Raw genomic sequence first — 56436 nt, forward strand, 5'->3', positions numbered from 1 at the left:
ATACATTATCTTTTGGAGGCCGGGTGGAAGGCCGACGCGGCGATTCAGGGGCTGGGCCGTACCAATCGCACCAATCAGGCGCAGCCGCCGCTGTTCCGGCCGATCGCCACCAACGTGAAGGCGGAAAAGCGCTTCCTCTCGACCATCGCGCGGCGCCTCGACACGCTCGGGGCCATCACCAAGGGGCAGCGCCAGACCGGCGGGCAGGGCCTGTTCCGCCCCGAGGACAACCTCGAGAGTCACTATGCGCGCGACGCCTTGCGTCAGCTCTATCTCCTTCTGGTCATGGGCAAGGTCGAAAGCTGCTCGCTTCAGACCTTTGAGGATGCCACGGGACTGAAGCTGACCGACGCGAACGGCATCAAGGACGAACTCCCGCCGATCACGACGTTCCTCAACCGTCTGCTGGCGCTGACCATCGACCTGCAAAACATCCTGTTCGTCGCCTTCGAGCAGTTGCTGACCGCACGGGTCGAGGGCGCGATCGCGTCCGGCACCTATGATGTTGGCCTGGAGACGCTGACGGCCGAGAGCTTCACCGTCACGGATCGGCAGACCATCTATACGCATCCCAACACCGCGGCCGAAACGCGATTGCTGACGATCACGCAACGCCAGCGCAACCGGCCGGTTACGCTCGACGAGGCGTTGGAGCATCTCTCCGATCCGCGCGCCTTGCTGCTGGTCAACACGCAATCCGGCCGCGCCGCCGTGCAGGCGCCGGCGCGCAGCGTCATGCTCGATGACGGCCAGGTCGAACGTCGCGTGCGCCTGATCCGGCCCATGGAGCACCCGGTCATCGCGCTTGCGACCATGCCACAGACCCATTGGCGTGAGGCGGATCGTGAGAGCTTCGCGCGCGTCTGGTCGGCCGAACTGGCCGACGTGCCGGCGTTCACCGACAGCGAGATTCACATTGTCGCCGGTCTCCTGCTGCCGATCTGGAAGCGGCTGCCGAATGAATCGACACGCGTCTATCGGCTCCAGACCGATGATGGAGAACGCATCATCGGCCGCAAGGTGTCACCGGCCTGGGTTGCCAGTGCGACCGCGATCGGCGCCTCGACGCTGACGCCCGATGCAGCGCATTCGGCTCTGCTCGACGGCAAGACCATCCTCGATCTCGCTGAAGGCCTTCAGCTTCGCCGTGTCCGCGTCATGGGCGCGAACCGCATCGAACTGACCGGGTTCGCCGGTGCCATGCGCGAGCGGCTCACGGCCTACGGCCTGTTCCACGAGATCATCTCGTGGAAGCTGCGCATGTTCGTGCCGACCGATGCCGCCGGTGTGGATGTCCTGCGCAAAGTGCTCGACCGATATCCGGTTGCGCGCGTTGCCGAGCGCGTGGCCTGATCATGCCGGGACATGCGGCCGAACTGGCACGCCGTCTCGCGCGCGAGGCCGAGGCGGTGTGCCGGCACTATCTCTCCAGTGGTCGCCGCGAAGGCCGCTACTGGATGGTCGGCGACGTCAACAACACGCCCGGGCGCTCGATGTTCGTGCGCCTCAGCGGCCCTGAATCCGGCAAGGGCGCTGCCGGCAAGTGGACCGACGCCGCGACCGGCGAGCATGGCGACCTGCTCGATATCATCGGCGCGACTTGCGCGCTCGACGACTTCCGCGACATCGAGACGGAAGCAAGGCGCTTCCTGAGCTTTCCGCGACCGCAACATGAACTCGCGTTGAAGCGGCGTCTGACACCAGCTCCGGTCGGATCGCCGGAATCCGCCCGGCGCCTGTTTGCCATGTCGCACCCGATTCCGCGCACACTCGTGGAAACGTACTTGCGCAATCGTGGCATCACGGCTTTGCCCGAAACCGGAAATCTCCGTTTCCACCCACGCTGCTATTATCGTCCCGATCGCGACATGCCGACCGAGACCTGGCCGGCGATGATCGCCGCCGTTACCGATCTCGACGGCCGTATCACCGGCGCGCACCGGACCTGGCTCGATCCGAACGGCTTCGACCCCACCACGCTCGGCAAGGCGCCGATCGACTCGCCGCGGCGCGCGATGGGCCATCTGCTCGGCAACGCGGTGCGCTTCGGTGTGGTGCGCGACGTTGCGGCCGCGGGCGAAGGCATCGAAACCATGCTGTCGCTTCGCTGCGTCCTGCCCGACATGCCGATGATGGCCGGGCTCTCGGCCGCTCATCTCGCCGCCATTGTATTTCCGGCGACGCTGCGCCGGCTCTATATCGTGCGCGACAACGATCCGGCAGGCGACGGCGCGATGGCCATTCTCTTCGACCGTGCCCACGCGGCACGAATCGACGCGGTGGTCTTGTCGCCCCACGGTGACGACTTCAACGCCGATCTGCGCCGCTTCGGCACCGATGCGCTACGGATGGCCGTGCGGGTTCAACTCGTGCCGGAGGACGTCGCACGCTTCATGCGTCTGTGAGATGTGGCCGGAACGGGTGACCGGCGCGTTGCCGCTGTGTCGGTGTGTGAAGGCGCTTCCGTCGGAGAGGGCCGGGCCACGGCCTTCTTGCGAGGGCGACCGTGCGGCAAGCGGCCCGGGCCGGCAATGGCTGCGGCCGGCTATTTTCCGCCGGCGCTACGCGCCTTTGCATCGCGAAGCAAAATAGCCGTCCTCCGCCATCCTCCGCTTCGCTCCGGCCGCTGCGCCTCGCGCTGCGGTGCAGGTCCGGTCCGCCCGCCGCCCTGTGTCGCCATGAAGGCCGCGATGGGCGCGGCCGATCCGACAGAAGGAAGCACCTCATGACGACCGACTATGACGACACCGGCTACGAGTCGCACGCCGCATCCGCCACCGACACCATCCTCACCGAACTGCAACTGCATGGCTATCGCCCCTTCCAGGACGAGCCCGATCCCAGACCGCTCCCCGAAGCGCGTAATGTCGCCGGTGCCGTCGCCGACATCTTCGATGCGCTCGTGGCAACCCTGACCGACACTCGCCTCGAACCGGACCTCGAAGACTTTCTGTGGTCGACCGTCAACCTCTTCCATCGCGCCAATGGCCGGATCGAGCGCCAGCTCGACGACAACGAGCAGGCGCAGCGGCGCTGCCAGCGTGAACAGGACGGCTCCGAGATCCGCTCCGTCGAACTGGAGCGCCTCACGGCCGAGGGCATGACGCTGGTCGAACGGCGCAACGTGATGGAGTTCTTCCGCGATCAGGCCGCGGAGCACTTCGCGCGCCACACCGGATCGCATTGGCATCCGCGCAACGGATCGATGGTCAACCATCGCACCTTGACCGCGGCGATGATCGATAGCCGCGACTTCATCGCAGCCAAGCGCCGGGCCGAAACCGAAGTGATGCTACCGGCCGGTCCGAAGATCGCCTTCACGGGCGGGCTCGACTTCAACGATCACCGCCTGATCTGGGATCGTCTCGATCAGGTCCGCGCCAAGCACCCCGACATGGTGCTGCTGCACGGCGGATCGCCGAAGGGCGCCGAACGCATCGCCGCCCGCTGGGCAGATCACCGCAAGGTGCCGCAGATCGCATTCAAGCCCGACTGGACGAAGCACGCCAAGGCTGCGCCGTTCAAGCGCAACGACGCGATGCTCGAAGCGTTGCCGATCGGCGTCCTGGTCGCACCGGGCTCGGGCATCCAGGAAAACCTAGCCGACAAGGCGCGCCGGTTCGGCATTCCGGTCTGGAAACTCGGAAAGAGCGGCGCGTGAGCGCCGCCGCTTCAATCGCAGGGACTCTCGCGCTCGCGAAACGCATGTCGCGACGAAACATGGCGATGGAGCCGATCCATTGCTGTCGTTTCGCGCGAATTCTGCTATTCTGCCGACCGCGCCGTGGAGGTGGTGGAAGGCGCAACCCATGTCATTGTTGTCACGGGAGGATCCACCATGCTCGCACTCGGCATCGTCCTCAACATCATCGGCCTCGGCTTCTTCTGCTGGGTGCTGTTCACGCTCGCGATCTACGCGCTGCCGTTCTTCGTCGGCATGACGGCTGGCCCTTACGCACACGGCGTAGGCGCAGGCCCGTTTGGCGCAATCGTTCTTGGCCTAGTCGCGGCTGCCTTCACACTTGTCATCGGCCAGACGATCTTTTCGATCGTCCGCACGCCCTTTCTGCGGATCGCGGTCGCACTGATGTTCGCGGTGCCGGCTGCGCTTGCCGGCTATTATGCAACGTTTGGGCTCTCCGGCCTCACCATGACGTCCGATCTCTGGCGGCAAGTCTTCGCCGTAATCGGCGCGATCGTGATCGGCGTGACGGCCTGGACGCGGCTTGCGGCATCTCCCCCAGACGGCTCCAGCGGGCATGGAAGACCGGCACTGTCGTAGTCCGGCGACGCCGCTACCTGATGAGTCGAGTGCTGCGCCGTGTCGCTCAGTGAGGGTACTGATCGGAGCAAAGCCGAAGCAGGGTGCTTTCAGGCCTGACGTGACAGTGAGTGTGCGGCCGGCGGATCGCTTGTCGCCGCGGCGCGCCGGGCTCCGGCGGACTGATGTTGCGATGGCCGGGCGTTCTTTGCCGCCGCGTGTCTTGGGGAATGCGAGACGTCGCCTGCAGCAGGGCAGAGCGATTTCAGCATCGGCGCGCGCGTGGTCTCGTGGTGGTGACGTTCGCTGGCTTCTCCTTGCACTATTCCTGTTTCGAGCAGCGCGTCCATTCGGGTCTCTACGATGGCCAGACCTGGCCGGACAACGGCTGCGCCTCGCTCGACTAGCCGCAATGCCGGCATTCAACTTTCTTCCCCTGGGCTTCGCCCATTCCTCGCGAGACAAGAAAGTTGCCTGCCTGGCATCCTCCGCTGCGCTTCGGTCCTTTCGGATGCGGCGTCGATCGTCTCCGGCCTGTCGGTCGCCATCGAGACCGCGATGGTCGCGGCTCGGCAACAGAAAGCAAGGAGAACTATCATGGCGAACATCGGCACCTTCACCAAGACCGAGCAGGGCTTCGTCGGCGAAATCGTCACGCTCAGCTTCCAGGCAAAGAACGTCCGCATGGTCCCGGAGAGCAACGGCACCAACGAGAACGCCCCGAGCCACCGCGTCTATGTCGGCCGCGCCGAGATCGGCGCCGCCTGGGCCAAGCGGTCCACCGAGGGCCGCAACTACCTGTCGGTCAAGCTCGACGACCCGAGCTTCAACGCGCCGATCTACGCGAACCTCTTCGACGACGAAGACGGCGAGAGCTACACGCTCATCTGGTCGCGCGGCCGCAAGGCCAACGCCGACTGAGCCAGCCTTCCGACACCCCGCCCGGACCGCCGGGCGGGGTTCTGGCATGGCGTCGCGACGCCTCGCTCAGGCCGCCGGGCCCCGACATCGGCCCGGGGGGTGGGCGTCGACGCTCAACCAGACGCTCGGATTCCACGTGCATTAAACTCGCCAGCCCGACGAATCCCTAGTATACTGGGTGGCAGTATATTAGTGATCCGGCGACGTCTCCCGCATGCGATTGCGCGAGACCGTGGCCAGAAATTTGCGCCGGCTGCGGCAGGCTAAAGGTCTGTCGCAGGAGGAGCTTGCCGATCGTGCAGACATCAATCGCAACTATGTCGGAATGCTCGAACGCGAACAGCATGCGGCAACGATCGACATGCTGGAAAAACTCGCCGACGTCCTTGAAACGGATCCCGTGGAGTTCTTCCGGCGCGGAGCGTGAGGTCGGGTGCGACCCAGGTCCGCATTATAAAATACGCGGTCTGCTGGGCGAGCATGGCTCGATATCATTCGGCGATAGCGTAATGCCGCCTACGTGATGCCAGCGCGAAATCAATTCCGGTTGGCTAATTTCTGGTAAATAAGGATGAGCGCACGAGTAAACCTGTGACCATTACCCCCTTCGAAGACTGTCCTCCGCAGCTTGATCGCGTCAGTTCCTATGACGAGAAACATCTGGCGAGCTACATCCGGCTGCTGGATGCCGAGGCCGAAGGCGCGGATTGGCGCGAGGCCGTCTCGATCATTTTCGGCCTCGATCCCAACAAGCATCCGGAGCGCGCCAAGCTCGTGCACGATAGTCATCTCGCACGCGCACACTGGATGAGAGATAAAGGCTATCGGAATCTCCTCGAACCGCGCATGCAATAGCCCTCGCGTGCAGCGCACGCCGAGGTCAAACCCGACGCTATCGCGTCATTCAATCTTAATATCTAGCTGACGTTGCAATCCTCTCAATACTCAACGATTGCGATCCGTACCAAGGATCAGTCGATGGGAGGGTAGTAATCATGCCACCTGCGTCCGACTGGCGATCTGCGAGCACCGCCGAAAAACTCATGAGCCTCGATCGCCCGCAATTCGCCGCCGAGTTCCTCCGCCGCAATCACGACTACAGCGAAGATTACCGCGTCACACAGGATCAGATCGCGTCAGGCGTCGTCGAGCATGCCGCCGGAATGGACAGGCTCGCACGACGTTGGGGTTTGAGTTTTCGCGCATGCCCCGGACATCGCTGCCTGGAACTCGCCTTCCATATGGCGACCAGAACGTTCGCCATCCGCTGTTATTATTGCTCCCGCGCCTGAGACCTTCATCGCGGCGCGAACCATCCGTCTCGAAGATCTCTCGCCGATCCTGGCGAGCGTGACGACCGGCGATGGCCGTCATCTTCTCCTCGCTGACGCCGACGGCTATCATCAGGTCTGGTTCGTCGGCGGTCATCATGCGCGCGGCAGCAGTTTCATCATCCCCCGCGATGACGACCGCGCCGCGCGCATGCATGCCATTCAGCGTTTCGAGCGACGCCTGGCCGGCGAGCGGTCCGGTCCCCTGATGCGCAGCTTGCAGCTCTCGGTGCATCAGCGCAGCAGGTTCACGCTCCAACTCCGCGCGCTCGATGGTGTTCGGGATGGCGCGTCGCGTCGTGAGATCGCAGCGGTCCTTCTCGATCCGCAAGCGCGCGATATCCCCGCCATCGAATGGACTAACGCAGCACTGCGCAAGCGCATCAACCGCATCATCGCGCGCGCCACGCTTATGACAAACGGCGGCTATCTCGCGCTACTGCGCGGCGACGCCAAACGTGCGAGGCGCTTCCGCCGGCGCTAGCCGCGACCGCCCCGCCGAGCTCTCGGGCGCCAAACGAAGGGGACACTTCAGGAGGCCTCCTGGGGCGGGTCTCCCCCACGACGCCGATCTTCCGTCACGCTTGCCTCCGATCCGTTGCCTTGTCCGGCAGCGGCCGCCAATGACCCGGAGGCTCATCTTGGACACTTCTCCTCCTCGCGTTACGCCCCGTTTCTTGCGCACGCACGATGCCGCGGCGTTTCTCGGTCTCTCCGGACGCACGCTTGAGAAACATCGTTGCACCGGCACAGGCCCGATCTTCCGAAAGCTTGGCGGCCGCGTCGTCTACGCCATCGATGACCTCGAGACCTGGGCCGCCGAGCGCGCCCGCAACTCCACGTCCGATCCCGGCCCGCAGCCGTCCTCTCGCTCGGCGCGAGCCACGCCGTCGCGTAGCAGCTGACGGGTGTTCGCATGCGACGTTCCATCGACGACGATCATCAACTCGAACTCTTTCGCGCCAGGCCCGGCGATATGCCGCCGCGCGACGCGCAAGACCTCATGTCATGGCCGTTCTTCTCACTCGCCAAGACGCCGCGCGTCCGGCCCATCGACTTCCACATGGGGGACGTCACGATTGTCGTCGAAGCGACGCACGAACACGGCATGGCGACAATCTGGGACGCCGACGTGCTGATCTGGGCCGCGTCCCAAATCGTCGATGCGCGCGACCGCGGATTGCGCACATCACGGCTGATGGCTGCGACGCCATATGAGATTCTGAGCTTCATCGGACGCGGCGACTCCGCACAGAACTACGAGCGGCTCAAGGCCGGCCTCGATCGTCTGCAGTCGACAACCGTCGCCACCTCGATCCGTCAACCGACAGAACGCCGGCGGCATCGTTTTAGCTGGATCAACGAATGGAAGGAGCGTGCCGACAGCGCCGGCCGGCCGCGCGGCATCGAACTGATCCTGCCGGACTGGTTCTACGCCGGCGTCATGATGGAGGCGCTCGTCCTCACCATCGACCGCGAATATTTTGCACTCACCGGCGGACTTGAGCGCTGGCTGTACCGTCTTGTGCGCAAGCATGGCGGACGCCAGCGTCATGGCTGGATCTTCGACTTCCGGCACCTTCATCTAAAGTCCGGCAGCCTCTCGCCTTACAAGCGCTTCGCATTCGAGCTGCGCGACATCGTGCGCCGCCAGCCGCTGCCCGGCTACCAACTCGCCTGCATCGCCGGCGCCGAAAACGCGCCGTGCCTGAGCTTCCAGCCCGTCACCAATCCATTTCCGTCCGCACCACGCCTGCGCACGCCGCGGCCGCAACACGATGGGGATAAGCTGTGAAAAGAACCGTCCTATCAGGAACCCGAACACCCGTCCTATCGGGAACCGCAAACCCGTCCTATCAGGAACCCAAATCGTGCTTAACCCGCGAAGCACGCTTGCGAAATCACCCGCCTAACTTCTCTAACAGAGAATCCTTCGGATTCTTGCTAACGGCGGGCATCCGTTGCGGATTGCTAGGTGCAGCCACTCGCAACGACGTTGCCTCGCTGAGCAATGCAGAGTTCGCGGTGACGCCATGACCCGGCGACCGCGCAAAACCAAACTCAAGTTCTGGCCAGTCGACGTCAAGCGCCGGACCAAACGACGAAAGCCTCCGCGCCAGGCTCGGCGCAAGCGCAATGCCTTCTCGGCAAGACTGACCATCGACATCACGCCTGACCTGCGCGCCCGCATCAAGATCACGGCATTCGAGCGCGGCGTCACCGTCGCCTACATGCTGCGTCTCCTCCTGCTGAAGACCTTTCCTCGCGCCAGGGGAGGCCGGCGATGAAGGGCGTCACGATCACGGATGTCTCGCGCGCGCATGACACAGACGGCAGTCTCACCTTGGTCGAGTTGACCTGGCTTAAACAGCGCATTGAGAACCGCGTCCGCTTCGGGCATCCGGCAGGACAGCAGATCCTGGACCGCCATCGCCGCGTCCTCAGTTTCACTGCTGGAAGCATCTTCTGCTTCGTGCGGTGGGCAGCCAACGATTACGGCACCATCCTCTCGCGTGCCGACATTGTGCGCGCGATCGCTCCCGGCGCGCGTTACCAGACATTGCCGTTTGTGCGCCCCGGCGGCGACATCCTCCTGCGCATGGACGGTTGGCCCAAGGTCGAGCGTGTGCTGCATGCCGTTGACGCCGTCGAGGCGCTCGGCATCGATCCGGCCGATGTTGCGCCGGACTACTGGCAGCACGTCCACAACCGACTGTCCGTCAACGAGACGCCGCGCAATTACACGCGCACACGTCATCAAGCCTGGCTCAAACGGCGCGAGGTCGGCTCATGACCCGCATCGCCACGCTGCTCGCAACAGCGCTGTCTACGGTCACGGTCGGCGCGTCGGCATTCGTCGATCCGCCGATAGACCTGATCTGGAACGCCAGCGCCAGCGCGCCGATCGGCCTCTACACCGTGCAGCCGGCCGACGATCTCGACGTCACCGATCTTGTTGCGGTGGCGGCGCCGCCACTCATCGCCGAGTTCATGGCCGATCGCGGTTATCTGCCGATGGGTGTGCCCATGATGAAGCGCGTCCTGGCGCTTCCAGGCCAGACTGTCTGCCGCCACGGCCTCGACATCGTCGCCTATGGCTCGACCATCGGCCACGCCCGCGAACGCGATAATGCCGGCCGCAAGATGCCGGTCTGGCAAGGCTGCCGCCGCATCGGCGATGACGAACTGTTTCTCATGAACTTCGATGTCCCGGACAGCGTGGACGGCCGCTACTTCGGTCCGTTCCCGCGCGGTTCGGTCATCGGCCGCGTACTGCCCGTCTGGACCGACGAGGCCGGTGACGGCCGTTTCCAATGGCGCGCCGCCAGACGTTGACGCCGTGCCGAAAGACTCAACCTCACCAACAGAAGGGACCATGACATGGCGCAAATCGGCAACTTCATCCGCACCCGAAACGGCTTCTCCGGACGTCTGCGCACGCTCTCGCTAGACATCGAACTGACCATCGTGCCGGCCGATCATTCAGACACCGAGAACGCCCCGAATTACCGCATTCACGCCGGCGACGAGGAGGGACCCGAAGTCGGCGCGGGCTGGACGCGCACCGGCGAGAAGGCCGGTGAGTACGTCGCCGTGCAGATCGACGATCCTGGTTTCCCGCAGCCGGTTCGCGCCAACCTGTTCCAGTCCGGCAGCGATCGCTCCGCCTTCCATCTGCTCTGGACGCGTCCGAGCAAACGCGAGACGCGGAGCTGATCCGTGTCGCCGATGCGTGACCGGGATGTCGGACATCCGCGCACCACGCGTGAAACTGCCGTCATTCCTCTGTTCGCGAAAAGCGCGACTCATTCCTCCGTCCCGCTCAAGGCTCACGCGGCCGTCGCGCACAGCGGCGGTCAAGGGCGGCCGCAGGCCGGCGCTCGCGCCTTGCCCTTGACGGCCGCGAGCACGCTGGCATCGGCCGGTTGCTTAGCGGGCGGAGGAGCTTTGTTCATGGAGCATACGTTATGGACCTTCTTACGCTCGTGACCGCGTGCGCGCTCACTGTCGATCCGAAGTTAATGCATGCGCTGGTCTGGCACCATTCGGGCGGCGAGCCCTGGGCGATCTCAATGCCGGGCGAGGCAAACCCGCGTGTGTATCGAAACATGCGTGACGCGATCCGTGAAACGCGGGAATTGTCTGTCGACAGTATCGTGCGCGTCGGTCTCGCCGGCGTGTCCGTATCTCCATCGCGAGTCTCCGCGTCGGTCCTTTTGCCGTGCCGCAACGTCGCGATGGCGGCATCCCAACTCACCAAGCTCGCCACTCGTTGCAAAGCTCATCCGCGCTTCAAGACCGATCCGAATCTCTGCGCCGTTGCAGCCTATCGTGGCTCGTGGGATCGGCCGGACGTCAAGTTCGCGACCGACGTCGCGGCGACGGCGGCGAAGGGCGATGCACCGAACTTCGACATGCCGCGCGGCACGAGCACTGAGATCTTCGATACGGCTGATGACGCGCCGTCCGACACCGGGACGCCCATCGTCGACATCACGACGACATTCGCCGACCAGGCGCGTAGCTGGTCGAGCGCACTCTTCCCGACGAAATCCAAGCCTCCGACGGAGGGATCGGAGCACATCCCAACGGCGGCGCCATCGGCACCTGAACCGCCATCGTCCGGTTCATCTGCCACGTCTCCATTCAAGAGCAATCCGCAAGATCGCGACTTGTTCGTGCGTCGCATCGGGACCGGGCGTCCATGATGAAGCGTATCGCAGGCCATCGTCAGACAGCGAAGACCGGCGCACGAATGTGTGTAAGCGGGGAGGAGAGCGGCAACACGACCGTTGGAGGGCAAGATAAAAGGCCGCGAGGTGCGGCCCGGTTGGGGGACGGTCGGGGCATTGTTTCTGCACACGTTTCACCCCGCACACTGCGACGTGCGCGAGCATGGCGCGACATCGCGCACGCGAAGATTCCGCAATCTCTTCAACGTATATCGCACATCGCGGAGCATTCGCGATGAGCAACGAGGATGACTTCCGCATCCGCCCCGGCAAAATCCGCTCGCGTCCGAACATGCAAGCCAAGCCTTTCATCGCCCAGGCGCTCGCTGCCGCCGAACGTGCCGGGGGCCATGTTACCAGGTCGAGACGGATCACCGCGCCGCGACGTTCCCGCTTCGGCCGTGGCCGCGCCGCCAGCGTGCGGGCGAACCGACTGGTGACGTCCCGTTCGCGCCTTGCCACGGTTAAGACCCGCATCGTCCGCAACACCCGCCCCCGCGCGACGCTTCGGGCACATCTCAATTACCTGCGCCGCGAGGGCGTGACGCGAGACGGCGAGCGGGCACGTATGTTCGGTGCTGAGACCGACGACGCCGACATGAAGGCGTTCAGCGAGCGATGCGAAGAAGACCGGCACCACTTCAGAATCATCGTGTCGCCGGAGGACGCGGCGAACATGTCGGACCTGAAAGCGTTCGCGCGCGACCTGATGCGACAGGCGGAGAAGGACCTCGGCACGAAACTCGACTGGGTCGGCGTCGATCACTGGAACACCGACAACCCCCATGTCCACATCATCATCCGTGGCCGCGCCAGCGACGGCAAAGACCTCGTCATTGCGCGGGAATACATCAGCGAGGGAATGCGGGCGAGGGCGCAGGATCTCGTCACGCAGGAACTAGGGCCGCGCTCCGACCTCGACATCCGGCGCAGCCTCGAGAGCCAGGTGGAGTCCGAGCGCTGGACACGGCTCGATCGCCAGCTTGTCCGGGATGCAAACCGGCATGGCATCATCGACGTTGCGCCGATTGCGGGCAAACAACCCGACGAGTACCTCCCGCAGAAGGTCGGCCGTCTGTGCAAACTGGAGTCGCTCGGGCTTGCAAACCAGATTGCACCGGGACAGTGGATGATTGCCGACGAGGCTGAGTCCACCTTGCGCGAACTGGCCGAGCGCGGAGACATCATCAAGCGCATGAACAGGGCGCTCACCGAGCGCGGCCTCGAACGCGGCGCGTCGAGCTATGTGCTGGCTGGCGAGAGCCTCGCCGATCCCATCGTCGGGCGTCTGATTGACCGCGGCCTCGATGACGAGTTGAAGGCCTCTGCCTACGCCGTCGTCGATGGTACCGATGGGCGGACCCATCACATCAAGCTTGCCACCCTCGATGCCACGGGCGATGGCCCGACAGGATCAATCGTCGAACTGCGCCGGTTCGAGGATTCCCACGGCCGCGAGCGCGCTGCCCTTGCGGTGCGGTCCGACCTCGATCTCGATGCGCAGGTGAAGGCGTCAGGCGCGACCTGGATCGATCGGCAGCTCATCGCGCGCGATGCAACACCCCTCGGAAACGGCGGGTTCGGCGCCGAGGTGCGCGCCGCGATGGAAAGCCGGGCCGAGCATCTGATCGAGCAAGGTCTCGCTCGCCGGCAGGGGCAGCAGGTCATCTACAGTCGCAACCTCATCAACACGTTGCGGCAGCGTGAACTCGATTCCATGGGCGAGAAGCTCGCGACTGAGATGGGAATGCCGTTCCGGAAGACGGCGAGTGGTGAGTATGTCGCCGGCCTCTATCGTCAGCGATTGATGCTCGCGTCCGGCCGCTTCGCCATGATCGACGACGGTCTCGGCTTCCAGCTCGTGCCTTGGTCGCCGTCGCTGGAACGCAATCTCGGTAGGCATGTCTCAGGCATCGCCCGCGCCGATGGCGGAATAGACTGGAGTTTCGGGCGACAACGCGGATTGGGACTTTGATCCTGCGGCGGCGCGGTCAGTACGGGCAATCGACGCCTGGCCGCAGGACTCCCTCGACCACGACAAGGCCTTTGCCGACCTCATCGCCTTTCGCCGTCAGGCGGATGACAGACAGCATCTCAACCGTTGAGACCTCGATCAGGCCGGGCCGTTCGAGCATCGCGAGGCATTCTCTGACCTGCGCGCGCGGGCACGCGAGGCCCAGCCGGGTAAAGTAGCAGCCTACGATCTCTTCGTTGCTCGCATAGGACGGCTCACGCCCGAGCATCCGCAGGACGGCAAGCGCGCGATGCTCCGATTTCTGTTGTTCAAGCGGACTGGGACAATTGGCTTCGGGGACGGACATTCGGCTAACTCCACTGTCGGCATCACCGGCGAATCACACCTTCAGTATTTTTTCGCATTCCTACGCCTGTTTGCGATACGGGATTGATCGTTGTTGAAGCCCCTCACGGGCTACGCTTTGTTCGCGGTCGCCGCCGATGGCATCGGACAGGACCATGACCGCGACGAAAATCCTCTGGGGCCAGATCCTCACCGTCTTCTCGATCGCGCTTTCGACGATCTGGGGCGCGACGCAGTGGACGGCGTGGCGGCTCGGCTTCCAGCCGCAGCTCGGTTCATCGTGGTTCGACCTCGCCGGGCTACCGGTCTATCCGCCGCCGGCCTTCTTCTGGTGGTGGTACTTCTTCGATGCTTACGCGCCCGGCATCTTCCTTGAAGGCGCCGCCATAGCAGCGTCCGGCGGCTTCACGGCGATCGCCGTCGCCATCGGCATGTCGGTCTGGCGGGCGCGCGAGGCAAAGATCGCCGAGACCTACGGCTCGGCGCGATGGGCGAATGCCGACGAGGTGAGGACCGCAGGACTGCTCGGCCCGGACGGTGTGGTGCTCGGCCGGTTCGAGAGCGAATACCTGCGTCATGACGGACCCGAGCATGTGTTGTGCTTCGCGCCGACACGATCGGGCAAGGGCGTGGGCTTGGTCGTGCCGTCGCTCCTGACCTGGCCGGGCTCGGCCGTCGTCCACGATATCAAGGGCGAGAACTGGCAGCTCACCGCCGGACTGCGTTCGCGCTTCGGCCGCGTGCTTCTCTTCGATCCGACCAACGCCGAGAGCGCAGCTTACAACCCGCTGCTTGAGGTCCGGCCAGGCGAGTGGGAAGTCCGCGACGTGCAGAACGTCGCCGACGTCCTGGTCGACCCGGAAGGCTCGTTGGAACGGAGAAACCACTGGGAAAAGACCAGCCACTCGCTCCTGGTCGGTGCGATCCTTCACGTCCTCTATGCCGAGGACGACAAGACGCTCGCCGGCGTTGCTTCATTCCTCTCCGATCCTCGGCGTCCGATCGAGACCACGCTGGTCGCGATGATGACGACGCCGCATCTCGGCAGAGACGGGCCGCACCCCGTCGTCGCCTCGGCCGCGCGGGAGTTGCTGAACAAATCCGACAATGAACGATCCGGCGTCCTTTCCACCGCCATGTCGTTCCTCGGTCTCTACCGCGATCCCGTCGTAGCCCAGGTCACACGGCGCTGCGACTGGCGCATCGCCGACATCGCCGGAGACGTGAAGCCGTCCACGCTCTACCTCGTGGTGCCGCCGTCCGACATCAGCCGCACCAAGCCGCTCATTCGCCTGATCCTCAACCAGATCGGCCGCCGGCTGACAGAGGACCTGAAGGCAACCGACCGGCGGCATCGCGTGCTGCTCATGCTGGATGAATTCCCGGCGCTCGGCCGGCTCGATTTCTTCGAGTCCGCGCTCGCCTTCATGGCTGGCTACAAACTCAAGTCGTTCCTGATCGCGCAGTCGCTGAACCAGATCGAGAAGGCTTACGGCGCCAATAACTCGATCCTCGACAACTGTCACGTCCGCGTCAGCTTCGCGACCAATGACGAGCGCACCGCCAAACGCGTGTCGGACGCGCTCGGCATCGCGACCGAGATGAGGGCGATGAAGAACTATGCCGGCCACCGGCTCAGCCCGTGGCTCGGTCATCTGATGGTGTCGCGGCAGGAGACAGCCCGTCCGCTCATGACCCCGGGCGAAGTGATGCAGCTCCCACCCGACAATGAGATCGTCATGGTCGCCGGCGTTCCGCCGATCCGCGCGAAGAAGGCTCGATACTTTGAGGATCCGCGCCTGGCCGAGCGCATCCAGCCGCCGCCGAAGCCGGGTGGCTCAAAGCTGCCGCCGAAGCTCGACGACTGGTCGGCACGCGCTCCGCTTCGATCGGTCGCACCCGCAAAGACAGACGGAGCGGCTGAGAAGGAGTCCACTTCATTCGTCAACCGCAAGTCGGCCGGCACGACCGACAGCGATCCGGCCAACGCAGGACTCCGGCGCGAGCCGGGGCTCGAACGGCACAAGGATATCGCGCCGGAGCCGGTCAAGTCCCCGGTGAACGAATTTGAGCCGGATCGCGAAGACGACGACAGCGATGCTATGCGTCTCCGTTTGGTCGGCCGCACCGTGCGGCAGGTCGCGCGGCAAGCGGCAATGGATCCTCGCGACGGCATCGAGCTCTGACATGGAAAAGAAATCCCGTCTCTCCGTCTATCTCGACCCGGACCTGATGCGCTCGCTGGCCGACTACGCCGCGCGGCGCGACCAGTCTCGCTCGCTCATTGCCGAGGCTGCCGTCGCGTCCTTCCTGTCTCCCGATGCCGACGAGCGCCGCGAGGCTGCCACCGCCAAGCGGCTCGACGGTATCGACCGGCGGCTGCAACGACTTGAGCGCGACATCGGCATTTCGGTCGAGATGCTGGCGGTGTTCATCCGCTTCTGGCTTGCCTCGACGCCGCAACTACCCGACGCCGCCCAGGCGGCAACGCGGGCCAAGGCCGGGGAGCGGTATGACAGTTTCCTCGATGCCCTAGGACGCCGCCTCGCCAAGGGGCCAAGACTTAGACAAGAAATCTGCGATGATATTTCAGAAGAGGCATGCAACCTCACACGTCGAGGTTAACCCGACAGCCGAATTAGTTCAGACATATTTGAGAATTCGCTACATCGATTTTGCTGCTAGCGCTTACGCACCTTAGTACGCGCTCTTATTGCTCCCATTGACCCTCGGTTCACCAATTCGGTTTCAACTTGACGTTCGCGATCAGCTTCCTGATGCAGCCATTCTCGAAAGGCTAGAAGTGCTGGATCCTCCCGACGAACAGGCCGATATTCTAGAAACCAGCTGTCTCGTGTGTGTGCGATGATCGGAAATGGCGCGACTAAGCGGCCCGTTGCCAGGGCGTCGCTGACGTAAGGGAATTGAGCTATGGCGACTCCGACGCCATCGAGCGCCGCCTGCATCGCCATGGCGTTGCTCTCGAATGACGCCTCCCCGGCGGGATGGGGCGGAGAGCGCAGGCGCGCCGCCTCGAACCAATGCGGCCATTCGTTGGGCATATTGGACACGACAATCAGAGTCGCGTTGCGCAAGTCGTCGGGCGAACGCAGCGTCGATGCGAGCTCCGGCGTACACACCGGTACGACGATGCTGGGGAACAGGCGCTCAGCAGTATAGCCCGGCAGCGCGTCGGTATCGCGCCGGATGGTGCAGGTCCAGTCGTCACGCACCGGACGGGTCGCGCCGCCGGTCGCCACGCGCACCTCGATGGCGGGGTGGCTGCGATAGAAAGTGGCCAGCCGCGGGATCAGCCAGCTGACCGCCAGGGTTGGTCCTACTCCCACCGTGAGCACGGGGCCGCCGCGCATCGCCTCGACGCTTTCGGTGAGGCGGGCGATTGAATCGAAAGCATCGGTCAGACCGGCCAGCAGCGCTTGCCCTTGAGCGGTTAGTTCGAGCGCACTCGCGTGGCGTCGGAACAGTGCAAAGCCGAGACGGTCCTCCAGCAGGCGAACCAAGCGGCTCACCGCGGTTTGTGTGACGTTCAGTTCTCGCGCGGCAGCGGTGAAACTGCCATGCCGGCCGGCCGCTTCGAACGCCCGCAATCCGTTCAACGAAGGCAAGCGCCGCGTCATGTTGGACCCCAACCTTTTGTTGGGCGAACATTAAGTTAAAGGCGTTTGCGGGACAATCATTTTCGCCCAATATGTCTTCCATCAATGAACATCAGAGCAAGACGCTCTATTGACTTAAGGCTCTGTTTTCAATGGGCTGATTCCAGATGGATCTGACTCGGTCAGAGTGACCGTTCGTCAGACACCCTCGCAGGGTCCGGAGGCAAAACGTGACCAAAGGTTCACTCTTCAGCATCGGCATTTTAACAGCAGGAGTTCTATGCATGCTCTACGCCCAGCCAGTTTCCGCCCAGGAAAAGCGAGGCGTGATCCCGCATGCGCCGCTGCTGAAGACGGCCGTGCCCAATACGGCGAACCAGGAAGTCGCCGTCTATCACGTCGAATACGAGCCGGGTGGCATCAATCCACGACACCTTCATCCGGCAGCGATCACCTTCCACATCCTTTCCGGCACCGCCGTCTTTCAGGAGGAAGGCAAGCCGGCAGTCACCCTACGTGCCGGCGACAGTCTGTTCGTTCCCGCCGGCACCATTCATGCGCACTGGAATCCGAGTTCAACGGAAAGTCTCCGCTTTCTCGAATTCATCGTTGCTGAAAAGGACAAGGGCCGGTCCATTCCCAAACCGTTGAAGGATTGATCGCGCCTCACGCCGGTCCGTTCGAATGAGCGGGTTTCCATCTACCGGCGGATCAAACGGGATCGCGGATATGTCTGCCCGAAACCTGTATCGCAAAGTTCTTGTTCTTGCGGGCGGAGCGATTGCTGTCACCGGATTGCTCTACTGGCAATTTGCGCCGAGTCCGCCGCCGCAGCGCAGCGGCGGATCGCAGACGCGCGCACCGGCGCCTGTGAGCGTTGCCACGGTGAAGCGACAGGATGTGCCGATCTACCTCACGGGACTGGGAACGGTGCAGGCGTCGTTTACCGTCGCTATCCGTTCCGAGGTCGATGGCAAGCTGCAGGAGGTGCTGTTCACTGAAGGGCAGCACGTCCGGAAGGGAGACGTCTTGGCGAAGATCGATGCGCGGCTGTTCCAGGCAGCGCTCGATCAGGCCGCCGCCAGAAAGCGCCAGAATGTTGCTTTGCTGACCGGCGCAGAGAAGGATCTGGCACGTTCCAAGGCCTTGGCGCAGAAGGATATCGGAACCCAGCAGAATGTCGATCAGCAGCAGAGCAAGGTCGATCAGCTGAAAGCCTCCATCGAGGCCGATATGGCGGCGATCGCCACTGCGCAAACACAGCTCGACTATACCACGATCACGGCGCCAAGCGACGGCCGCATGGGGGTTCGTCTGGTCGACCCCGGCAACCTGATACGCGTGTCGGATTCCGGACCGATCGCCACTCTCGTCCTGCCCCAACCGGCGGCAGTCCAATTCACGCTGCCGGCGCGGGCGCTGCCGGACATCCGTGAAGCCATGGCGCATGGGCCGGTCGAGGTGACGGCTTTCGACCAGGACAACAGTCGCGTACTCGGCACCGGAACGATCCTGCTCATCGACAACATCATCAATCAGGCTACCGACATGATTCGGCTGAAGGCTATGTTCGCCAATGCCGACGACCAGCTCTGGCCAGGTCAGTATGTCAATGCGCGCGTGCTGGTCACGATCAAGCGCAATGTGCTGACGATCCCCTCTAGCGCAGTGCAGCGCGGGCCGCGGGGGCTGTTCACCTGGATTGTGACCGACAAGAACACGGCGGAGCCGCGTTCGCTGCAGGTCGGCCCGACGTCGGGCGACCTGACGGTGGTTGCGTCGGGCCTGTCGGGAGAGGAGCGGGTGGTAACGGACGGGCAATACCGGCTGCAACGCGGCGGCACGGTGAGCATCACAAAGCAGCAAACCGCCGATGCACGGAGTGGATCGTGAACCTCTCCGAGCCATCGATCAGGAGACCGGTTGCGACCACGCTGCTGATGGTGGCGTTGGTATTTGTCGGAACGACGTCATTCTTCCTGCTACCTGTCGCACCGCTCCCACAGGTTGATTTCCCGACGATTCAGGTCACGGCTACGCTGGCGGGCGCCAGCCCCGAAACCATGGCTTCGTCGGTTGCAACGCCGCTCGAGCGCCAGATCGGGCAGATCGCCGGCGTCACGCAGATGACGTCCTTCAGCGCGCTCGGCGCGACGTCGATCACCATCCAGTTTGATCTGGACCGCAATATCGACGCGGCCGCGCAGGACGTGCAGGCGGCGATCGCTGCCGCCTCCAGGAACTTGCCAGACTCGATGACATCGCCGCCGACCTACCGCAAACTCAATCCGGCAGAGGCGCCAATCCTGATCCTCTCGGTGAGTTCGGAGACGTTGCCGCTGACGGCCGTCAGCGAATATGCGGACAGTTTCCTCGCGCAGCAGATTTCACAGGTGCAGGGTGTCGCCCAGGTTGCGATTGGCGGCGAGCAGAAGCCCTCCATTCGGGTTCAACTGGACCCGGGAAAACTCTCGGCGCGCGGATTGACACTTGAAGAGGTGCGAGACGCCATCGTCAATATCACCACCAACGCCCCAAAGGGCAGCCTGACCACACCGAAGGCGAGCTTCGCATTTGTCGCAAACGATCAGATCACCGAGGCAGATGAGTTCGAAGACGCGATTATTGCGTATCGCGACGGCGCTCCTGTTCGGGTACGGGACGTGGGGCGCGCGGTTTCGGCGCCATCGGACAGGAATACAGCAGCTCATTACAACAACGTTCCGGGCATCTTGCTTTCGGTCAATAAGCAGCCCGGTGCGAACGTCATCGCAACGGTCGACCAGATCAAGGCTCAACTGCCCAAGCTGACTGCGAACCTGCCGCCCGCGATTACGGTCGAGACCGTGCTCGATCGTACCATCACCATTCGGGCGTCCGTTCACGAGGTCGAATTCACGCTTGTTCTCACGGTCGCGCTGGTGGTGCTGGTGGTTCTGCTGTTCCTGCGCAATCTGTGGGCGACCCTGATCCCGAGCATCACAGTGGCGCTCGCGCTGATCGGGTCGTTCGCCGCGATGTATCTTCTCGGATTCAGTCTCAATAACGTTTCACTGATGGCGCTCATCATCGCGATTGGTTTTGTCGTTGATGACGCGATTGTGGTTGTCGAGAACATCTATCGGCACATGGAAGAGGGACAATCGCCGCTCGATGCGGCGCTGGCCGGGTCCCGCGAAATCGCCTTCACCATTGTGTCGATCAGCGTGTCGCTGGTTGCGGTCTTCATCCCGCTTTTGCTCATGGGCGGCATTGTGGGGCGGATGTTCCGCGAGTTCGCCCTCACGGTCACGGCCTCGATTCTGGTGTCGGCCATCGTCTCGCTTACGCTCGTGCCGATGCTCTGCTCGCGCTTCATGCGGCCGAATACCGACCAGCATGGGCGCCTCTATCGTGCGATCGAAAGCGCGTTTGACGGAATCCTCTCAGGATATCGCCGCACGCTCGACATCGTGCTTCGACACCAGGCAACGACTCTGGCCGTGTTCTTCGCAACCATGGCGCTCACCGTGTATCTGGCCGTTCAGATTCCGAAGGGGTTCTTTCCGATACAGGACACCGGACTGATCGGGGGCGTGGCGGAAACCGCGCAGGGGGCCTCGTCCGAGGAAATGCAGCGCCTGATGAAAGTGTTGGCCGAGGTCGTCCTGCGCGATCCCGACGTTGCGGGTGTCAGTGCAACGACCGCCAGCACGGGCGGCAACGGAAATGCGCAGACCGCCAACACCGCCCGCTTCACCATTGTCCTGAAGCCGCGCGAGGAACGCACTCAGACGGCCTCGCAGATCATCAACCGGCTGCGGCCGCAATTGGCCAAGGTCCAGGGTGCAAACCTGTCCATGCAGCCGATCCAAGACATCACGGTAGGCGGTCGAAGTTCGCGCGGAAGCTTTCAATATACACTGCAAAGCGTCGACGTCGGTGAATTGACGACGTGGTCGCAGCGCATGCTGGAAAAGATGCGCACGCTGCCGCAGATTGCGGATGTCGCAACGGATCTTCTCGCCAATGCGCCGCAAATCCAGGTGCAGATCAATCGCGATCAGGCGGCGCGTTTCGGGATTTCGCCGCAACTAATCAATGACACCCTCAACGATGCCTTCGGTCAAAGACAGGTCACGCAGTACTTTACGCAGCTCAACACCTACCCGATCATTCTGGAACTGCTCCCAGAGTTGCAGACGGATTTCTCCTCGCTTCAGCGCATCTACCTGAAGTCGCCGCTGACCGGAGCCGCTGTGCCACTTTCCGCGCTGGTGACTTTCGATACCACCAGGGTCGGGCCGCTGTCCGTGACCCATCAGGGGCAGTTTCCGTCCGTGACTTTGTCGTTCAACCTCGCGCCGGGGGGCGCTCTCGGCCAAGCTGTCGAGGCCATCAGACAGGCGGCACTTGATATCGGCATGCCCGGTGCGGTCACCGGCACGTTCCAGGGCAACGCACAGGCCTTTCAGGCCTCCCTGTCGAGCATGCCAATACTGATCATCGCCGCGCTCGTGGTGGTCTACATCGTGCTCGGGGTTCTCTATGAGAGCTTCGTCCATCCGCTGACGATCCTCTCCACGCTGCCATCCGCAGGCATCGGCGCACTGCTCGCACTGCAATTCGGCCATATGGATCTGTCGGTGATCGGAATCGTCGCCCTCATTCTGTTGATTGGTATCGTCAAGAAGAACGGCATCATGCTTGTTGACTTTGCCATCGTGGCCGAACGCGACCGACATTTGCCGCCAGTCGTCGCTATTCGCGAAGCCTGCCTCTTGCGATTTCGCCCAATTCTGATGACGACTGCCGCAGCGCTTCTCGCCGGTGTGCCGTTGGCAGTCGGGACCGGTACCGGCTCGGAGCTGCGGCAGCCGCTCGGTTACGCAATGGTCGGCGGGTTGTTGGTCAGCCAGCTGCTAACATTGTACACGACACCGGTCGTCTATCTCTATCTGGTTCGATTGCAGCAGTGGTTCACATCGCGGCAGCAAGACCTGCACTGCACGAAGAGTTCGTACAAAATACATAATGAATTCGCACAACGAAAAGATGGAGTGAAGCTGGTCAGTCGGTCAGGCGCGTGAAACTGAAACTATTATGCAACATCAATGTGGTCAGTTCAAGACAATGAAATCTGGATTGTCTGCTGTATCGGGTTCAGTTGTGAGGATCGACGGCTGTATCGCGAGTATGAAGGTAGCCCACTTCTTCTATTTCTCTATCGCGGCTAGGCACCGCAGTTTCCGTCGTGCAGCCATTGATCTAAACATCACGCAACCAACGCTGAGTAAACGAATTCGTGAACTTGAGGATCAATTCGACGTTCTACTCTTTGAGCGCCGTGCCGGCGGAGCGCGATTGACGCCCCCAGGTGAGAAGTTTGTGCAGTCGGCCGATCGCATCCTCGCCGAGTTGGAGTTTATGAAACAATCCGCGCAGGCTGCGAAGCGCGGAGATTTAGGCCGAATCGATGTCGGCTTTTATACTTCTCTATCGGCAGGAGCTTTGCGCGACACCTTGGTCGCATTCGCCAATCAGCATGCCGAAGCTGAGCTCAATATTATTGAGGAAACTCGTGCGGCACTAATTCCGCTTCTTGATCGCGGCGCGATTGATATCGCTGTGGTTTTGGGCGAGCCCGGCTATCGAGACTACGCGCATATGAGTCTGTGGTCCGAGCGGATCATGGTCGTGCTCCCCGAAACACATCGGCTTGCCGAACGTGATGTTGTGTATTGGACTGACCTGAGGAACGAGCGCTTCGTCATAAGCCACCGTGATCCAGGGCCGGAGATCAATGATGTCTTACTCAACAAGCTAGCGGCTCCTGGCGATCGTCCCCTAATCAAGCACATCAACGCCCACCATAGCGTGACGATCGGTGCCGTTCGCGGCGAGCGCGGCATTACACTGGCCTGTGAATCCTCGTTTGCCCCGTTGCCAGGGGTTGTGTTTCGAGAATTGCGCGACGGCAACGGACCAACTCGGCTTGGATTCGTCGCTTATTGGCGGCGCAATAATGACAATCCGACCCTGAAGCAGTTCTTGGCTCTGCTCCGGGCCCATCCCGCCGTTCCGCACCTCGTTAGCAGTGCATCCATGTCATAAGCGGCACCGCATCTCTCCTGTATTTTTTCGCTCCGCTACGATGACCACCTGACTCTTGTTGCGCTGCTACGTTTCCTGCCTCTTCTATTCGTCCCCGATGTCCGGCCCGACTCGACAGGCCGACGCAGCGCCGGGGGCAAGATGGGAAACGCAACTCCCAAGGCAGAAGCGGTCACGCGCGGTGCCCGCATGCTGCGCACGGCGCTCGGGCCGGACATCGCCACCTTTCTGGAAGACCCCGCCGTCGTCGAGGTGATGCTCAACCCGGACGGCCGCCTCTGGATCGATCGTCTCTCCGAAGGATTGTTCGATACCGGCGCGACGCTTCTTTCCGCCGATGGTGAGCGCATCATTCGCCTCGTCGCGCATCACGTCGGCGCCGAAGTCCATGCCGGCGCCCCGCGCGTCTCCGCCGAGTTGCCCGGAACGGGAGAGAGGTTCGAGGGACTGCTGCCGCCGGTCGTGTCCGCGGCGGCGTTCTCGATCCGCAAGCCGGCCGTTGCGGTCTTCACGCTCGATGACTATGCGGCCGCCGGGATCATGACAGTCGCCCAGGCAGGAGTCCTGCGCAAGGCCGTCACGGAGCGCCGCAATATCCTGGTCGCCGGCGGCACCTCGACGGGCAAGACCACGCTCACCAACGCGCTGCTCGCAGAAGTCGCCAAGTCATCCGATCGCGTGGTGCTGATCGAGGATACCCGCGAACTGCAATGCGCGGCGCAGAATCTTGTCGCACTGCGCACCAAGGACGGCGTGGCCACACTGTCGGATCTCGTGCGCTCCTCGCTGCGGTTGCGTCCCGATCGCATACCGATCGGCGAGGTGCGCGGCGCCGAGGCGCTCGACCTCTTGAAGGCATGGGGCACCGGCCATCCCGGCGGCATCGGCACCATCCATGCCGGCACCGCGCTCGGTGCCCTCCGGCGCCTCGAGCAACTCATCCAGGAAGCCGTCATCACGGTGCCGCGCGCTCTGATCGCGGAGACGATCAACATCGTCGCGGTCCTCGCCGGGCGTGGTGCGCAGCGCCGCCTCGCCGAACTCGCTTTCGTCGCCGGCCTCGATCCCGCAAGCGGCGACTACCTCATCCTCCCGTCTGAAGCGGGCGGAACATCAACATCCCACGGAGACCACCCATGACCGCACTGTCGCGCGGCCTGCGCTCGCAGGTCGCTCTGCTCACCGCCACGATCGCAATTGCTGCGATGTCGGCGTCCACGGCAAATGCCGCGGGCTCCTCGATGCCTTGGGAAGCGCCGCTTCAGAAGATTCTCGACTCCGTCGAAGGACCGGTCGCCAAGATCATCGCCGTGATCATCATCATCGTCACCGGGCTGACGCTGGCCTTTGGCGACACGAGCGGTGGCTTCCGGCGTCTGATCCAGATTGTGTTCGGCCTGTCGATCGCGTTCGCCGCATCGAGCTTCTTCCTGTCGTTCTTCTCGTTCGGCGGCGGAGCGTTGCTCTGATGCAGACGAGCGAGCCCATTGCCGGCTTCCATGCGCCGGTCCATCGCGCGCTGACCGATCCGATCCTGCTCGGCGGCGCGCCGCGCGCGGTCGCGATCGCCAACGGAACGCTCGCGGCCGCTGTCAGCCTCGGCCTGCGGCTGTGGCTCATTGGCCTCGTGCTCTGGGCCGTCGGTCACTTCGCAGCCGTATGGGCAACGAAGCGCGATACGCAGTTCGTCGACGTGGTGCGCCGGCATCTGCGTTATCCCGCGTATTTCCGGTCGTGAGGTTCGGTCCATGATGAACCTCGCCGAGTATCGCAATCGCACCGCAAGCCTTGCCGACTATTTGCCCTGGGCCGCCCTGGTCGCACCGGGCGTCGTCCTCAACAAGGACGGTTCGTTCCAGCGCACGGCGCGCTTCCGCGGCCCGGATCTCGACAGCGCGACGCCGGCTGAACTCATCGGCACCACGGCGCGCCTCAACAGCGCGCTCCGCCGCTTGGGCTCCGGTTGGGCCATTTTCGTCGAGGCGCAGCGCAGTCCGGCGACCGCGTATCCAGACAGCATCTTTCCTGAGGCCGCGTCCGCCCTGGTCGATCTCGAACGCCGTGAGCAGTTCGAAGCCGCTGGCGTTCACTTCGAGAGCCGGTACTACCTCACATTCCTCTGGATGCCGCCCGCCGAGGATGCGTCGCGCGCCGAGAGCTGGCTCTACGAGGGGCGGGATCAGACCGGCGTTGATGCCCGAGAGTTGCTCCGCGGCTTCGTCGACCGCACCGATCGCGTGCTGCAACTCTTCGAAGGCTTCGTACCGGAGGTCGATTGGCTCGATGATCCAGAGACGCTGACCTATCTTCATTCGACCGTCTCGACCAAGCGCCAGCGCGTTCGCGTCCCCGAAACGCCGATGCACCTCGACGCGCTGCTGATTGATCAGCCGCTGGTCGGTGGACTGGAGCCGCGCCTGGGAAACTCCCATCTGCGCACGCTCACGGTCATCGGATTCCCGACCGCGACCCATCCCGGAATCCTCGACGAATTGAACCGGCTTGCCTTCCCGTACCGCTGGTCGACGCGCGCGCTCCTGCTCGACAAGACGCAGGCCGTAAAGCTGCTCACGAAGATTCGGCGGCAATGGTTCGCGAAGCGAAAGGGCATCGCCGCGATCCTCAAGGAAGTGATAACCAACGAGGCGTCGGTCCTGGTCGACAGTGATGCCGCGAACAAGGCGGCCGATGCCGACATGGCGTTGCAGGAACTGGGGGCCGATGACGTCGGCCAGGCCTACGTCACAGCGACGGTGACGGTATGGGATGAAGACCCCAGCATTGCGGCCGAGAAGCTGCGGCTGGTCGAGAAGATCATCCAGGGTCGCGACTTCACCTGCATCGCCGAGGGCGTCAACGCGATAGAGGCGTGGCTCGGCTCTTTGCCAGGCCACGTCTACGCCAATGTCCGACAGCCGCCGGTCTCGACGCTGAACCTCGCCCACATGATCCCGGTCTCCGCGATCTGGGCCGGCGAGGTGCGGGACGAACACTTCGCGGCGCCGCCATTGTTCTTCGGCCGGATCGAAGGCTCGACGCCGTTCCGCTTCTCGCTGCATGTCGGCGACGTCGGACACACGTTGGTGGTCGGTCCGACCGGCGCCGGCAAGTCGGTCCTGTTGGCGTTGATGGCGTTGCAGTTCCGGCGTTATCCGGGCTCGCAGGTGTTTGCCTTCGACTTCGGTGGATCGATCCGCGCCGCCGCACTTGCCATGCAGGGCGACTGGCACGATCTCGGCGGCGGGCTGTCCGACGGCGCGGAGACATCCGTCTCGCTCCAGCCGCTCGCCGGCATCCACCACATGCCGGAACGCGCCTGGGCCGCCGACTGGGTCGTCGACATGCTCGCGCGCGAGCAGGTCGCGCTGACGCCCGAGTTGAAGGAGCATCTTTGGGCCGCGCTCGCTTCGCTCGCCAGCGCTCCACTCGGCGAGCGGACGCTGACCGGCCTTGCCGTCCTGCTACAGTCCGCCAAGCTCAAACAGGCGCTGCGGCCGTTCTGCATCGGCGGCGCCTACGGGCGGTTACTCGACGCCGAGCAGGAGAGACTCGGCGAGGCGTCCGTACAGGCATTCGAGACCGAAGGTCTGATCGGCACCGGCGCCGCCGGCGCGGTGCTCGCCTATCTCTTCCACCGCATCGAGGGCCGGCTCGATGGTCGCCCGACGCTCCTGATCATCGACGAAGGTTGGCTCGCGCTCGACGACGGGGGTTTCGCCGCGCAATTGCGCGAATGGCTGAAGACGTTGCGCAAGAAGAACGCGTCCGTCGTCTTCGCCACGCAGTCGCTATCCGACATCGACGGCAGCCCGATCGCGCCCGCCATCGTCGAGAGTTGCCCGACGCGCATCTTCCTTCCCAACGAGCGCGCGATCGAACCACAGATCACCGCGATCTACCGGCGGTTCGGCCTGAACGATCGGCAGATCGAGATCATCGCGCGCGCGACACCCAAGCGCGATTACTACTGCCAATCCCGCCGTGGCAACCGCCTGTTCGAACTCGGATTGGGTCCGGTTGCGCTCGCTTTCTGCGCCGCCTCGTCCAAGACCGATCACGCGGACATCGAGCGCGTGATCGCTGAGTTTGGCCACGAGGGCTTCGTTCACGGCTGGCTCGCCGCACATGACCTTCTCTGGGCCGCCGATCTCATTCCCAACCTGACCAACCTGGAGTCATCATGAGCATCAAGCAGTCCGGCCGCCGTGCGGCAATTCTTGCGGCAACTGTCGCCGTCATCTTGTCGATCGCGCCGGCATCGGCACAGATCGTGTTCGATCCCAACAACTATGCGCAGAACGTGTTGCAGGCGGCACGCGCGCTGGAGCAGATCAGCCATCAGGTTACATCACTGCAGAACCAGGCGCAGATGCTGATCAACCAGGCGCGCAACCTTGCGAGCCTGCCGCAATCATCGTTGAACCAGATCGTCGGATCGATCCAGCGCACCCAGCAGCTTCTCGGTCAGGCCCAACGCATTACCTATGATGTCGGGCAGATCGACCACGCCTTTTCCACGACTTACGGCGCAGCCTCAACGACCGCCAGCGACCAGGCGCTGATCGATGGCGCGCGCGAGCGGTGGCGCAATTCCGTCGCAGGCCTTCAGGACGCCATGAAGGTTCACGCCGGAGTCGTCGCCAATCTCGAGACCAACCGCACCGAGATGTCGTCGCTCGTGACCGCGAGCCAGTCCGCGACCGGCGCGTTGCAGGCGACCCAGGCCGGTAACCAGCTCATCGCCTTGCAGACACAGCAAGTTGCCGATCTCACCGCGGCCGTCGCGGCGCAAGGCCGCGCACAGAACCTCGAAGCCGCGCAACGCGCCGCTGCGCAGGAGCAGGGCCGTGAGCAACTCCGGCGCTTCCTGACCCCCGGCGCGGGCTACCGTCCCACCACAGTGCGGATGTTCCAGTGATCAAAGTCTGGCTGCGCGACAACGGCAAAGGTGGAAACGGGCGTGATGCGGCCGTCCGCTCCTTTCTGCGCTTCACCGCGATCGCTGTTGTCGTGGCGGCCATCGTCATCGCCATCGGTGAGGCCAGCCGCACCGATGACGCAAGCCACGATGTTGTGCCTCTAACAACGAAAAGCGATCCGATGGCAGCCGATCTCGCGCGCTGCCGCGACGTCACGGCCGAGCAACTTGCGGCCGACGACACTTGCCGCCGCGTCTGGGCCGAGAACCGCCGGCGCTTCTTTGCACCCAACAACAAACCGGCTGAGGCGCGCTGATGGGCGGCACTGGCGTCATCGATCATTTCCTCGAAGTCTTCACCCGCTACATCGATTCCGGGTTCGGCCTGCTGAGCGGCGAGGTCGCGTTCCTGGCTACGACCTTGATCGTGATCGACATAACGCTCGCTGCACTGTTCTGGAGTTGGGGCGCCGACGAAGACATCATCGCGCGCCTGGTAAAGAAGACGCTGTTCGTCGGCGTCTTCGCCTACATCATCGGCAACTGGAACGCGCTCGCGAAGATCGTCTTCGAGAGTTTCGCCGGCCTCGGCCTGAAGGCGTCGGGCACCGGGTTCTCCGCCGCCGACCTTCTGCGTCCGGGCCGCGTCGCTCAGGTCGGCCTCGATGCCGGACGCCCGATCCTGGAATCGATTTCCGGGCTGATGGGCTACATCGCCTTCTTCGAGAACTTCATCCAGATCGTCGTGCTGTTGTTTGCCTGGGTGATGGTGCTACTCGCGTTCTTTATCCTCGCGATCCAGCTCTTCGTGACGTTGATCGAGTTCAAGCTGACCACGCTCGCCGGCTTCGTCCTTATTCCTTTCGGCCTGTTCGGTCAGACCGCCTTCCTTGCCGAGCGCGTGCTTGGCAACGTGGTCTCATCTGGCGTCAAGGTGCTGGTGCTCGCTGTCGTCGTTGGCATCGGCTCGACGCTGTTCTCCGAGTTCACCGCCGGCTTCGGCGGCAATCAGCCGACCGTCGAAGACGCGATGGCGATCGTGCTTGCGGCACTCTCGCTGCTCGGCCTCGGTATCTTCGGACCCGGCATCGCCAATGGCCTGATCTCCGGCGGTCCGCAACTCGGTGCGGGCTCCGCGGTCGGCACCGCCATTGCCGCGGGCGGAGCGGTCATGGCCGGCGGTGCGGCGGCCGGCATGGCCGTGAGGGGAGCAGGGGCGGCGATGGGGGCGACCGCCGCGGCCGCGCGCGGCGGTGCCGCGCTCGCCGGCGGCGCGTCGACATCCTACAGCCTCGCCTCGGCCGGGCAGAGCGGCGCTTCCGGTGTTGCGTCCGGTCTGTCCGGTGTTGCGCGCGCAGGTGTGGCAGCCGCGACGCGCCCGGTCAGCGGTGCGGCGAGCAGGGCTTCCGGCGCGATGGCCGAAAGCTATCGCGGTGGCGCGCGCAGCACCGCGGCAGCCACTGGCGGCTCATCGACGATGGGCACAATCGGCGGCGAAGCGACGAGCGATGCTGCTCAGACTCGCTCATCTCCGCCTGCCTGGGCGCAACGCATGAAGCGCCATCAGACAATGAGTCACGGCGCGACTGCGGCCGCTCACGCTGTCCGTTCCGGCGACAGCCACGGCGGCGGCGCTTCCATCTCCCTCCGACAGGATGAACGCTAATGAATGTCTTCCGCCGCCCCTCCGTGCGCTACGGCGCGACGCCCGAACCCGAAACGCCCTATCAGCGCGCCGCGCAGGTCTGGGATGACCGCATCGGCTCCGCGCGAGTGCAGGCGAAGAACTGGCGGCTGATGGCTTTCGGTTCGTTGTTTCTTTCGGCGGGTCTCGCCTTCGGCCTGGTCTGGCAGTCGGCGCGCGGCTCGATCGTTCCGTGGGTGGTACAGATCGACAGGATCGGCGAGGCGCAGGCTGTCGGTCCTGCGATTGCCGACTACAAGCCGACTGATCCGCAGATCGCCTGGCATCTCGCGCGCTTCATCGAACAGGTCCGCGCCATCCCGGCCGATGCCGTGATCGTGCGGCAGAACTGGCTGCGCGCCTATGAGTTCACGACCGACCGCGGCGCCTCGGCGCTCAACGACTACGCGCGCGTCAACGATCCCTTCGCGAAGGTCGGCAAGCGCCAGATCGCCGTCGAGGTCTCAAGCGTCATCCGCGCCTCGCCAGATTCGTTCCGCGTCGCGTGGTTCGAGCGCGCTTATGAGAACGGCCAACTCGCCGGTATCGAACGCTGGACCGCGATCCTCACCATCGCCCTGCAGCAGCCGCGCGACGCCGACCGTCTCAAGCAGAACCCGCTCGGCATCTATGTCAACGCCATCAACTGGTCGAAGGAGCTCTCGCAATGAAGCCGCCGATCCATAAACAAAAACTGCTCAAGACTCTTCTTCTGATCAGCACCGCGGGGCTCGGGGGGTGCGCGCAAAAACTGTTCCCGCCCGACATAACCTATGATGATTTCGTGCCGGCTGTTCAGGCCGCCGAGCCTCCGTCCGCGGTGCAGGTGGTCGAACTTCCGAAGCCGCTGCCGCTGCCCGGTCAGTTGAAGCCGGTCCCAGGCCCCAAAGCGCCGCCAGAGGCAAAGGATCCGAAGGACCGCATCACGCAGGCGAACAAGGCAGCGCGCGTCCAGCCGGTGCGCAACGGCTTCATCAATGCCGTGCAGGTCTATCCGTTCTCGCCCGGCGCGCTCTATCAGGTCTACGCCGCACCGGGACAGGTGACGGACGTGGCCTTGCAGCCGGGCGAGCAGCTTGTCGGCTCCGGTCCCGTCGCCGCTGGTGACACTGTGCGCTGGATCATCGGTGACACCGAAAGTGGCACGGCCGAGACCAAGCAGATCCATATCCTGGTGAAGCCGACACGCCCGGACCTGCAAACAAACCTCGTCATCAACACCGACCGCCGCACCTATCTGCTCGAGCTGAACTCGACTGAGAAAACCTATATGGCCTCGGTGTCCTGGCAGTACCCGCAGGACCAGCTCATCGCGCTGCGCCGCCAGAATGCGGCGGCGCTCGCGGCCCAGCCGGTCGCGACCGGCGTCGATATCTCGTCGCTGAATTTCCGCTACGAGATCGAGGGCGATACGCCGGCCTGGCGGCCGCTGCGCGCCTTCGACGATGGCATCAAGGTCTATATCGAGTTCCCGTCTGGCATCCGGCAGGGCGAGATGCCGCCTCTCTTTATTATAGGGGCTGGCGGCGACAGCGAACTCGTCAACTATCGCGCCCGCCAGAACTACTACATCGTCGATCGCCTGTTCGGCGCCGCCGAATTGCGCCTCGGCGACAGCAACAGCGAGCGTCGCGTCCGTATCATCCGCACCGATGGAAGGCGCCGGTCATGACCGACGGAACGCAGAATGCGCCGGACGTCACGCCCGACCTGCGTCTGCGCACCGAACGGCCACGCGTTACGCGATTGTCGCGCAAGGTGCTGATCGGTCTTGGCGCCGTATCGGGCATCGCGATCGCCACGGCACTGATCTATGCGCTGCAGACTCGCAAAGCCGATCAGGAGAGCAGGGAACTCTATTCGACCGAGAACCGGTCGACCGCGGACGGCCTGACCGGGCTGCCCCGTGATTACACTGGCATTCCGAAACTTGGACCGCCGTTGCCAGGTGACCTCGGCCGGCCGATCCTCAGCGCGCAGAATCAGGGACAACCCATCCCGCCGGGCGGACCGTTGCCGCAGCCCGGCATCTCGCCCGAGGAACAGCGCCGCCTGCAGGAGATCGAGGCAGCGCGTCTGAGCAAGCTCTTCGCCGCAACCGCGATCCGTACGTCACTGCCGACACCAGTTTCGGCAAGTGCGGCGCTTGGCACGACGCTCGCCGTACCCGCGGAAGCCCCGCCGCTTGATCCCAACGCGATGCAGAACATGCAGGATCGCAAGCTCGCCTTCGTCAACGGTCCGGTCGATCGCCGCACCGTCAGCCAGGATCGCTTGGCGAACCCGGCGTCACCTTATGTCGTGCAGGCCGGTACCGTCATTCCGGCCGCACTCCTCACCGGCATCCAGTCCGATCTTCCAGGCCAGGTCACCGCGCAAGTCACCGAACACGTTTACGATACGCCGACCGGAAAATTCCTACTCATCCCGCAGGGCGCGCGTCTCATAGGCCAGTACGACAGCCAAGTCTCGTTCGGACAGAAGCGCGTGTTGCTCGTATGGAATCGCATCATGTTGCCGGACGGAAAGTCGATCGTGCTTGAGCGCCAGCAGGGCGCCGACGCCCGAGGATTCTCCGGTCTCGAAGACGAGGTCGACTATCACTGGTGGGATCTGATCAAGGCCGCCGCGCTCTCCACCTTGCTTAGCGTCGGTGCTGAGGTTGGATCCGACGGTGACGAGAGCGATCTCGTGCGCGCGCTGCGCCGCGGCTCGCAGGACTCGGTCAACAATACCGGACAACAACTGGTCCGCCGCCAGCTCAACATCCAACCCACGCTCACCATCCGGCAAGGTTTCCCTGTGCGGGTGATCGTCAACCGCGATCTCGTGATGGCGCCCTACGGCCAGCAGGAGGCAAGTCGATGAGCAAGCTCAAGCTCGGCACGATCGAAGATGACAAACCGGTGAAGCTCACCATCGAGTTGCCGGCCGCGGTCCATCGCAATCTGATCGCCTATGCGGAAGCCATCGGACGCGAGAGCGGACAGGTTGCACCTGATCCGGCCAAGATCATCGCCCCGATGATCGAGCGCTTCATGGTGACAGATCGAGCCTTCGCGAGAGCGCGGAAAAGCAAAGCGACGTCATAGACTTGCGGCAGCGCTGCTCTGGATAACAACCCAAGGGTCACTTTAAGGCCAGCGCAGTTTCCTTCCAGCGCGGAGTCGCGCCGCGGTCCGGCATGGGACTCGCCCGAGTGCAGCGCTTCTTCCTTGACCTTCCTATCATGGGAAGGTGTACACTTCATGGCCTTCTATCAATCAGGCCGGGAAGTTGGACGAGATGAATATCGGTCAGGCATCGCGATCGTCGGGGGTCAGCGCCAAGATGATCCGCTATTATGAATCAATCGGTCTTTTGCCCGAAGCGGCGCGCAAGGAGAGCGGCTACCGCGATTACGACACGATGGACGTGCACCGGCTTGCGTTCGTCAGACGGGCCCGTGACCTCGGATTCTCCATCGAAATGATCAGGGAATTGTTGCTGCTGTGGAGCGACCGGGACCGCGGCAACGCGGATGTGCGGGCGGTCGCCAATGTGCATATCGCCGAGTTGCAGGCGCAAGCGCTCAAACTCGAGGAGATGATCGCGACGCTGCGCCATCTCGTCAAAAGCTGCCGCGGGGAGAACCGCGCGGAATGTCCTATCATGGCTGACCTGAGCCGGGGTGCGGCGCCGCCCCCACCTAAGTGGCCGCAGCGCAAATCGGGGCTGGCGGTCCGCGCGCGTGCATGAAGGGGACGCACGGTTCGCTATCGGTCGCAAGCTTCCCGCGACGGAAGGTTCCGGTTTTGTGGTAACGAAAAAAGACAGGTTGGCAAATTTTGCGATGCACTCTATCTTGAATCGCTCGAGAAAAGCTGACCGAAGAACCATGCTGCGGAAACTGACCAGAACCATGCGCCTGAAGGCGGCTGCTTTCGTAGCTGTTCTCTACGCATTGACGGTCTTGGCGCCCCACGCGGCTATCGCCTTCTCCGGCCCGAACGGCATGCCGCATTGCTTCAGCGGCCAGATGAGCGTCTCGGCCCATCAGCACGGAGCATCACAAACCACGCACCCGCATGCTGACGGGAAGGCTCACAGCCACGAGGATCCCTCGCGATCTTCTGACTCATCAGAGGACAAGGGACCGCCAGCGTCCTGCTGCGGGCTTTTTTCCTGTTCGGCGATAATTCAAGAACCCCGCGAGTTTCTGCCTGCGTCCGCTCGTGCCTCGTCGGTCGCCCTAGTGCTGCCCGATCTCGTGCACGGTCAGGGCCCGGACCGCATCAATAGACCTCCCATCGCCTGATTGACGCTTCTTGCATGCTGCGCACGCGCCGGTAGCCGGGAAGGCTGCACGCGGGCGGGCAGCCATCCGTCAATCACATGGTGGGGTATTATGTTCACGCATCGTCCGGTCGTATCAGCCGCAATCACGCGGCGAACGGCGCTATTCAATCAACCGATCACGCGGCTGATCGCATCCATCCTGCTCGCAGGTCTGCTCGCGGGCTGCACGGCCGCGCGGACGGCGCCGGTCGTTGTCGCCGATCCCGCCGATGCGAACGCGCCGGTGCGCGCTGCGCGCTACAACCCCGTGCTCTCCGGCTACACGTCGCAACGCCCCGTGGGGCCGAAGCCATGGCGCGAACAGAATGAACGCGTTGCTCCGAAAGGAGAAGCGCAATGAAGACCATCGCAACGATCATGCGCGCGAGCCTTCTCGCGGCGACGCTTGTCCTCGCAGGCTGCGCCTCTTTCTCGGCCGATAGCGGGATGGGGGCCGTGCAGGGTCTGGCCGGCGCGCCCATCGGCAAGGAGGTCATCGCCATCCGCTCCGAGGAAGACGCCTTGGCGGCGCGATCCCTGATCGACACGCTTCTCGCCAAGCCGCTCACTGCCGATAGCGCGGTGCAGATCGCGCTGCTCAATAACCGGGACTTGCAGGCGGCGTATAACCAGCTCGGGATCTCCGAAGCGCAGATGGTGCAAGCAAGCCTGCCGCCGAATCCGACGTTTTCCATCGAACGCATCGCCGGCGCGGGCAGCGTCGAGATCGAGGCGCGCGCGATCGCCGGCATTCTCTCGCTGCTGACATTGCCTGCGCGGGCGCAGATCGCGGCCGATCGCTTCCGGCAGGCGCAGCTGCAAGCGGCGGATACGACCTTGCGCGTTGCAACGGATGCAAGGCGCGCTTACTTCCGCGCTGTCGCGGCGCGTTCGCTCGCCGGCTTCCTCGTCCAGTCGCAATCAGCCGCCGAAGCCGCGACGCAACTTTCCAGGGAGCTCGGCGAAAGCGGCACGATGACCAAACTCGACCAGGCGCGCAATCAGGTTTTCTTCGCGGAACTGACGGCGCAGCTGGCGCAGGCGCGCCAGCTCGCCTCGACCGAGCGCGAACGCCTGATCCGCACCATGGGGCTATGGGGCCCCGACACGGAATTCAGGCTGCCGGCGAGCCTTCCGCGCCTGCCTGGCAGGCCGAGCGCCCAACCCGATATCGAGCGGGAAGCCGTCGCCCGCAGGCTCGATCTGCAGATTGCCCGCATGGAAGTCCTGGCGCTCGCGCGCTCGGCTGATCTGACCAACGCGACGCGGTTGATCAGCGTGCTGGAGCTGGCCGGCATCAGGAAGAAGGTGACGTCGGACGAAGGGACGGAGAGGGAGCGCGGCTTCGAACTCGAGCTGCAAATCCCGATCTTCGATCTTGGAACGACCAGGGTCCGCCAAGCGGAAGAGACTTACATGCAGGCGGTTAACCGCCTGACCGCGAAGGCCGTCAACATTCGCTCGGAGGCGCGTGAAGCGTACGGCACGTATCGCGCGGCGTATGATATCGCGCGCCACTATCAGCGTGAAGTCTTGCCCTTGCGCAAGATCATCTCGGACGAGACGCTGCTGCGCTACAACGCGATGCAGATCGACGTGTTCACCCTGCTGACCGAAGCGCGCCAGCGCATCGCATCCACCACATCCGCCATCGAAGCCGAACGGGCCTTCTGGCTGGCCGCCGCTAATCTTGGCGCAGCCGTGCTGGGCGGCGGCGCAGCCGCCGCTGAAGGAGCCACGCCGGGCGCAACGATGGCAGCCGCTGAAGCCGGCGGCGGACACTAGGAGACGAAAACCATGGATCATTCACGCAGGGAATTTATGGGCGGCGCAGGCCTCGTGCTGGCAGGCGCAACCCTGGTCGCGGGGCGCGGCATGGCGAGCGAGATACCGGAAGCGGTTATTCAGGAATCGCCTGCGATGCAACCGCCGCTTTATCCGAAGACGGGCCGCGACTATCAGCCCGTCGTGACGCTGAACGGCTGGACGCTGCCCTTCCGCATGAAGGATGGATGGAAAGAATTCCATCTCGTCGCCGAACCCGTCGTGCGTGAGATCGCGCCCGGCATGAAGGCGCATTTCTGGGGCTATAACGGCCAGTCGCCCGGGCCCACCATCGAATGCGTCGAAGGCGACAAGCTGCGCATCTTCGTCACCAACAAACTGCCCGAACATACGACCATCCATTGGCACGGCGTGATGCTGCCGAACGGCATGGACGGCGTCGGCGGGTTGACGCAGCCGCATATCAAACCCGGCAAGACCTTCGTCTATGAATTCGAGGCGCGGCGCAGCGGCACGTTCATGTACCACCCGCACGCCGACGAGATGGTGCAGATGGCGATGGGCATGATGGGCTCGCTCGTCATCCATCCCGCCGATCCCAAGTTCATGCGCGTCGATCGAGACTTCGTGTTCGTGATGGCGAGCTACGACATCGATCCCGGCAGTTACGTTCCCAAGGTCATGACTATGACCGATTTCAATTTGTGGACGTGGAACAGCCGCGTCTTCCCCGGCATCGATCCGTTGGTCTGCGGCCTTGGCGACCGCGTGCGCGTGCGCATCGGCAACCTGACCATGACCAACCATCCGATCCACAAGCACGGCGCGCCGTTCACCGTCACCTGCACGGACGGCGGATGGGTGCCGGAGACCGCACGCATCCCGGAAGTGACGACCGACGTGCCGGTCGGCGCGATGCGCGCTTTCGAGTTCATCGCCGACGAACCCGGAGACTGGGCGTTCCATTGCCACAAATCGCACCACACGATGAACGCGATGGGCCATGAGGTGAAGACCTTCATCGGCGTCAACAAGGACACCGCCCGCAAGGTGATCAGGAGGCTGGTCCCGGACTATATGCCGATGGGCTCTGCGGGTATGGCCGAGATGGGCGAGATGGAAATGCCCATGCCCGACAATACGCTGCCGATGATGACCGGCTTCGGCCAGTTCGGCCCCATGGAAATGGGCGGCATGTTCTCGGTCGTGAAGGTCCGCGAAGGCATCAAACGCGACGATTACAAGGACCCGGGCGACTACAAGCATCCGGCAGGTACCGTCGCCTACGAGTTCAAGGGCATCGTGACCGAACCGGCGCGCAAGGGCCCGCCGCCATCTTCCACGAAAACGAAAATGGAATTCAACGTGATCAAGCCGGGCTCGAACGGTCCAGCCAAGCACCAGCATTAAAACCAAAGGAGACCACCCTGTGAAGCGTATCACCGTACGACCGACGATCCTCTCAAGCCTTGCCGCACTGGCGTTGTCAGCGCAGCTGCCCGCGTTCGCGGGTCCCGGCGACCCCGGTCACAGCCACGGTTCTGAATATTCGGCGGGACAGCCGGGCGATCCCAAGAAACCCGCCCGCATCGTGCTGGTGACCATGCGCGAGACCCAGGAAGGCAAGATGATTTATGAGCCGAGCAAGCTGGACGTCAAACGCGGCGAGCAGATCAGGTTCATCATTACCAATGCGGGAGAAATCCCGCATGAATTCGTGCTGGCGAGCGAGGAAGACAACCTCAAGCACGCCGAGATGATGAAGAAGTTCCCTGAGATGGAGCACGACGATCCGAACAGCAAGACGATTCAGCCGAAGAAGAAAGCCGAGATCGTCTGGCGGTTCAGCAAGGCCGGCACGTTCGAATTCGCATGCCTGATCCCGGGACATCGCGAAGCCGGGATGATCGGCAACATCGGGGTCAAGTAAGCGTTGAAACGAAGAAGGAGAAAACCAATGACCAGAAAAATGATGATGATTGCAGCCGTGATGGCTGTATTCGGCACGCCCTTGATGGCGATCGCGCAAAGCGAACCCGTCCAGGCGCAGGCGTCGATCGATGGCCAGGTGACAAAGGTCGATGAATCCGCCCAGAAAATCACGATCAAGCACGGCCCGATCAAGAAGTTCGAGATGGACGAAGGCATGACCATGGTCTTCCGCGCGCAGGACCCGGCCATGCTCAAGGCCGTCAAGGCGGGCGACAAGGTGAAGTTCGAGGCGGAGCGCGTGAACGGCCAGTTCACCGTCACGAAGATTGAAAAGGCGAAGTGATTGCCTTGGAGGAGGGCGGCCGGGATGCCGCCCTCGTCCTTAACGGTCCCCTCACAAATCCGCGAGAAACCGCCATTTCGCGCCTGAAGTCATTCCTTGCGGTGACAAGCGGCGCGTGGATCGGTTATAATGGGACCTATGGTTCGCCGTATTCTGACCCTGTTCATCGCGCTCTCGATCGCGCTCGCCGGCTACGCGCCGGCGTTCGCCATGCCGGCTGACATGAACGCGGTTGCTGCCGCGCAGCCCGCGCCGCCGACTGCGGACGAGACGGCGGACAGCGATTGCATGAAAGCGATGAAAGCGGCGGCTGACGATTGCTGCGGCAAGCCGGATCAACCAGATAAGTCCAAGTGCCTCTTCGATGACGCGTGCGCCGCGCGGTGTCATGTGAATGCCGCGGTCGAATTCACGCCTTATCCTGCATTCGTGCACCGCGCGGCGTCGTTGCCGTTGCGCCTGGCGCCGCCGCCACCGCCTCATGCGGAGCGTCCAGGCCCCATCTACCGCCCTCCCATCGTCTGATCCTTGAACGCTGCCAATCCGGCTTGAGCCGGAGGTGACGCCTGCTTCGCAGCGCATGCGGCTATCCGCGCGCGGTGAATCCGGCCCGCATAACCGTCAACATTCGAGGATCATCATGAAGATTACACTCGCTTCCCTGCGAAGCGTTGCGCTTGGCGCGCTCGCTTCGCTTATCATAGCGTCTGCTGCGGTGCAGGCGCAGCCAACGCCCGGCTTCGAGCCGGTCGCCGCCGAAGTGCCGGTCGGCAAGAACGTGCGCATTGAACTGCGTCTGACGGGCATCACCCCGCCGCCTGCGCTTGCCGACATCACGATTGAACGGCAACGCATCGACATGGGACCGGACGGCATGGAGATGATGGCCGCGCCGCTCAAGCCAGTGCCCGGCACGCCACCCGGCATTCTCGCCTTCCAGACCGACCTGTCCATGGCGGGACGGTGGGCGCTGACGATTACCGCGCGCGTAAAGGGCCAGAGTGCGCCGATCACGTCCAAGATCATCTTCACGGCTGTCGAGAAAAAATCGGACGCCGCGCCTGCGCCAGGGAGCAAGCGCAAGATCGTTTACTACCGCAACCCGATGGGACTGCCGGACGTCTCGCCGACGCCCAAGAAGGACTCAATGGGGATGGATTACATCCCCGTCTACGAGGACGAGGCCAACGGGCCGCGGGGCAGCGTGCGCCTCGCGTCTGAAAAGGTGCAGCGCGCCGGGGTGCGCCTAGAGCCTGCAACCCTGCAACAGGTGGCCCGCACCGTGCGCGCCCCCGGCACGGTCAGCGCGGACGAAACCCGTCTTGGCGTCGTCACGGCCAAGTTCAATGGCTTCGTCGAGGAGCTCTATGTTCCCGCCGTCGGTGAACGCGTCAGCAAGGGCCAGAAGCTGATGCGGGTCTGGATTGAATCGCCGGAAATCCTGCAAAAGCAGGCTGACCTGACCACGACGCTGATCGGCGCGACGCGGTCTTCCATCAGCTATGAAGGCGCGGAACGCAATCTGCGTTTCTTTGGTTTCACGGACGAAGCCGTTGATGAAATCAGGAAGGCCGGCCGTCCGTTGCGCTCGCTGACCTTCAACGTGCCGCGCGACGGCACCGTGCTGGAAAAGCCTGCCGTGGTCGGCATGCGGTTCTCCTCGGGCGACACGCTGTTTCGGACAGCGGACCTCACGACCTTGTGGGTGATCGCGCAAGTGCCGGAAAGCGACATCGCCGTTATCCGCGAAGGACAGCAGGCGAATGTCAGCTTCAAGGCGTTTCCCAATGAACCGCGCGAGGGCAAAGTCGCCCTGATCTATCCCGAGCTCAATCCCGCGACCCGCACCGTGCCGGTGCGAATCGTGGTCGATAACAAGGATATGCGCCTTCGCCCCGGCCTGTACGCGGAAATCAGTTTCGCAGGCGAGGCGCAGGACAAGGTGGTGACGGTGCCTGATTCCGCCGTCATCGACAGCGGTCAGCGGCGCGTCGCTTTCGTATCGAAGGGCGAAGGCCTGTTCGAACCGCGCGACGTGGAGCTGGGCAGGCGCGGCAACGGGCTTGTCGAGATCCGCAAAGGCATCGAAGCCGGCGAGAACGTCGTCGTTCGCGGCAATTTCCTGATCGATGCGGAAAGCAATCTGAAGGCCGCGCTCGCAAGCTTCGCGCCGCCGGCAGAGGCCGTCCAGTGATCGCCGGTCTCATCCGGTGGTCCGCGCAAAATCTTGTGCTGACATTGCTGGCGACGGTGTTTGCCGTGCTGGCCGGTCTCTACGCGATGACCCGCATCCCGCTCGATGCGCTGCCCGATCTTTCGGACACGCAGGTCATCGTCTACACGGAGTACCAGGGCCAGGCGCCGCAGGTCATTGAAGACCAGGTCACGTATCCGCTTGCCAGTGCGATGCTGAGCGTTCCGCGCTCGCGCGTGGTGCGCGGCTTTTCGTTTTTCGGGGTTTCTTTCGTCTATGTCATTTTCGAGGATGGCACCGACATTTACTGGGCGCGGTCGCGCGTTCTCGAGTATCTGAATGCCGCGTCCGGGCGCCTGCCTGCGCGCGTCACGCCGGCCATCGGGCCCGATGCGAGCGGGGTAGGGTGGGTCTATCAATACGCGCTGACCTCCAACAAGCTCGACCTGGCCGATCTGCGCTCCTTGCAGGACTGGCAGCTGCGCTTTGGCATCGCCAAGGCCGAGGGCGTCGCCGAGGTCGCAAGCGCGGGCGGTTTCGTCAAGCAATATGCCGTCGTTGTCGATCCGCAGCGCATGAAGACGCTTGGCATTACCCTCGATGCCGTCCGGAATGCCGTGCGCGCCAGCAACATGGATGTGGGCGGGCGCACCGTCGAGCTCGCTGAAACCGAATTCATGATCCGCGGCCGCGGGTATCTGCGCACGCCGGCCGATCTGGAACGCGTCGTACTGAAAAGCGATAGCGGCACGCCGGTGACGATCGGCGATATCGCGCGGGTCGAGCTGGCGCCGGCGGAACGCCGGGGCATCACCGAGCTGAACGGTGAAGGCGAGGTTGCAAGCGGCATCGCGCTGCAGCGTTATGGCGCGAACACGCTCGATGTCATCGCCTCCGTGAAGGAGAAGATCGCCGGTCTCAAATCCAGCCTTCCCGAAGGCACAAAGATCGAGGAGGTCTATGACCGCTCGAACCTCATTCACCGCGCGATCAAGACCCTGGCCGGCACGCTCGCGGAAGAAAGCGCGATCGTCGCCTTCGTCTGTTTTATATTCCTGCTGCACGCAAGGAGCGCCCTGGTCGCCATCATCACCCTGCCGGTCGGCATCCTGATCGCGATGATCGCCATGCATCTGCTCGGCGTCGGTTCGAACATCATGAGCCTTGGCGGCATCGCGATTGCGATTGGCGCCATGGTCGATGCGAGCATCGTGATGGTCGAGAATGCGCATAAGCGCCTTGAACATGCGGGGCCGGATGCGGATCGCCGCGAGGTCCTGATCGGCGCCGCCCAGGAGGTGGGTCCCGCGCTTTTCTTCAGCCTGCTTGTGATTACGGTCTCGTTCCTGCCGATCTTCGCGCTCGAGGCGCAGGAGGGCAGGCTTTTCAAGCCGCTTGCCTACACAAAGACGTTTTCGATGGCGGCCGCCGCCTTGCTCTCGGTGACGCTCGTGCCGGCGCTGATGATCCTCTTCATTCGCGGCCGGATCACGCCGGAGGCGAAGAACCCGATCAATCGTTTTCTGATCTGGATTTACCGGCCGGTGATTTCCGGGGTGTTGCGCGCGAAGTTGATGACGATTCTGACGGCCTGCGTCATCCTCGCGCTCTCGGTCATTCCGGCCAAGCGGATCGGCTCCGAATTCATGCCGAACCTGAATGAAGGGACGCTCTTTTACATGCCGACGACGCTGCCCGGCCTCTCGGTGACCAAGGCGGCCGAGCTGTTGCAGACGCAAAACCGCATCATCAAGAGCTTTCCGGAAGTCGAGAATGTCTGGGGGAAGGCGGGGCGCGCGCAGACCGCGACCGATCCTGCGCCCGTCGAGATGTTCGAAACGATCATCAACCTGAAGCCGGAGGATCAATGGCGCCCCGGCATGACGATCGACAAGCTGATTGCCGACATGGACGCATCGCTCCAGTTTCCGGGCGTTAGCAATGCCTGGACCATGCCGATCAAGGCGCGCATCGACATGCTCTCGACCGGCATCCGCACGCCGGTCGGCGTCAAGATTTTCGGCAAGGACCTGGCCACGCTTGAACGCCTGGCCAAGGAGGTCGAGGCAGCCTTGCGCAAGGTGCCGGGCACGTCGAGCGCCTATGCCGAACGCGTCAACAGCGGCTATTTCCTCGAAATCGTTCCGGACCGGCAGAAGATCGCCCGCTACGGCCTCTCCATCGAGGACGTGCAGAAGGTGATTTCGATGGCGATCGGCGCCGAGGCGATCACGACGACGGTGGAAGGGCGGGAGCGTTACGACGTGACCTTGCGTTATCCGCGCGATGTCCGCTCCGACCCCGACGCCATCGGCGCGAGCGTCATGGTCTCGCTGCCGAACGGGGCGGCCGTTCCCTTGCGGGAAGTTGCCGACATTAAACGAACGCAAGGGCCGACCAGCATCCGCACCGAGGACGGCCAGCTCGTCGTTTACGTGTTCGTGGATATCCGCGACCGCGACCTTGGCGGCTATGTCGCCGAGGCCCGCGAGACGGTGGCGCGCGAGGTCGCCATGCCGGCGGGCTCCTACGTGACCTGGAGCGGGCAGTTTGAATATCTCGAGCGCGCGGCCAAGCGGCTGCAAGTTGTCGTGCCGGCCACGCTGCTCGTCATTTTCCTTTTGCTCTATCTGAACTTCCGCAGAATCAGTGAAACCTTGATCGTAATGCTGTCATTGCCGTTTTCGCTCGTGGGCGGTCTTTGGATGATGGACTTGCTTGGCTTCAACTACAGCGTCGCGTCGATTGTCGGCTTTATCGCGCTCGCCGGCGTTGCCGCGGAAACCGGCGTGATCATGTTGATTTATCTCGATCACGCGCTTGCGGAGGCGAAGAGTCGGGCGGCTGCGCAGAGCCGCCCGTTCACGCGGGTGGATCTGCACGCGGCGATCATGGAGGGCGCGGTCGAGCGCGTCCGGCCCAAGATGATGACGGTTGCCGCGATCATGGCCGGGCTTCTGCCGATTCTCTGGAGCCATGGGGTGGGCTCCGAGGTGATGCAGCGCATCGCAGCGCCGATGATCGGCGGCATGGTGTCCTCGACCATTCTCACGCTCGCCGTCATCCCGGCCATTTACGGGCTGCTCAAAGCCAGAGGCATGGCCAGGGGATAATTTCAAAGGAACTCGGTTTCCTCCCGCTCGTTGGGTCTGCAGTTCCGCATCATGCCGGGACGGATGATCTATGGAACCGGGACGCTGCCACCGCCACTTGCTCGCTGCCGTCGTTATCCTGACGGGGCTTTTTGCTGCGCCGCAAGCCCAGGCGCATAGCGGTCCGCATGCGCAGCTGCGGCACCACGGTGTGGTCGGCAAGACGGCGGACGGCGTAGCGCATGCCACCGCGTCGGTTTCCAGCACGGCCGATCCTCAGATGGCGCAATGCGGCGTGATGATGTGCTGCGGCAATGCATGCTCGCCGGGCGGCTGCGTGATTGTCGGCGACGCGCTCGTGCCGCTGCCCTCGTACAGGGGAAGCACCGTGCTTCCGGGAGACGCGCCGCCTTCGAGCGGACGTGACTCGGAGGGCTTGCGACGGCCTCCGCGGGTCTGACCCGGACCAAGTCCAACGCCCAATCAAAGAATTGAAGAACGCCTGCCGCGCTGCGCCGGGTGACCTTTCCAACTTGAAACATCAAAGGAGAATGACCATGCACCACATGTCCAAGGAAATGCAGGCCTGCATCGATCAATGCCTGTCCTGTTACAAGACCTGTCTTGGCACCGCGATGACGCATTGCCTTGAGGCAGGCGGCAAGCATACCGAACCGGCGCATTTCAGGCTGATGATGGCTTGCGCCGAAATCTGCCGTACGTCAGCGCATTTCATGTTGCTGGACTCCCCGCATCACAAGCATACCTGCCGTGAATGTGCGGAAATCTGCGAGGAATGCGCGAAAGACTGCGAACGCGTCGGGGATATGGATGACTGCGTGAAGGCCTGCCGCGCCTGCGCTGAATCCTGCCGGAGGATGGCCGCATGACGCACATGAAAGATCATGCCAGTCACGGCCAGGCGATGGGCAAGATGCACTACATGCATCTGGGCATCATGACGCTCTTGTCCTTCATCGCGATGTTCATCCTGATGTATTCGATGGTCGACCGCTTTGCGAATGTCTATCCCAACCTCAACCAGTTCTACATGGCGGGCACGATGGCGGCACCCATGGTCATCATCGAGTTGCTGATCATGCGCTCCATGTATCCCGACATGAAAATGAACATGATCGTCGGCGGCGTCGCATTCGTTGCGTTGGCGCTCTTCTTCGTAGGCATCCGCGCACAGACGGCTGTTGGCAACGTCCAGTTCGTCAAATCGATGATCCCGCACCATTCGGGCGCGATCCTGATGTGCGAGCGCGCGCCGATCACCGACGCGGAACTCAAAACCCTCTGCGACGGGATCATTAAAAGCCAGCAGCAGGAGATCGACCAGATGAAGCAGATCCTCGCGCGCCTGAACAAATAGGCTCGCGGCTACACGTGGCAAATCCGGGGTTCGATTGATGGCTTGACCTTCCCATGATGGGAAGGTGCAAGCTGTCTCCAATGAGCAACCTGGTCCCGGGGAATTGACAATGAAACACGAACCACACGATCACGCCTGCTGCGCGGGCAAACATGACCAGCACGGCCACGCCCATCATGCGCATGGGAACGGGACGGGAGCGCACGCCGTGCATACGGTCAAGGACCCCGTCTGCGGCATGGATGTCGACCCGCACAAGACGCCGCATCGCGCGACGCATGCGGGCCAGCCGTATTATTTCTGCTCGGCAGGCTGCCGGAGCAAGTTCTTGGCCGAGCCGGATAAGTACCTTGCCGGCAAGCCCATGCCCGAAGCCGTGCCGGAGGGCACGATCTACACATGCCCGATGCATCCCGAAGTTCGCCAGGTTGGTCCGGGCAGTTGTCCGATTTGCGGGATGGCGCTCGAACCCGTGCTGGCGACCGCCGACGCCGGTCCCAATCACGAACTGATCGACATGACGCGCCGCTTCTGGATCGGGCTTGCGCTGACCTCGCCGGTGCTGGTCCTGGAAATGGGATCGCATCTGACCGGTCTCGATCACATGATCCCCAGGGCGACATCAAACTGGTTGCAGCTCGCGCTCGCGACGCCGGTCGTTCTATGGGCAGGCTGGCCATTTTTCGAACGTGGCTGGGCCTCCCTGCGCACGCGCAATCTCAACATGTTCACGTTGATCGCCATGGGAACTGGCGTTGCCTGGGTCTATAGCGTGCTGGCGACGTTAGCGCCGCAAATCTTTCCGGACGCTTTCCGTGGCCATGATGGCTCGGTCGCCGTCTATTTCGAGGCGGCTGCGGTCATCACGGTCCTGGTGCTGCTCGGCCAGGTGCTTGAGCTGCGAGCGCGTGAAGCGACCGGCGGCGCGATCCGGGCTCTGCTCGATCTCGCGCCCAAGACGGCGCGGCGCATCAATGACGATGGCAGCGAGAATGAGATTGCGCTCGACGCCGTGTCGGTGGGCGAGCGCCTGCGCGTGCGTCCCGGCGAGAAAATCCCGGTTGACGGCGAAGTGATCGATGGCCGCAGCGCGGTCGATGAATCGATGGTGACGGGCGAGTCGATGCCGGTCACCAAGCAAAAGGGCGCACGCGTGATTGGCGGAACAATGAACCGCAGCGGCGCGCTCGTGATCGCAGCGCGAAAGATCGGGCGCGACACGATGCTGGCGCAGATTGTCCAGCTCGTGGCGGATGCGCAAAGAAGCCGTGCGCCGATCCAGCGGCTGGCCGACCAGGTGTCGGGATATTTCGTGCCGGTCGTCATCGCGGTCGCGGTCCTGGCCTTCGGGGCGTGGGCGATGTGGGGGCCGGAGCCGCGCTTCTCCTACGGGCTCGTCGCGGCCGTTGCCGTCCTCATCATCGCCTGTCCGTGCGCGCTCGGGCTCGCCACGCCGATGTCCATCATGGTGGGCGTGGGCCGCGGCGCGAGCCTTGGCGTCCTGATCAAGAACGCTGAAGCGCTCGAGCGGTTGGAGAAGGTCGATACGCTCGTAATCGACAAGACCGGTACGCTGACCGAAGGCAAGCCTTCCGTCACCTGGATCGTCGCTGCCGCCAGCGTCGAGGAAACGGAGCTGTTGCGGCTCGCCGCCAGCGTCGAGCGGGCGAGCGAGCATCCCCTGGCCGAAGCCATCGTGCGCGAAGCGGAGAAGCGCGGCGTCGCTCTTGCAGCGGTCGATGCGTTCGACTCGCCGACAGGGAAGGGCGCTCTCGGCACGGTCGAGGGACGCAAGGTTTTGCTCGGCAATGCGCGTTTCCTCCAGGAGCATGGCGTCGATACGCAGTCTTTGGCGAACGAAGCTGAAAAGCTGCGTGCGCTTGGGGCGACTGCGATCTTCGTCAGTGTTGACGGCAAGGCGGCCGGCGTCATCGCGATCGCCGACCCGGTCAAGGAATCGACGCCCCAAGCGCTCGCGGCGCTCAAGGCCGAAGGTTTGCGCATCGTCATGCTGACGGGCGACAACTGGACCACGGCGCGGGCTGTCGCAAGCCAGCTCGGCATTGATAATGTCGAAGCGGAAGTGTTGCCGGATCAGAAAAGCGCAGTCGTCGAGCGCTACAAGGCGCAGGGCCGCGTGGTGGCGATGGCTGGCGACGGCGTCAACGATGCGCCCGCGCTTGCTGCCGCGGATGTCGGCATTGCGATGGGGACGGGGACGGATGTGGCCATTGAAAGCGCGGGCGTGACGCTCCTTAAGGGCGATCTGAACGGCATCGTCCGCGCGCGCAGGCTCTCGCAAGCAGCCATGCGCAATATTCGGCAGAACCTGTTTTTCGCCTTTGTCTATAACGCAGCCGGCGTGCCGATTGCCGCGGGTGTACTCTATCCGGTGTTCGGCATTCTGCTCTCGCCCATCATCGCAGCGGCGGCGATGGCGCTGTCATCGGTGAGCGTGATCGCGAACGCGATCCGGTTGAGGGTGGTGCGACTCTGATGAACGGGAGAGGGAGCAGTCGTGATGACGGATTACATGGGTGGTATGATGACCGGCATGGGGATCATCGGCATCCTCGCCGTTCTTGTGTTGATTCTGGTCGCAGCGGCGCTGATCAAATATCTGTTCTTCCGCTAGATGCTTCAAGCGAGCCTGGCGGGGCGCGGTTGCTGCTCGCGCGGTGCGCGGAAAAATCCGGATTGAAGAAAAAACGGAAGTCATCGCTCGGCCGCCCCATGACGTCATCCGGTGAGCGGTCATGACGGCGCGTCACCGAAGGCCGAGTCAAACGTTCCGCATCTTCGCGGCAAGGGCGGGGTGAAAGCGAAGCCTGAATAGAGCCCATCCGAAGGGCGCGCCCGCATTCACAAGATCAAATGTCGTCGGCGGAAATCGCATGGCCGCTCTACCATGACCAGCCTCAACTGCCGTTCGAGCAGGGCAGACGCTTGGAGCCGTGCCAATTGAAATTGTGGTTGATCCTCTAGTCGCTAGAGGATGTACCGTCAACGAGCAACAAGGAGTGTGAATGGTCGCCGCAAGCACAGCCGATGCAGCCCTGCGACGGGAACAGCAGCGAATCCTGCGAAGCAGCGCGGCGGCGTTCGTCGTGTGTGCAGCCGTCTTTGCCGCGGCCGTCATCATTCTGCCGAGGCTGGTCCAGCTACCTGGACCGGATCTGGGGTCGAGGCTGACGGTATGGGCTGGCGCCAATCTTTTTCTTGTTGCATGGGTCATGACAGGGATCGGCATGGTGTCGACCGGCCGGCGCCGTTCGGCAGACGACATTCGGGGATCGGCTTATGCCCCGCCGAGCCCGAAAATTGCGGTGGCGGCCGCCTTCCTTCAGAACACGCTCGAGCAGGCGTTTGTCGCCGCACTCGCTCAGTTCGCTCTGGTCATGCTGCTTCCGTCGCTCTCAATGCCTTTGATCGCAGCTTCCGTTCTATTGTTCAGTATCGGCCGCATCACTTTCCTCGCCGGATACCCGAGAGGCGCGGGGGCCCGCGCGTTCGGCATGGCGCTGACCGCGCTCCCTAGCCTGCTGGCTTTTGTGCTCGGGCTTGGCGCGCTTGTGTATCAACTGGCGCGATAAGGGCAGGGAGCGGCGGTGCGTTCAATCAGGCATAAGCTGCCGGTCGTCATCGTCAGCGATTCCGTTCGGGTACGAGAGGACTTATTACCACGACGCCATCTAAGGACTCCTTCATACCGGCGGCTGGATTTCATTGGCTGACGCGGTTCTATGATCCGGCAGTCGCGTTGCTCATGCGCGATCGAGTCTGGAAAGGGTTGCTGGTCGAGCAGGTCTCGCCGACGCCCGGTGAGCGCATCCTGGACGTGGGTTGCGGCACGGGAACGCTGACGCTGATGCTGCATCGAGCATGCCCCGAATGTGATCTTCTGGGCTTCGATGCCGATGCGAACGTCCTGGCGATCGCGCGGGCGAAAGCGGCGGCGGCCAATGCTCGCGTTGAGTTCTGGCAAGGCCGGGCTGATGATCCCACGAACGTCCCGATGCTGCGGTCCGGCAGCTTCGACAAGATCGTATCAAGTCTTTTATTTCATCATCTCTCGACCGAGCAAAAGCGGCGCGCATTCTCACACTGTCTTCGCCTGCTTCGCCCCGGCGGCGAGCTGCACGTAGCCGACTGGGGACGTCCCGCCAATGCGCTTTTGCGCTTGCCGTTTTATCTGATTCAAGTGCTGGACGGCTTCCCGAACACAACAGACAACGTGCGAGGCCTGCTCCCCGAGCTCATGAGAGATGCTGGCTTCTGCCATGTGGCTGAAACCCGCCGCGTGGCGACGGCTCTGGGTTCGTTGAGCTTTTATCGCGGGGTGAAGTGATGGGACCGGGATCACGCCATAATTCCGATCAAGTAGGACTGTAGCGGACCGCATGAAAACGAGAGGATCAAAGATATTGAATTGGCGGTTTGGGAAGCGATTGATCTGGAGCGTCGCCCTGATGGCATTTGTCAGTTCCTGCGCGCAAGATGCCTATCGGTCGGCGCGGGCCATGGCGCCGGTTCCTGCCAAGACGCTCGCGCTCATGTCCGACCAGGGCATGGAGCCCGGCGCGCCCATCCTGATGCGCGCCTTCAAGAAGGAATCTGAAATCGAGGTCTGGAAGCAGGGCCGCGATGGCAAATACGCGCTGCTGAAGACTTATCCGATTTGCCGGTGGTCCGGGCAATTGGGTCCGAAAATCCGCGAAGGGGACCGCCAGGCGCCGGAAGGATTCTACGAAGTGACCGCGGCCGCAATGAATCCGAATTCGAGTCTGTTCCTTTCTTTCAATATCGGGTTTCCGAACGCGTTTGACCGCGCGCATAACCGCACCGGCTCGCATCTGATGGTTCACGGCGCGTGTTCGTCGCAAGGGTGCTTCGCGATGACGGACGAGGCGATCAGCGAGGTCTATGCGATTACGCGTGAGGCGTTTGCGGCCGGACAGCTCAGCTTTCAGTTTCAATCCTACCCGTTCCGTATGACGCCGGAGAATTTCGCCAAACACCGGGCCGATCCGCACATCGCCTTCTGGAAGAATCTGAAGGATGGCTCGGACATTTTCGAAGTCAGCCGTCAATCGCCGCAATGGAGCGTCGCCAAGGGGCAATACGCGTTTGAGAGCGACCCGGCCATCGCCGCTGACATCGCGGCGAAGCGCGCGCTCGACCATCGCAAGGAAGCGGAGCTCATCGCCAAGGGAACGCCGGCCATCCGTCTCGTCTATCAGGACGGCGGCGGTCATCCATCCTTGAGAAAACTGGCGCTCGCGACCGCGAACAATCCGTCATCCGCAGAGGTCGACGAACGAACGCGGCGATCCCTTGGCGATATCAGCCGCCCCGAGGCCCTGGCGGAGGAGCCGCGCGAAATCCCGGCTGTGATCCCGCCGCGCGCATCGCCGGATATGGTCAGGCGATAAGATTACGCCATGCCGCGCTTAGCTCGCCGGCAGCTCGCGCACGCCCTGATAGCGCGCGAAAACGCTTTGTCCCAACGGACCGAAGGCGATTACATCGTAGATCTCGGGCGCCGTGCCCGCGACTTCCATGCCGGGAGAACCGACCGGCATGCCGGGTACAGCGAGGCCGTGGATGGTCGGCCGCTGTGACAGCAGTTTGCGGATGGATTCGGCGGGGACATGTCCTTCAATGATGAATCCCTCGATTTCTGCCGTATGGCAGGACGCGAGTTCGTTCGGCACGCCGAGTCGCGCCTTGATTCGGTTGAGTTGCGCGGTCTCCGTAACGTTCGCCTCGAATCCGTTCGCGCGCAGATGGTCCACCCAGCCGCCGCAGCAACCGCAGTTCGGGTCTTTGTGAACGGCAATGCGCAGCGATGCCGCAAAAGCGTTCACGCCGCTGCGCGCAAGAAGGACGGTAGCGGTAAGGCTGACGAGAAATCTGCGCCGTGAAATCATCGAACTCTCCTGTTCTGCACGTAGGCGGTCATTGGCGTCTCGATCATCGTCTGGCGCGGAAAATGGACACGCGCCCGCTGAGTTCAGCCTCATTGTACAGCCGTTTCACGTGCGAAAACCCGGCATGACCGATCTGTCTGGTCCAGGTGCCGTCGCTATGGGACACCGCCGTGTCGTGCCCGTAGCGATCGTAAGTGCCGATCAACGCCATCGTTTCCCGTTTGGAAAGGGCCTTATCAAAGTCAGCCAGATAAAGAGTGCCGCGCAAACGCAAAACGCGCCTCATTTCGTTCAGCAGCGCTAGCTTGGCCGGCGGCGCAAGCGGATGCAGGGCCATGCAGCAAACGACCTTGTCAAAACTGGCGCCGGGGCAACCGATCCGCTCATGTTCGAACGAAAGGCGCTGAACGCCATCGATGGTTGCCGTGGGCTGATTGATCGGGTTGACGGAAGCGAGCCTGACGCCGGGACATTTTGCGAGAAGATCAGCCGATAAGTCTGAGCCTTGAATGTGCACCTGAAGAATGCGCTCGCTGCTCCGGGGCTTAATTTCCTTCAACAAAGCCGCCCGCCAGGACCCATCAGCCAACACGCCCTTATAAAAGAACCGGAACGCGATCCTGAAAATCGGGGACGAGACGGCCTCCCAAAGCCGGCCGATCATACTCTGTAGCTTCACACACAGCCTCGCTGCGGCCCGCGAAGTTCACCCCGTCGCGCCGACCAATCCCTCGATGACCCTGCATTGCGAGACGCGCTGACGGCAGCCGCGGCCGATCATCGCCTGAAGCTCTGCCTGCAAGCTCTGCAGGTGCCGGATTCGCAATTCAATTTCCGCAAGCCGGGCGCGCGCGATCGCGTCGGCCTGGCGGCAGGATTGCGCCGGATTGTCCTGAAGCGCGATGAGCGCCTTGATGTCGCTCATGCTGAAGCCGAGATTCCGCGCGTGGCGGATGAAGGCGATCCGCTTGACCGCCTTGTCATCGTAAATACGCCGATTGTTCTCCGCGCGACGCGCTACGGGAAGCATGCCGGCGCCTTCGTAATAGCGGATGGTCGGAACCTTGACGCCGGTCACGCGGGACACTTCGCCGATCAGTAAATTTGACATGTGAAAACCTCTTGCTCCTCTAGTCACTAGAGGATGTAGCCTCTCTTTGGCAACATAAAAGGAGAGCGTCGAGCGGGATGATGAGTGCGTCGCGCGCCCGAACCATTTTTCTTACTGCGGGTGCGGCCCTGGCGCTTGATCAGACAAGCAAGTCCATGGCGCTTGCGGCCTTGCAGCCGCATGTCCCCGTGGACGTGACGCCTTTTTTTGCCTTGAGTCTTGGTTTTAACACCGGCGTTTCGTTCGGCATGTTGGCATCGGACGCAAACACGTTCCGCATGCCGCTGATCGTGCTGACGCTCGTCATCATCGTCGCCCTTGCCGTGATGGCGATGCGGGCGACTACGCTTGAACGCGTAGCCTTGAGCGCAATCATCGGCGGCGCGGCCGGGAACCTGACGGACAGAATCTGGCGCGGCCGGGTCACCGATTTCATAGATCTGTTTGTGGCGGACTGGCATTGGCCCGCCTTCAACCTAGCTGATACGGCGATCACCTTGGGGGTTGTAACCCTGTTATGGGCCAGCCTGCGGCGGGACACGCAACAACAAGCGGAAAGCGATCGATGAGCGACGCACTGACATTGTCTCGATATCACGTCGGCGGCATGGACTGCTCCGCATGCGGAGCGAAGGTCGATACCGCCGTCCGACGGCTTGCGGGGGTGTCAGACGTCTCCGTCAGCGTCGGCACGGAGATGATGATGCTGACGCACAAGGGTGACGCGGATTTGCAGGCCGTCGAACAAGCGATCCGCAGGCTCGGTTACACAGTGACACCAGCCGGTCGCGCGGGCGATGCGTCCGCACCTATGGCCGCCAAACCGAAGCAGAGCTGGTGGCAAAGCCGCCGTGCGCTCCTCGTTGGGGCGTGCGGATCGGCGCTTCTGGGCGCCTATGGCATCGGCCACTGGATTCCTGCCTATGAGAAGGGCGCGTTCCTTGCCGCTTTAGGCATAGGGTTGGTCCCGATTGCGCGCCGCGCCTTTGCCGCCGCGCGGGGCGGCACGCCGTTCTCGATTGAAATGCTGATGAGCGTTGCTGCTGTCGGCGCGGTTGCGATCGGGGCGACGGAAGAAGCGGCAGCTGTCGTCTTCTTGTTTCTGGTTGGGGAATTGCTTGAAGGCGTTGCCGCAGGCCGCGCCCGCGCCAGCATCCAGGGTTTGGCCGCGCTCGTGCCGAAGACCGCGCTCCTTTGGGAAAATGGCCAGACGCGCGAGGTGCCGGCCGACTCGTTGCAGGTCGGCGCGGTCATTTCGGTGCGGCCGGGAGACCGGATATCTGCTGACGGCGTCATCATCGAGGGCGAAAGCGGCATCAACGAAGCGCCGGTGACGGGCGAAAGCGTACCTAAACAAAAAAAGCCCGGCGACAAGGTGTTCGCAGGCACGGTGAACGGCGAGGCCAATCTGCGCGTGCGCGTGACCGCCGCCGCCCAGGACAACACGATCTCGCGCGTGATCCGGCTCGTCGAAGAAGCGCAGGAAAGCAAAGCGCCGACGCAGCGCTTCATCGACCGGTTCTCAACCTATTACACGCCTGCCGTGGTCGCGTTCGCAGCGCTCGTTGCGACGATGCCGCCGTTGCTTGGCGGCGCTGACTGGAACGAATGGATTTATAAGGGGCTTGCGGTCCTGCTGATCGGCTGCCCGTGTGCGCTTGTCATTTCCACGCCAGCGGCTATCGCCGCGTCGCTGTCGGCTGGCGCGCGCCGCGGCCTGCTCCTGAAGGGCGGAGCGGTTCTCGAGCAGCTGGGGTCGCTCACCACAATCGCGTTCGACAAGACCGGCACGTTGACGGAAGGACGGCCGAAGGTCACCCAGATCATCCCGGCGCAACGCGACGAGCGTCAGGTGCTCTCGCTCGCTGCTGCATTGGAGGCAGGGTCGAACCATCCGCTTGCGCTTGCCATCATCGAACGCGCCAAAGAAGCGAAGGTGCCGCTGCCGCCGGCCGGAGACTCCCGCGCCATTCCGGGCAAAGGCGTCGCCGGCTCCGTCGGCGGCCAGAAGATTTTTCTGGGCTCGCCGCAAGCCGCGGCCGAAATCGCATCCCTGAGCGACGAGCATAAGGCGCTCGTGACCAGGCTGAACGAACAAGGCCAAACCGTCTCGGTCGTGATTGCCGGTGACGTCGTGGCGGGCCTGATCGCCATGCGCGACGAGCCGCGCGTCGATGCGCGGGCAGGTCTCGCATCCTTGCGCGAGGCGGGCGTCAAGACGCTGATGCTCACCGGGGACAACGCCCGGACTGCGGAAGCGATCGGCCGATCTCTTGGCATTGAGGTACGGGCGGAGCTCTTGCCGGAAGACAAACTGAAAATCGTCAATGAGCTTAAAAGCGCCGGAGAAAAAACCGGCAAGGTCGGCGACGGTATCAATGACGCGCCGGCCCTCGCTGCGGCCGATGTCGGCATCGCGATGGGCGGCGGCACGGACGTCGCATTGGAAACTGCGGATGCGGCCGTCTTGCACGGCAGGGTCGGCGATGTCGCCGCCATGGTCGATCTTTCCCGCCGTACCATGCGCAACATCCATCAAAACATTGCCATCGCGCTTGGGCTGAAGGCTGTGTTTCTCGCAACGACGGTAGCAGGGGTGACAGGTCTGTGGCCTGCCATTCTGGCCGATACGGGCGCGACTGTTCTGGTGACGGCGAATGCGTTGCGCCTTTTGCGCACGAAACAGGCGACGCCTCGCCTTGAAGGCCCGGGATAGCGTCATGCGTCTTCCGGACCGATCACGACGATCACTCCTTCAACTCTTCACGCGTTTGTGAAGGAATGAGGCGCGCATGGGGGACTCGAAACTGTCAATCCTGCGCGACGCGCGCCGTGCGACGAAGAGTGGGCCTGGGACGATCGAACGCCTGCAAACGCGACGCCTCCAGGAGATGGTGGCTTATGCGCGCGCGCATTCATCCGTCTACCGCACGCTCTATCGCGACTTGCCGGATCGGGTTGATGATCTCAAGCAACTGCCGGTCACCGACAAGAAGACGCTGATGAGCCAGTTCAACGCGTGGGTGGCGGACCCCGCGATCACGATCGACGCGCTGCGCAGCTTCGTCGACGATCCTAAGCGTGCCGGCGAGCCGTTCTTGGGCCGGTACACGATAGCGACGACGTCCGGAACGACCGGTGCGCGCGGCATTTTCGTACTTGATGAGCGCAGCATGGCTGTGACCAACGTGATGGCGCTGCGCATGCTCTCGACCTGGCTTGGCTTCGGCGATGTGATACGCATTCTCGCCGGCGGCGTTCGCATGGCCATGGTGATGGCGGGCAGCGGGCACTCGGCGTCTGCGGTTGCTGCCGCGAAGCTGCGCAAGGCCGGCGGCTGGCGCGCGAACCGGCTCAAAGTCGTTTCAGCTGACACGCCCATGCCGCAAATCGTTGCCGCGCTCAATGAATTCCAGCCGGTGGTGGTGGCGCCTTATGCGAGTATGGCGGCGATGCTCGCTGATGAGCAGGAAGCCGGACGCCTGCGCATCAAGCCCGTCTTGCTAGCGCTTGCAGCGGAAGGTTTGCCCGAGGCGCAATACGGACGCATCGCCAGGGTTTTTGGCGCCCATGTCGGCAACAGCTATGCCGCGACCGAATGTCCGTACTTAAGCCACACCTGCGAGGAGGGCTGGCTGCATGTCAATTCGGACTGGGTGTGTTTTGAGCCGGTCGATGAAAACTTCGCGCCGGTCCCGCGGGGCCAGGCGTCGCACACGGTCCTGATCAGCAATCTCGCCAACAGGACGCAGCCCGTCCTTCGCTACGACCTAGGCGACAGCGTCGTGGAGCGGCCAGATCGCTGTCCGTGCGGCAGCCCGTTTCCGGCGATCAAGGTGCAGGGCCGTTCGGCGGATGTGATGAGTTTTCCGGGAACGCACGGCGGCAAGCGCGCGATCCCGCCGCTTGCTTTCAGCCTCTTGCTCGACGGTATCCCGGGCATCGAAATGTTCCAGATCGTCCAGAGCGACCCGACGCGTTTGCGGGTGCGGTTCGTGAGCGAGCCCGGTGTTGATTCAAATCGCATCTGGCGAAGCATCGAAGAGGGACTCGCAGGGCTGCTGTCGAGGCACGGCCTCGCGGACGTGAGCGTCGAACGCGGCGCGGAGCCGCCCGAAAAAACGCAGGGCGGCAAATACCGCCGACTTATTCCATTCAGCTACAAGTGAGGCCGACATGCCGGAGATTGACACCATTCGCTACCGAGTCACGGGCATGGATTGCACGTCCTGCGCTGCCAAGATCGAATCCGCCGCGCGCGCTCACAAGGTGGATGATGTGCGCGTATCGATCGCGTCAGGACAAATGACGCTGCGCCTTGATCAGGACGCGACGTCCTTGCCGGAGGTCGAGAAGGCGATCACCGGCCTTGGCTACAAGTTGACCCGCATCGACGAGGACGATGACGACGACGAGATCCCCGATCTGTCCCATGTTACGCCCGCCTATAAGCGTGCGCTGTGGCTCGTCGTTCTC

General features: G+C 63.2%; 59 protein-coding genes (2 of these 59 running past the window's edge). 54 read left to right on the forward strand and 5 right to left on the reverse strand.

The genetic code is table 11. The annotated features are described in order from the left end of the window. The 18 genes from CAK95_RS19445 to CAK95_RS19540 form a co-directional block, all read left to right on the forward strand. A protein-coding gene (locus CAK95_RS19445; RefSeq protein WP_086089420.1) for a strawberry notch-like NTP hydrolase domain-containing protein crosses the window boundary here: on the forward strand, positions 1-1353 show its final stretch. It extends 2982 nt beyond the left edge of the window; only the last 1353 of its 4335 coding nucleotides appear in the window; its start codon lies off the left edge, out of view; the stop codon is at positions 1351-1353. 2 nt (positions 1354-1355) lie between these two features. Then, positions 1356-2405 carry a DUF7146 domain-containing protein gene (locus CAK95_RS19450; protein WP_086089421.1) on the forward strand — a complete coding sequence of 350 codons (1050 nt, stop codon included), beginning with the start codon at positions 1356-1358 and terminating at the stop codon, positions 2403-2405. Between the two features lie 320 nt (positions 2406-2725). Then, positions 2726-3661, forward strand: a complete 936-nt coding sequence (locus tag CAK95_RS19460; RefSeq protein ID WP_086089423.1) for a DUF2493 domain-containing protein — start codon at positions 2726-2728, stop codon at positions 3659-3661. A gap of 177 nt (positions 3662-3838) precedes the next feature. Then, positions 3839-4282, forward strand: coding sequence for a hypothetical protein (locus CAK95_RS19465; RefSeq protein WP_086089424.1), 444 nt, complete (start codon positions 3839-3841; stop codon positions 4280-4282). Between the two features lie 209 nt (positions 4283-4491). Beyond that, positions 4492-4668, forward strand: a complete 177-nt coding sequence (locus CAK95_RS29315; protein ID WP_157699683.1) for a hypothetical protein — start codon at positions 4492-4494, stop codon at positions 4666-4668. 190 nt (positions 4669-4858) lie between these two features. Continuing rightward, complete coding sequence (locus CAK95_RS19475) at positions 4859-5182, forward strand: DUF736 domain-containing protein (RefSeq protein ID WP_086089426.1); 324 nt, start codon at positions 4859-4861, stop codon at positions 5180-5182. A gap of 214 nt (positions 5183-5396) precedes the next feature. Next, the gene (locus CAK95_RS19480) at positions 5397-5609 is read left to right on the forward strand and encodes a helix-turn-helix domain-containing protein (protein ID WP_086089427.1); all 213 of its coding nucleotides are present in this window, start codon (positions 5397-5399) and stop codon (positions 5607-5609) included. 164 nt (positions 5610-5773) lie between these two features. Further along, on the forward strand, positions 5774-6037 hold the full coding sequence (locus CAK95_RS19485) for a DNA -binding domain-containing protein (protein ID WP_086089428.1): 264 nt from the start codon (positions 5774-5776) through the stop codon (positions 6035-6037). Between the two features lie 140 nt (positions 6038-6177). Next, complete coding sequence (locus CAK95_RS19490) at positions 6178-6474, forward strand: transcriptional regulator domain-containing protein (RefSeq protein WP_086089429.1); 297 nt, start codon at positions 6178-6180, stop codon at positions 6472-6474. A 22-nt stretch (positions 6475-6496) separates the two neighbouring features. Then, complete coding sequence (locus CAK95_RS19495) at positions 6497-6997, forward strand: DUF2285 domain-containing protein (protein WP_394017823.1); 501 nt, start codon at positions 6497-6499, stop codon at positions 6995-6997. Positions 6998-7154: 157 nt separating this feature from the next. Beyond that, positions 7155-7418 (forward strand): helix-turn-helix transcriptional regulator, encoded by a 264-nt coding sequence (locus CAK95_RS19500; protein WP_245303460.1) that lies wholly within the window; start codon positions 7155-7157, stop codon positions 7416-7418. An 11-nt stretch (positions 7419-7429) separates the two neighbouring features. Continuing rightward, positions 7430-8308, forward strand: coding sequence for a replication initiator protein A (locus CAK95_RS19505; protein ID WP_086089432.1), 879 nt, complete (start codon positions 7430-7432; stop codon positions 8306-8308). A gap of 238 nt (positions 8309-8546) precedes the next feature. Then, a complete protein-coding gene (locus tag CAK95_RS29320) occupies positions 8547-8801 on the forward strand; it encodes a ribbon-helix-helix protein (RefSeq protein WP_120265346.1) in 255 nt (84 codons plus the stop codon). Next, complete coding sequence (locus CAK95_RS19515; RefSeq protein ID WP_086089433.1) at positions 8798-9307, forward strand: DUF2840 domain-containing protein; 510 nt, start codon at positions 8798-8800, stop codon at positions 9305-9307. Before CAK95_RS29320 ends, CAK95_RS19515 begins: the two co-directional genes overlap by 4 nt. Next, positions 9304-9849 carry a S26 family signal peptidase gene (locus tag CAK95_RS19520; RefSeq protein WP_086089434.1) on the forward strand — a complete coding sequence of 182 codons (546 nt, stop codon included), beginning with the start codon at positions 9304-9306 and terminating at the stop codon, positions 9847-9849. The genes CAK95_RS19515 and CAK95_RS19520 overlap by 4 nt, the downstream gene beginning before the upstream one ends. 45 nt (positions 9850-9894) lie before the next feature. Then, positions 9895-10230, forward strand: coding sequence for a DUF736 domain-containing protein (locus tag CAK95_RS19525; protein ID WP_086089435.1), 336 nt, complete (start codon positions 9895-9897; stop codon positions 10228-10230). Between the two features lie 251 nt (positions 10231-10481). Beyond that, entirely contained in the window at positions 10482-11222 is a 741-nt protein-coding gene (locus CAK95_RS19535; protein WP_086089436.1) for a lysozyme family protein, read from the forward strand. Positions 11223-11481: 259 nt separating this feature from the next. Next, the gene (locus CAK95_RS19540) at positions 11482-13221 is read left to right on the forward strand and encodes a relaxase/mobilization nuclease domain-containing protein (protein WP_086091522.1); all 1740 of its coding nucleotides are present in this window, start codon (positions 11482-11484) and stop codon (positions 13219-13221) included. A 16-nt stretch (positions 13222-13237) separates the two neighbouring features. Here the strand turns inward: CAK95_RS19540 and CAK95_RS19545 are convergent, their stop codons facing one another. Further along, positions 13238-13567 carry a VpaChn25_0724 family phage protein gene (locus CAK95_RS19545; protein ID WP_086089437.1) on the reverse strand — a complete coding sequence of 110 codons (330 nt, stop codon included), beginning with the start codon at positions 13565-13567 and terminating at the stop codon, positions 13238-13240. A 154-nt stretch (positions 13568-13721) separates the two neighbouring features. Between CAK95_RS19545 and CAK95_RS19550 the strand changes: the two genes are divergently transcribed. Together CAK95_RS19550 and CAK95_RS19555 are read left to right on the forward strand one after the other, a co-directional pair. Further along, positions 13722-15752, forward strand: a complete 2031-nt coding sequence (locus CAK95_RS19550; RefSeq protein ID WP_086091523.1) for a conjugal transfer protein TraG — start codon at positions 13722-13724, stop codon at positions 15750-15752. 1 nt (position 15753) lies between these two features. After that, a complete protein-coding gene (locus CAK95_RS19555; RefSeq protein ID WP_086089438.1) occupies positions 15754-16191 on the forward strand; it encodes a ribbon-helix-helix protein, CopG family in 438 nt (145 codons plus the stop codon). Between the two features lie 56 nt (positions 16192-16247). On the opposite strand, the gene CAK95_RS19560 is transcribed toward CAK95_RS19555, so the two are convergent. Further along, entirely contained in the window at positions 16248-17204 is a 957-nt protein-coding gene (locus CAK95_RS19560) for a LysR substrate-binding domain-containing protein (protein WP_086089439.1), read from the reverse strand. Between the two features lie 263 nt (positions 17205-17467). Here CAK95_RS19560 and CAK95_RS19565 point away from each other — a divergent pair, with 263 nt between their 5' ends. From CAK95_RS19565 to CAK95_RS19725, 30 genes are all read left to right on the forward strand, one after another. Continuing rightward, on the forward strand, positions 17468-17842 hold the full coding sequence (locus CAK95_RS19565) for a cupin domain-containing protein (RefSeq protein ID WP_086089440.1): 375 nt from the start codon (positions 17468-17470) through the stop codon (positions 17840-17842). A 70-nt stretch (positions 17843-17912) separates the two neighbouring features. After that, the gene (locus tag CAK95_RS19570; protein WP_157699684.1) at positions 17913-19076 is read left to right on the forward strand and encodes an efflux RND transporter periplasmic adaptor subunit; all 1164 of its coding nucleotides are present in this window, start codon (positions 17913-17915) and stop codon (positions 19074-19076) included. Beyond that, the gene (locus CAK95_RS19575; protein ID WP_245303461.1) at positions 19073-22252 is read left to right on the forward strand and encodes an efflux RND transporter permease subunit; all 3180 of its coding nucleotides are present in this window, start codon (positions 19073-19075) and stop codon (positions 22250-22252) included. The genes CAK95_RS19570 and CAK95_RS19575 overlap by 4 nt, the downstream gene beginning before the upstream one ends. A 55-nt stretch (positions 22253-22307) precedes the next feature. Further along, positions 22308-23276, forward strand: a complete 969-nt coding sequence (locus CAK95_RS19580; protein WP_183044158.1) for a LysR family transcriptional regulator — start codon at positions 22308-22310, stop codon at positions 23274-23276. A 141-nt stretch (positions 23277-23417) separates the two neighbouring features. After that, positions 23418-24416: a P-type conjugative transfer ATPase TrbB gene (gene trbB / locus CAK95_RS19585; RefSeq protein WP_086089443.1), complete on the forward strand. Its 999-nt coding sequence runs from the start codon at positions 23418-23420 to the stop codon at positions 24414-24416. Between the two features lie 65 nt (positions 24417-24481). Then, positions 24482-24745 (forward strand): TrbC/VirB2 family type IV secretion system protein, encoded by a 264-nt coding sequence (locus CAK95_RS19590; RefSeq protein ID WP_245303882.1) that lies wholly within the window; start codon positions 24482-24484, stop codon positions 24743-24745. After that, positions 24745-25014: a VirB3 family type IV secretion system protein gene (locus CAK95_RS19595; RefSeq protein ID WP_086089445.1), complete on the forward strand. Its 270-nt coding sequence runs from the start codon at positions 24745-24747 to the stop codon at positions 25012-25014. The genes CAK95_RS19590 and CAK95_RS19595 overlap by 1 nt, the downstream gene beginning before the upstream one ends. Before the next feature lie 10 nt (positions 25015-25024). Next, the gene (gene trbE, locus CAK95_RS19600) at positions 25025-27460 is read left to right on the forward strand and encodes a conjugal transfer protein TrbE (protein ID WP_086089446.1); all 2436 of its coding nucleotides are present in this window, start codon (positions 25025-25027) and stop codon (positions 27458-27460) included. After that, positions 27457-28194: a P-type conjugative transfer protein TrbJ gene (trbJ, locus tag CAK95_RS19605; RefSeq protein WP_086089447.1), complete on the forward strand. Its 738-nt coding sequence runs from the start codon at positions 27457-27459 to the stop codon at positions 28192-28194. The genes trbE and trbJ overlap by 4 nt, the downstream gene beginning before the upstream one ends. Continuing rightward, entirely contained in the window at positions 28191-28511 is a 321-nt protein-coding gene (gene trbK-alt, locus CAK95_RS19610; protein WP_183044159.1) for a putative entry exclusion protein TrbK-alt, read from the forward strand. Before trbJ ends, trbK-alt begins: the two co-directional genes overlap by 4 nt. Continuing rightward, entirely contained in the window at positions 28511-29860 is a 1350-nt protein-coding gene (gene trbL / locus CAK95_RS19615) for a P-type conjugative transfer protein TrbL (protein ID WP_086089448.1), read from the forward strand. The genes trbK-alt and trbL overlap by 1 nt, the downstream gene beginning before the upstream one ends. Further along, positions 29860-30549 carry a conjugal transfer protein TrbF gene (gene trbF / locus CAK95_RS19620; RefSeq protein ID WP_086089449.1) on the forward strand — a complete coding sequence of 230 codons (690 nt, stop codon included), beginning with the start codon at positions 29860-29862 and terminating at the stop codon, positions 30547-30549. The genes trbL and trbF overlap by 1 nt, the downstream gene beginning before the upstream one ends. Then, positions 30546-31550, forward strand: coding sequence for a P-type conjugative transfer protein TrbG (trbG, locus tag CAK95_RS19625; RefSeq protein WP_086089450.1), 1005 nt, complete (start codon positions 30546-30548; stop codon positions 31548-31550). Before trbF ends, trbG begins: the two co-directional genes overlap by 4 nt. Beyond that, the gene (locus tag CAK95_RS19630) at positions 31547-32746 is read left to right on the forward strand and encodes a TraB/TrbI/VirB10 family type IV secretion system protein (RefSeq protein ID WP_086089451.1); all 1200 of its coding nucleotides are present in this window, start codon (positions 31547-31549) and stop codon (positions 32744-32746) included. The genes trbG and CAK95_RS19630 overlap by 4 nt, the downstream gene beginning before the upstream one ends. Continuing rightward, positions 32743-32970, forward strand: a complete 228-nt coding sequence (locus CAK95_RS19635) for a DUF2274 domain-containing protein (RefSeq protein WP_086089452.1) — start codon at positions 32743-32745, stop codon at positions 32968-32970. Before CAK95_RS19630 ends, CAK95_RS19635 begins: the two co-directional genes overlap by 4 nt. Before the next feature lie 193 nt (positions 32971-33163). Beyond that, the gene (gene cueR / locus CAK95_RS19640) at positions 33164-33616 is read left to right on the forward strand and encodes a Cu(I)-responsive transcriptional regulator (RefSeq protein ID WP_086089453.1); all 453 of its coding nucleotides are present in this window, start codon (positions 33164-33166) and stop codon (positions 33614-33616) included. Positions 33617-34265: 649 nt separating this feature from the next. Further along, the gene (locus tag CAK95_RS19650; protein WP_086089455.1) at positions 34266-34556 is read left to right on the forward strand and encodes a hypothetical protein; all 291 of its coding nucleotides are present in this window, start codon (positions 34266-34268) and stop codon (positions 34554-34556) included. Beyond that, positions 34553-35980, forward strand: a complete 1428-nt coding sequence (locus CAK95_RS19655; RefSeq protein ID WP_245303462.1) for a TolC family protein — start codon at positions 34553-34555, stop codon at positions 35978-35980. The genes CAK95_RS19650 and CAK95_RS19655 overlap by 4 nt, the downstream gene beginning before the upstream one ends. 12 nt (positions 35981-35992) lie before the next feature. After that, positions 35993-37390, forward strand: coding sequence for a multicopper oxidase family protein (locus CAK95_RS19660; protein WP_086089456.1), 1398 nt, complete (start codon positions 35993-35995; stop codon positions 37388-37390). A gap of 46 nt (positions 37391-37436) precedes the next feature. Beyond that, entirely contained in the window at positions 37437-37910 is a 474-nt protein-coding gene (locus tag CAK95_RS19665; protein ID WP_425349709.1) for a cupredoxin domain-containing protein, read from the forward strand. Between the two features lie 27 nt (positions 37911-37937). Then, a complete protein-coding gene (locus tag CAK95_RS19670; RefSeq protein WP_086089457.1) occupies positions 37938-38255 on the forward strand; it encodes a copper-binding protein in 318 nt (105 codons plus the stop codon). 138 nt (positions 38256-38393) lie between these two features. Beyond that, positions 38394-38780, forward strand: a complete 387-nt coding sequence (locus CAK95_RS19675) for a hypothetical protein (protein ID WP_086089458.1) — start codon at positions 38394-38396, stop codon at positions 38778-38780. A gap of 115 nt (positions 38781-38895) precedes the next feature. Next, positions 38896-40449: an efflux RND transporter periplasmic adaptor subunit gene (locus tag CAK95_RS19680; RefSeq protein ID WP_157699685.1), complete on the forward strand. Its 1554-nt coding sequence runs from the start codon at positions 38896-38898 to the stop codon at positions 40447-40449. Continuing rightward, positions 40446-43562: an efflux RND transporter permease subunit gene (locus CAK95_RS19685; RefSeq protein WP_086089460.1), complete on the forward strand. Its 3117-nt coding sequence runs from the start codon at positions 40446-40448 to the stop codon at positions 43560-43562. Before CAK95_RS19680 ends, CAK95_RS19685 begins: the two co-directional genes overlap by 4 nt. Before the next feature lie 536 nt (positions 43563-44098). After that, positions 44099-44431, forward strand: coding sequence for a four-helix bundle copper-binding protein (locus CAK95_RS19695; protein ID WP_183044160.1), 333 nt, complete (start codon positions 44099-44101; stop codon positions 44429-44431). Continuing rightward, positions 44428-44919 carry a DUF305 domain-containing protein gene (locus tag CAK95_RS19700; RefSeq protein WP_245303464.1) on the forward strand — a complete coding sequence of 164 codons (492 nt, stop codon included), beginning with the start codon at positions 44428-44430 and terminating at the stop codon, positions 44917-44919. Before CAK95_RS19695 ends, CAK95_RS19700 begins: the two co-directional genes overlap by 4 nt. Before the next feature lie 109 nt (positions 44920-45028). Continuing rightward, positions 45029-47416 (forward strand): heavy metal translocating P-type ATPase, encoded by a 2388-nt coding sequence (locus CAK95_RS19705; protein WP_086089462.1) that lies wholly within the window; start codon positions 45029-45031, stop codon positions 47414-47416. 529 nt (positions 47417-47945) lie between these two features. Further along, positions 47946-48512: an MAPEG family protein gene (locus tag CAK95_RS19715; RefSeq protein WP_086089464.1), complete on the forward strand. Its 567-nt coding sequence runs from the start codon at positions 47946-47948 to the stop codon at positions 48510-48512. Positions 48513-48685: 173 nt separating this feature from the next. Then, positions 48686-49267 carry a class I SAM-dependent methyltransferase gene (locus tag CAK95_RS19720; RefSeq protein ID WP_086089465.1) on the forward strand — a complete coding sequence of 194 codons (582 nt, stop codon included), beginning with the start codon at positions 48686-48688 and terminating at the stop codon, positions 49265-49267. Between the two features lie 121 nt (positions 49268-49388). Then, the gene (locus CAK95_RS19725) at positions 49389-50351 is read left to right on the forward strand and encodes a L,D-transpeptidase family protein (RefSeq protein WP_086089466.1); all 963 of its coding nucleotides are present in this window, start codon (positions 49389-49391) and stop codon (positions 50349-50351) included. A gap of 18 nt (positions 50352-50369) precedes the next feature. Here the strand turns inward: CAK95_RS19725 and CAK95_RS19730 are convergent, their stop codons facing one another. Genes CAK95_RS19730 through CAK95_RS19740 form a run of 3 tightly spaced genes read right to left on the reverse strand, consistent with a single transcriptional unit; the run spans position 50370 to position 51960 of the window. Next, positions 50370-50849: a DUF411 domain-containing protein gene (locus tag CAK95_RS19730; RefSeq protein ID WP_086089467.1), complete on the reverse strand. Its 480-nt coding sequence runs from the start codon at positions 50847-50849 to the stop codon at positions 50370-50372. Positions 50850-50892: 43 nt separating this feature from the next. After that, positions 50893-51513: a class I SAM-dependent methyltransferase gene (locus tag CAK95_RS19735; protein ID WP_086089468.1), complete on the reverse strand. Its 621-nt coding sequence runs from the start codon at positions 51511-51513 to the stop codon at positions 50893-50895. Between the two features lie 42 nt (positions 51514-51555). Next, positions 51556-51960 carry a MerR family transcriptional regulator gene (locus CAK95_RS19740; RefSeq protein ID WP_086089469.1) on the reverse strand — a complete coding sequence of 135 codons (405 nt, stop codon included), beginning with the start codon at positions 51958-51960 and terminating at the stop codon, positions 51556-51558. Between the two features lie 77 nt (positions 51961-52037). Between CAK95_RS19740 and lspA the strand changes: the two genes are divergently transcribed. From lspA to CAK95_RS19760, 4 genes are all read left to right on the forward strand, one after another. Then, a complete protein-coding gene (lspA, locus tag CAK95_RS19745; RefSeq protein WP_086089470.1) occupies positions 52038-52529 on the forward strand; it encodes a signal peptidase II in 492 nt (163 codons plus the stop codon). Further along, the gene (locus tag CAK95_RS19750) at positions 52526-54676 is read left to right on the forward strand and encodes a heavy metal translocating P-type ATPase (RefSeq protein ID WP_086089471.1); all 2151 of its coding nucleotides are present in this window, start codon (positions 52526-52528) and stop codon (positions 54674-54676) included. Before lspA ends, CAK95_RS19750 begins: the two co-directional genes overlap by 4 nt. A 76-nt stretch (positions 54677-54752) precedes the next feature. Next, positions 54753-56129: a phenylacetate--CoA ligase family protein gene (locus tag CAK95_RS19755; RefSeq protein ID WP_086089472.1), complete on the forward strand. Its 1377-nt coding sequence runs from the start codon at positions 54753-54755 to the stop codon at positions 56127-56129. A 7-nt stretch (positions 56130-56136) separates the two neighbouring features. Then, on the forward strand, positions 56137-56436 hold the 5' end (the start) of the coding sequence (locus tag CAK95_RS19760) for a cation efflux transmembrane domain-containing protein (RefSeq protein WP_086089473.1). Its footprint extends 555 nt past the window's final position; only the first 300 of its 855 coding nucleotides appear in the window; the start codon lies at positions 56137-56139; the stop codon falls past the right edge of the window.

The organism is Pseudorhodoplanes sinuspersici, from assembly GCF_002119765.1.
In the GTDB taxonomy this organism is placed as follows: Bacteria; Pseudomonadota; Alphaproteobacteria; order Rhizobiales; family Xanthobacteraceae; genus Pseudorhodoplanes; species Pseudorhodoplanes sinuspersici.

Excerpts from the sequence above, each read along its gene's own strand:
- CAK95_RS19545 (WP_086089437.1), bottom strand. The coding sequence starts at position 13,567 with ATGTCCGTCCCCGAAGCCAATTGTCCCAGTCCGCTTGAACAACAGAAA.
- CAK95_RS19595 (WP_086089445.1), top strand. The coding sequence starts at position 24,745 with ATGCAGACGAGCGAGCCCATTGCCGGCTTCCATGCGCCGGTCCATCGC.
- CAK95_RS19680 (WP_157699685.1), top strand. The coding sequence starts at position 38,896 with ATGAAGATTACACTCGCTTCCCTGCGAAGCGTTGCGCTTGGCGCGCTC.
- CAK95_RS19715 (WP_086089464.1), top strand. The coding sequence starts at position 47,946 with ATGGTCGCCGCAAGCACAGCCGATGCAGCCCTGCGACGGGAACAGCAG.
- CAK95_RS19705 (WP_086089462.1), top strand. The coding sequence starts at position 45,029 with ATGAAACACGAACCACACGATCACGCCTGCTGCGCGGGCAAACATGAC.
- CAK95_RS19550 (WP_086091523.1), top strand. The coding sequence starts at position 13,722 with ATGACCGCGACGAAAATCCTCTGGGGCCAGATCCTCACCGTCTTCTCG.
- CAK95_RS19570 (WP_157699684.1), top strand. The coding sequence starts at position 17,913 with ATGTCTGCCCGAAACCTGTATCGCAAAGTTCTTGTTCTTGCGGGCGGA.
- CAK95_RS19750 (WP_086089471.1), top strand. The coding sequence starts at position 52,526 with ATGAGCGACGCACTGACATTGTCTCGATATCACGTCGGCGGCATGGAC.
- CAK95_RS19490 (WP_086089429.1), top strand. The coding sequence starts at position 6,178 with ATGCCACCTGCGTCCGACTGGCGATCTGCGAGCACCGCCGAAAAACTC.
- CAK95_RS19525 (WP_086089435.1), top strand. The coding sequence starts at position 9,895 with ATGGCGCAAATCGGCAACTTCATCCGCACCCGAAACGGCTTCTCCGGA.
- CAK95_RS19475 (WP_086089426.1), top strand. The coding sequence starts at position 4,859 with ATGGCGAACATCGGCACCTTCACCAAGACCGAGCAGGGCTTCGTCGGC.
- CAK95_RS19700 (WP_245303464.1), top strand. The coding sequence starts at position 44,428 with ATGACGCACATGAAAGATCATGCCAGTCACGGCCAGGCGATGGGCAAG.
- CAK95_RS19695 (WP_183044160.1), top strand. The coding sequence starts at position 44,099 with ATGCACCACATGTCCAAGGAAATGCAGGCCTGCATCGATCAATGCCTG.
- CAK95_RS19515 (WP_086089433.1), top strand. The coding sequence starts at position 8,798 with ATGAAGGGCGTCACGATCACGGATGTCTCGCGCGCGCATGACACAGAC.
- CAK95_RS19555 (WP_086089438.1), top strand. The coding sequence starts at position 15,754 with ATGGAAAAGAAATCCCGTCTCTCCGTCTATCTCGACCCGGACCTGATG.
- CAK95_RS19465 (WP_086089424.1), top strand. The coding sequence starts at position 3,839 with ATGCTCGCACTCGGCATCGTCCTCAACATCATCGGCCTCGGCTTCTTC.
- CAK95_RS19730 (WP_086089467.1), bottom strand. The coding sequence starts at position 50,849 with ATGATTTCACGGCGCAGATTTCTCGTCAGCCTTACCGCTACCGTCCTT.
- trbE (WP_086089446.1), top strand. The coding sequence starts at position 25,025 with ATGATGAACCTCGCCGAGTATCGCAATCGCACCGCAAGCCTTGCCGAC.
- CAK95_RS19655 (WP_245303462.1), top strand. The coding sequence starts at position 34,553 with ATGAAGACCATCGCAACGATCATGCGCGCGAGCCTTCTCGCGGCGACG.
- CAK95_RS19660 (WP_086089456.1), top strand. The coding sequence starts at position 35,993 with ATGGATCATTCACGCAGGGAATTTATGGGCGGCGCAGGCCTCGTGCTG.
- CAK95_RS19670 (WP_086089457.1), top strand. The coding sequence starts at position 37,938 with ATGACCAGAAAAATGATGATGATTGCAGCCGTGATGGCTGTATTCGGC.
- CAK95_RS19520 (WP_086089434.1), top strand. The coding sequence starts at position 9,304 with ATGACCCGCATCGCCACGCTGCTCGCAACAGCGCTGTCTACGGTCACG.
- CAK95_RS19630 (WP_086089451.1), top strand. The coding sequence starts at position 31,547 with ATGACCGACGGAACGCAGAATGCGCCGGACGTCACGCCCGACCTGCGT.
- lspA (WP_086089470.1), top strand. The coding sequence starts at position 52,038 with ATGATGAGTGCGTCGCGCGCCCGAACCATTTTTCTTACTGCGGGTGCG.
- CAK95_RS19540 (WP_086091522.1), top strand. The coding sequence starts at position 11,482 with ATGAGCAACGAGGATGACTTCCGCATCCGCCCCGGCAAAATCCGCTCG.
- trbL (WP_086089448.1), top strand. The coding sequence starts at position 28,511 with ATGGGCGGCACTGGCGTCATCGATCATTTCCTCGAAGTCTTCACCCGC.
- CAK95_RS19590 (WP_245303882.1), top strand. The coding sequence starts at position 24,482 with ATGTCGGCGTCCACGGCAAATGCCGCGGGCTCCTCGATGCCTTGGGAA.
- CAK95_RS19725 (WP_086089466.1), top strand. The coding sequence starts at position 49,389 with ATGGCATTTGTCAGTTCCTGCGCGCAAGATGCCTATCGGTCGGCGCGG.
- CAK95_RS19505 (WP_086089432.1), top strand. The coding sequence starts at position 7,430 with ATGCGACGTTCCATCGACGACGATCATCAACTCGAACTCTTTCGCGCC.
- trbJ (WP_086089447.1), top strand. The coding sequence starts at position 27,457 with ATGAGCATCAAGCAGTCCGGCCGCCGTGCGGCAATTCTTGCGGCAACT.
- trbB (WP_086089443.1), top strand. The coding sequence starts at position 23,418 with ATGGGAAACGCAACTCCCAAGGCAGAAGCGGTCACGCGCGGTGCCCGC.
- CAK95_RS19450 (WP_086089421.1), top strand. The coding sequence starts at position 1,356 with ATGCCGGGACATGCGGCCGAACTGGCACGCCGTCTCGCGCGCGAGGCC.
- CAK95_RS29315 (WP_157699683.1), top strand. The coding sequence starts at position 4,492 with ATGCGAGACGTCGCCTGCAGCAGGGCAGAGCGATTTCAGCATCGGCGC.
- CAK95_RS19755 (WP_086089472.1), top strand. The coding sequence starts at position 54,753 with ATGGGGGACTCGAAACTGTCAATCCTGCGCGACGCGCGCCGTGCGACG.
- trbG (WP_086089450.1), top strand. The coding sequence starts at position 30,546 with ATGAAGCCGCCGATCCATAAACAAAAACTGCTCAAGACTCTTCTTCTG.
- CAK95_RS19565 (WP_086089440.1), top strand. The coding sequence starts at position 17,468 with ATGCTCTACGCCCAGCCAGTTTCCGCCCAGGAAAAGCGAGGCGTGATC.
- trbF (WP_086089449.1), top strand. The coding sequence starts at position 29,860 with ATGAATGTCTTCCGCCGCCCCTCCGTGCGCTACGGCGCGACGCCCGAA.
- CAK95_RS19720 (WP_086089465.1), top strand. The coding sequence starts at position 48,686 with ATGCGCGATCGAGTCTGGAAAGGGTTGCTGGTCGAGCAGGTCTCGCCG.
- cueR (WP_086089453.1), top strand. The coding sequence starts at position 33,164 with ATGAATATCGGTCAGGCATCGCGATCGTCGGGGGTCAGCGCCAAGATG.
- CAK95_RS19635 (WP_086089452.1), top strand. The coding sequence starts at position 32,743 with ATGAGCAAGCTCAAGCTCGGCACGATCGAAGATGACAAACCGGTGAAG.
- CAK95_RS19460 (WP_086089423.1), top strand. The coding sequence starts at position 2,726 with ATGACGACCGACTATGACGACACCGGCTACGAGTCGCACGCCGCATCC.
- CAK95_RS19735 (WP_086089468.1), bottom strand. The coding sequence starts at position 51,513 with ATGATCGGCCGGCTTTGGGAGGCCGTCTCGTCCCCGATTTTCAGGATC.
- CAK95_RS19740 (WP_086089469.1), bottom strand. The coding sequence starts at position 51,960 with ATGTCAAATTTACTGATCGGCGAAGTGTCCCGCGTGACCGGCGTCAAG.
- CAK95_RS29320 (WP_120265346.1), top strand. The coding sequence starts at position 8,547 with ATGACCCGGCGACCGCGCAAAACCAAACTCAAGTTCTGGCCAGTCGAC.
- CAK95_RS19650 (WP_086089455.1), top strand. The coding sequence starts at position 34,266 with ATGTTCACGCATCGTCCGGTCGTATCAGCCGCAATCACGCGGCGAACG.
- CAK95_RS19480 (WP_086089427.1), top strand. The coding sequence starts at position 5,397 with ATGCGATTGCGCGAGACCGTGGCCAGAAATTTGCGCCGGCTGCGGCAG.
- CAK95_RS19535 (WP_086089436.1), top strand. The coding sequence starts at position 10,482 with ATGGACCTTCTTACGCTCGTGACCGCGTGCGCGCTCACTGTCGATCCG.
- CAK95_RS19675 (WP_086089458.1), top strand. The coding sequence starts at position 38,394 with ATGGTTCGCCGTATTCTGACCCTGTTCATCGCGCTCTCGATCGCGCTC.
- CAK95_RS19560 (WP_086089439.1), bottom strand. The coding sequence starts at position 17,204 with ATGACGCGGCGCTTGCCTTCGTTGAACGGATTGCGGGCGTTCGAAGCG.